Source organism: Heliorestis acidaminivorans (assembly GCF_008933955.1).
Lineage (GTDB): Bacteria > Bacillota > Desulfitobacteriia > Heliobacteriales > Heliobacteriaceae > Heliorestis > Heliorestis acidaminivorans.
Genome location: NZ_WBXO01000001.1, coordinates 519,044 through 576,714, shown reverse-complemented (window position 1 = coordinate 576,714; position 57,671 = coordinate 519,044). Strand labels below are relative to the sequence as shown.

Genomic DNA, 57,671 nt, shown 5'->3' with positions numbered 1-57,671 from the left:
ATATAGAGTATGCTCGAGAGATGGGTTATACAATTAAACTTCTAGGCATCGCCAAAGAACAAGAAGGTCAAGTAGAAGCACGTGTTCATCCTGCTATGATTCCTTCTTACCATCCCCTTGCGGCTGTTAATGACGCCTTTAATGCTATTTTCGTTCGTGGCGATGCTGTTGGTGATGCTATGTTCTATGGAAGAGGAGCTGGCGACCTACCGACAGGTAGTGCTGTTGTAGGTGATATCATTGATGCCGCCCGCAATTATACCCGTCAGAATCAAGGACGAATTAGTTGCACTTGTTATGATGAAAAGCCAGTAAAATCTTTTGGTAAGATAGTCTGTCGTTATTATTTGCGTCTTCGTGTATCAGACAAGCCCGGCGTATTAGCAGCCATTGCTGGTGTTTTAGGAGATCATGAAGTCAGCATCCAGACAGTCATTCAAAAAGAACATGTGGGCAAAGATGCAGAAATCGTTCTTGTCACACACAAAGTCAAAGAAGAAAATTTACAGAAAGCCTTGCAAATCCTTGAGGCTATGGATATTGTAGAAAAGATCAACAATGTCATACGTGTCGAGCAAGATTAGTGAAGGATATCGGAAAGGGGCAGGAATATGTCGGATTGGCAAGGGATTATACCTGCATTTAAAGAATTTCTCCCAGTAACAGAAGGGACACCTATGTTGACCTTGAAGGAAGGCAATACACCTTTACTTCGAGCGCCTCGACTGTCAGAGCAGTTGGGTGTAGAATTATACTTCAAGTTTGAAGGCATGAATCCGACAGGCTCTTTTAAAGACCGTGGCATGGTTATGGCTGTAGCTAAAGCGGTAGAAGAAGGTGCCCAGGCGATTATGTGTGCTTCTACAGGAAATACTTCTGCGGCGGCCGCGGCTTATGCGGCCCGCTGTGGCATAAAATGTATCGTCTTGATTCCAGAAGGCAAAATTGCTTTAGGTAAGCTAGCACAAGCTTTGATCTATGGAGCTAAAGTAATTTCTATAGAAGGGAATTTTGATGAAGCTCTCAAGATTGTACGTAACATATGTGCTGAACATCCTGTAACGCTCGTAAATTCCGTCAATCCTTACCGAATTGAAGGACAGAAAACAGCGGCTTTTGAAGTATGTCAGCAGTTAGGTGACGCACCAGATTATCTAGCTATACCCGTCGGCAATGCTGGCAACATAACAGCCTACTGGAAAGGCTTTGTTGAATGGCAGAAAGCTGGTAAGGTTGACAAAAGGCCAAAAATGATTGGCTTTGAAGCTGAAGGTGCGGCGGCTATTGTATATGATCGAGTTATTGAGAAGCCAGAAACGGTTGCCACAGCTATTCGTATTGGAAACCCTGCTTCCTGGGAAGGTGCTGTTAATGCAGCCAAAGAATCAGGCGGGCTTATTGACTATGTAACGGACGAAGAAATTTTAGCGGCCTATCGTTTATTAGCTTCTCAGGAAGGTATTTTCTGTGAACCTGCTTCAGCCGCTTCCTTAGCAGGCGTTATCAAAAAGAAAAAAGAAGGATTATTGCCAGAACAAGCGCGAATTGTTTGTGTTCTAACTGGTCATGGCCTGAAAGATCCTGATAATGCAATTGCTACTGTAGCAGGTGGTCCGATCATGGTGCCAGCAACAGAAGAAGCGGTTCTGCGGGAGGTTTTTTAAAATGACACCCGCCAGGGCTTCTGGTTTTGTGCGCGTCAAAGTCCCGGCGACAACGGCAAATCTTGGTCCCGGTTTTGATACGATAGGAATGGCACTAGAGCTTTATAATATTGTTGAATTGTCTTTACTTGCACCAGATGAACTTGTGGTGGAAGTAGAAGGAGAAGGCGTTGCCAACATTCCTAGAGATGAGACGAATATTGTAATAAAAGTTATTAGACAAGTCTTTAAAAAAGCTAAGAAAAATCCTAGCGGCTTTAAGCTAAAGCTAATCAACCATATACCTGTAGCAAGAGGATTAGGTTCTTCTGCAGCTGCTCTAGTAGGTGGTGCTGTGGCGGCTAACGAACTTTGCGGCAATGCTCTTAGCGATCAAGAGATCTTAGAGATCGTAACAGATTTTGAAGGACATCCTGATAATGTGGCTCCAGCACTTTTTGGTGGTGTTGTTGTATCAGCTCAGATGAAATCGGAACAAGGAACAGAAGTCGTGAGCCGGAAGATTCCACCGCCATACGGACTGAAAGCAGTTGTGGCCATTCCAGATTTTCACTTGGCAACTAAGAGCGCACGAAGTGTATTGCCTGCTCAAGTACCTTTTGAAGATGCAGTCTTTAACCTATCACGAGTTAGTATGGTGATTATGGCCTTTATTCATAACGATTGGGATCTTTTGTCTAAGATGATGGAAGATCGTTTACATCAACCTTATCGACAAGCATTAATACCGGGGATGACAGAGGTTTTTGAAGAGGCTCGTCAAGCTGGTGCTATAGCCGCTATGCTTAGTGGTGCAGGACCTACCTTGATAGCTTTTGGTCTCGAGGATACACAGGAGATTGCTGAGGCCATGGAAAAAGCTTTCTTACGCCACGGTGTTAACATTACAATTAAAGAATTAAAACCCAGTCCTGTCGGGGCTAAAGTATTCTAAGTTGTTATTTAAGAAGGAAGTGAAGACTGTGCCCATAGTAGTTCAGAAATTCGGCGGCTCTTCTGTCGCTAACGCTGAACGGATCAAAAGAGTGGCCCGACGGGTCGTAGAAACCAAAAAGGCTGGTAATCAGGTCGTAGTTGTTGTATCTGCCATGGGTGACAGTACAGACGATTTAATAGACCTAGCCAATCAGATTAATAGTAACAGTAAGCCAAAGGCACGTGAAATGGATATGTTACTTGCTACAGGTGAACAGGTGTCAATAGCTCTGCTCGCCATGGCCATAGCTCAATTAGGTCATGAAGCTATTTCATTGACAGGTCCACAAGCCGGTGTAAAGACAGAATCTGTTCATTGTAAAGCTCGTATTGTAGAAATTAATACAGAGCGATTAGAAGCTGAATTAGAAGCAGGAAAAATCGTAATAGTAGCAGGCTTTCAAGGGGCTACAGCCTATGGTGATATTGCCACTTTAGGTAGAGGTGGCTCTGACACCAGTGCAGTTGCTCTGGCTACTGCATTAAAGGCAGAGGTTTGCGAAATATTTACCGATGTTGATGGTGTCTATACAGCCGATCCTCGAGTCGTTCCTACAGCACGAAAGCTATCTAGAATTACCTATGATGAAATGCTAGAATTGGCCAGCCTGGGTGCACAGGTTCTACATCCTCGTTCTGTGGAGCTAGGAAAAGCCTACAAGGTGCCTATTCATGTACGCTCTAGTTTTAATCATAATGATGGAACCATGGTGCAGGAGGCAGAGGGAGATATGGAAAAAGAGTTAATGGTCAGTGGTGTGACCTATGATTTAAATGTCGTAAAGGTTGGTCTTTTTGACGTACCTGATCGACCTGGTATTGCAAGAACGCTTTTTAGTGCACTTGCTAAAGCTCATGTAAACGTTGATATGATCATTCAAAGCGCTATGCATAACGAAAGAAACGACATCTCCTTCACTGTTGGACAAAATGATCAAGAAGTGGCAGTTGCTGTCGTTCAACAAGTAAAAGAAGAAATTGGTGCAGGCGGAATTATTTATGATGACAAAGTTGCCAAGGTATCCATTGTAGGAGCTGGCATGATCAGCAGACCAGGAGTAGCCGCTATGATGTTTGAGGCCATTTCCGATGAAAACATTAATATCGAAATGATTGCAACATCGGAAATCAAAGTATCCTGTGTTATCAGTGCTGAAGATACCAAGAGAGCTGTACGAGCCATTCACAACAAGTTCCAACTAGAAGACGGAACTATTGCTAACAATGAAGGCTTTGCAACGGCATAAATACAAGATAAGCAAATAAATGAACCCCTCTCAGCATATTTTGCCGGGAGGGGTTTTCATGTGAAAAAAATGGCCAACGCCGGGGGGAGTTGACCACTAGGAAGGAGCATTAAGATAGAGAAAATAGTGCCTAAGCACATGTTCGATCATAGCACAAGCTTCTTTTCCCTGTCTAGTAAAAATAACGCATTTGTAATAAAAAAGTGTTATTATATAAAAAAATAAAGAGATAGGAAGTCTCATATTTTTGCTTTATCATAGAAAGAGAGGACCCAAATGACTACAAAAGAAGAACAAGAGCAAGCTGTCTTAGCCATAATACATCGTAGTGATGAACCTATAGGCTCAGGAAGTATTCGAGACAAAGTAGCTGACAGAGGCATACAAATTAGCGAAGCTACAGTAGGTCGATTGCTAAAAGAATTTGATAGTAATGGTTATACAGAGAAGAGGGGTTATCAAGGACGTATCTTAACAGAGAAGGGCTATCTTCGTCTATGCGAGTTAAAGCATCGTCGTGAAAGAGAATGCTTAACCCTAGAATTGGCTAACAGCCTATGTCTAGAGACTAGAAAGAATATGATCGACCTCTTAGTTGCTAGGAGAGCCATTGAAGGAGAAATTTCTGCTCTTGCGGCTCAGAACATAACGGCGGAAGAGCTCAAGGATATAGAAAAAATACTAGAACATCAAATCCTCCATTATGAACGTGGGGAATATGCAGTAGAGCAAGATCTTGACTTTCACCGTATATTAGCGAAAGCGGCTCGTAATCAAGTACTTGAAAAAGCAATATCACTAATCCGCCAAGAAGGTCGTCATTCAACTTCTTTAGAATTCATTCGTCGACAGGTAAGAAGTGGCCTTATAGAAGATCATAAAAAAATTGTCTTAGCCTTACGAGAAGGCAATTCGGTGAAAGCTCGCCAAGCAATGAATGAACATATCGAAAACCTGATTAAGGACATAGAGTGTTACTGGTTACAAAAGGATAGCGACAGTAATTAAGGTAATAGAGAAAAAAAGATCATGAGCAAGAAGGATTTTCATCTTCAACAACGAAATATTAATACCTAGAACCGCTCATCAATGATGAGTGGCAAGAGAGGGAGGTGCGCTTCATGAACGATCCCTACACTAAAGGAATGCTGAAAGTTCATCCTTATGCCAAAAAGAAAGATGTTACAGGTGAACTTGTAGCAATTCTAGAAGGAAAAATTGAAAAAAGAGGCTTAAAGCTGATCAAACCCATCTCACGAGCTCTTTGTGAAGATGAGATTCATGAAATAATCATCACCGATGAGCAAGAGGCTGGTCCTGGAAAAGAAGTTAACTCTATTGCCTATCTTGGTTTTTTTGAATTGAAAAGTGGGGGCGTCATCGTAACAGGTGATGAAGTTTATCTCAAAGGTGAGCTTATCGGGACTATTACAGGATTCGATGAAACTCATATGCCGAACCATATTAACATTATTGTCAAATCTGCGGAACGTAAGACAGGCATAGAATTAGGTGCCGAAATCGGGATGCAGTTATTGATAAAAAAACCTTAGTTGCTTCATAGTTTTCCCTAAATGCTTCAAATCACAGATTCAGATGTTGTAATGTTGAAAGGAGTTTCACTGTGAGCAAATTTAAGTACAAGTTTCAAATGTACAAGAATCTTCAAGCAAGTCTTCCAGCAATCTATGGAGAAGCAAAAAAAGCGGCCGATGAGATTGGAATTCCCACAGAAATACGTGGGAAATTTGGTTTAACTGGTGCTATTTCCGGTTGTCCAGCTCCTTTACGTAAAGATATCGTAGAGGCTAGTGAAAAAGCAGGGCAAGAAGTTGTACCTCTAGCCAAATATGTCGATGAGATTCGTGAACTAGTCAAAGACGTATATGGTGAAGAGTACGATGCGGCACCTACAAGTACTTGTGAAGCGGCACTGTGGGTTACTTTTGATTGTCTATTCACACCACCAAACTTAGGTCGTGGTGATAATTATAGAGCTCGGTACATAGCACCATATGAGAAACACTTACATCACCAGGGTGCTTATGGACGTCCATTTCCTGCAAAATACAAAGATATCTTTGCTGACCGTGGAACTACAGCTGGCGAATTAGGCTTTTATGGAAAAAGACAGAACAATCTTGACGCTGTCATTGTACCTCTAGAAGGTGCGAAATACGATGTTCACGGTATCAAATATCATCCAGTACCTTTGTTATCTCAAGTTGATACAGAGGCATCATTAAAACGTATTGAAGAAGTGGCGGCACAGCAAGCTGAAAGCCTTACCGGCTTTACTTCCTTAGGATACGATACAGTTGGCTATGGCTACTCCCAAAGAGATGAAGAGGGCACGCCATTTCTACAAAAAGGAATTGCTAAGATAGCTAAAAAGTATAACGTTCCTTATGTCATTGATAATGCTTGGGGTATTCCTTTTGCTGGTACAGATATTGCTAAGACGGGCGCCGATATTTTCGTCTATGCCATGGACAAGGCTACAGGAGCGGCTACTTCAGGACTTATTATCGGTAAAGAAGATGTAATGGTACCTATTCGCCGAGCAATGGGCATGCATGGTGACCGTTTTGGCACTACAGCTTCTTACGGAAAAGCGGCTTATGTTACTTTTGACCCAGGTAAAGAAGCCTTAGCTACACAAGTACAAGCCTTAAAAGTGCTTCGCGATAAACCAGAAATCGTAACCAAACCTGTAGACGACTTAGAGCGCATTGTTCGTGAAGAGTTCAATAATCTTCACCCCACACTAAAAAAGGGTATTGTCATCACTAAGTCATACAACTCTACAGCCGTAGAAGTTAACTATGAAGGAACTTGGAAAGACGGTATGGGACTACCTATCTTCTCCATTGAAGATATGTATGCTGGCTCTAACATTTTCCAAACTGGTATGGCTCAAATGGGAGTTATTCCTACCGTTGCTTACGATGGCAACATCTTTATCTCCCCTGGTCTCGGTACAACAGACGAAGATGGACAGTTAAATGAAGAGCTAGCTCGCTACGCTATTCGTGCTCTCGTTCGTTTATTAGAAATTGTTGGTCGTCATGTAGGTATTATTGAGTAATAAGTGACTCCTTTTACGTGGTTGCTCCCTCTTTCTCAAAACTCCCTCTGAGACATACTAATTGCTAGCTTGAGACAGAAATTAGTATGTCTCAGTTAAAAAAATTATTCTTTAATGGAGGGTTTTCTACTATGGCAAAAGTTGTTATCATCGGTGGCGGTTGGGCAGGCGCAGGTGCCGCAGTAACGGCGGCCAAAGCAGGTGCAGATGTTGTATTACTAGAACGAACAGACATGCTTCTGGGAACAGGCTTAGTTGGTGGCATTATGCGCAACAATGGACGATTTACAGCAACTGAAGAAGCAATTGCTCTAGGAGCACCAGAATTATTTGATGCTGTAGATGCTACTGCAAGACATAAAAACATTGAGTTTCCTGGTCACAAACATGCCACACTTTATGACGTAGCCAAAATTGAACCAGCAGTACGCCAAACTTTAGATAAACTAGCTGTTAACGTTCGCTTTGAAAGCTTAGTTAATGGTGTAAAAGTAGAAAACAACAAAATCGTATCGGTAACCTTGAAATCAGGGGAAGAAATTGACGGTGATGTTTTTGTTGAAGCCACAGGAAGCGCTGGGCCTATGGGTAACTGTGCTAAGTACGGCAATGGCTGTGCCATGTGTATCCTTCGATGCCCCACCTTTGGCGGGCGCGTCAGTATCGCAGCTAAGGCTGGTATTCAGGAAATAGTAGGCAAAAAAGGCGATGGGTCTATTGGTGCTATGTCCGGTTCCTGTAAATTACATAAAGAATCACTAGCACATTCCATTATAGAAGAACTAGATAAGACAGGCCTTGCAGTTATCCCCATTCCCGCAGAACTACAAAAAAGTGATAGTTTGGGAGTAAAAGCTTGTCAACAATATGCTCTTAAAGAGTTTGCTGAAAATATCATTTTGCTTGACACAGGCCATGCCAAACTAATGTCACCTTACTATCCCATAGATAAACTAAGACAAATTCCTGGCTTTGAAGATGCACGCTTCGAAGATCCCTATTCTGGTGGCATAGGTAACTCCGTTCGCTACTTGGCTCTCTCACCACGAGACAATACACTTAAAGTAGAAGGACTGGACAACCTTTTCTGTGCTGGCGAGAAGGCTGGCTTGCTAGTAGGTCATACGGAAGCTATTGTAACGGGATCACTTGCTGGACATAACGCAGTACGTAAAGCAGAAGAACAAGATCTTATTGAACTTCCTAGAAGTTTAGCTATTGGTGACGCTATTGCTTATGTAAACGAGCAAATGAAGACAGAAGAAGGACTAGGCAAGAAATTTACCTTCTCTGGTTCTGTCTACTTTGAGCGCATGAAATCAGAAGGTCTCTACAATACCGATGTTGTAGCTGTACATAAAAAAGTGGCTTCAACAGGACTGGCTGGTGTATTCGAGAAAAAGATCTAAAAAACCCAAAAGATCATGATTATTGTAAAGGTAAGCAAAGATACAGATTCTTGATTCAAAGATAGTGAAAAAGTAATGAATGCCGTAAATCCAATAAAAGGAAGGGTTCTTGCTAATGCCAGAGTTAACTATTTTACATTGGATCTATCTAGCTGTTGTACTTTGGGTAATCGGCTCCATGATCTTTCGTAGAGATGTAGTAGTTCCCTGTATCGTTGGTATCTTTCTGATCGGATGGGTATATGCAGAATATAAACTAGTCGGAGCGGCACAAACAGTATTTCGTGCCCTAGAAACATCAGGTACCGAGCTTTTTGACATCATGTTAGTCATTGCCCTTATGGTTGCCATGCTTAAGGCTTTGCAGAGCATTGGTTCTGATGTCTTAATGGTTGCACCAGCAAAACGTTTCATGACTAAGCCTACAATTGCCTTTTTCACCTTAGCAGCAGTTATGTACATAGCGGCGACCTTCTTCTGGCCAACTCCTGCTGTAGCTCTTGTAGGAACAATTTTGATACCTGTAGCGATCAGTGCTGGACTAGCTCCTATAGCAGCCGCTTTAGCCCTAAACTTAGCTGGTCATGGAATGGCCCTTTCTGGTGACGTAGTTTTACAAGGTGCACCGTCCATTACGGCTAGAGCGGCTGATGTAGATGTTGCGCTTATATTAACTAAAGGTTGGATGTTTGCTTCTATTACAGGTATCGTTGCTTTGTCAGTAGCCTATTTTATGTTGCGTAAGCGTAATGAATTTGTTGCTAAACCAGATGAAGCAAAGAAAAATGAGCTTCTAAAAACTAATGTAGAAGTAAAGAATTCAAAAGTATCTAAATTTTTTGCAGTTGCTGTACCTGCCTTGTTTTTCTTAATCATTGTAGTAATGATTCGCTCCAACTTAAACCCAGATCTTCCAGATATTAAAGGTGGAGGCGCTACGTCATTGCTCGGTGGTACAGCCGTCTTTTTCTTGCTAGCTACTAGTATAGCAGGACATGGATTATCTGCTTTAGAAAAAGTAGTAGGTTTCCTCCGTGAAGGCTTTTTATTCTCCATTAAAATCTTTGCCGCCGTTATCCCTATTGCAGGCTTCTTCTTCTTAGGTGCTCCTAGCTTAGCTCCTGTTATTCTCGGCGAAGGTGCTCCAGGATTTATGTTTGATCTTGGTACGGCCTTAGCCCATGTACTTCCCTTAGGTACAGTTCCTCTAGCTTTTGGCATTGTGCTTATTGGAATTATGACAGGTCTTGATGGGTCAGGATTCTCTGGGTTACCTCTGGTAGGTTCTCTTGCTAATGCACTAGGTGGACCAGCTGGTGTTGATGTTGCAACCTTAGCCGCCTTAGGACAAATAGCTGCCATCTGGACAGGTGGTGGTACTTTAACAGCTTGGGCTTTCGGTGTTGTTGCTGATGCTGGTATAGCTGGTGTAAGCCCCATAGATATAGTGAGGCGAAACTTCTTCTGTGTTGGTATAGGTCTTTTTGTGACAACATTAGTCGCAATAATGATTTTATAAGTAGGCAAAAATTATAAGTCAGAAAAAAATAAGGGGGCAATAAGCCCTCTTATTTTTGTTGCATGAAAGACAAGAAAATGGATAAATTGAACAGTGTAAGGAAGAAAAAGGAGGCGCATCATTCTTGTCTTCTCTTCTACAACGTTATGAAGAATATATTAATCCATCTTTAGCTCGGTTATTTCGCTTTATGGGACTAGGTACAGAAGCAATTCATGCAGAAGGTGCTTACGTATATGATAATGAAGGTAATGCTTATCTAGACTTTCTAGGTAACTTTGGTGTTTTTAATCTTGGTCATTGCCACCCTCATGTAATAGAGGCGGTAAAAAAACAATTGGAGAAAATGCCACAGACAACAAGATATTTGCTCGACGGTCCGGCTGGTGAGCTAGCTGAGTTATTAGCACAAAAAACGCCTGGTGATTTGCATTACTCTTTTTTCTGCAATTCTGGTACAGAAGCTGTGGAAGGTGCTATTAAACTAGCTCGTTTATCAACAGGCAAAAAAGGTCTAGTTAGCACTTTTAATAGTTTCCATGGAAAAACTTTTGGTGCTCTCTCTGTATCTGGTCGAGAACTTTTTCGACAGCCCTGTACTCCTTTGCTACCGGAGGTAGAACATATTCCTTTCGGTGATATAAGAGCATTGGAGCAAGTTGTGGCAGAAAAAAAAGATCTGGCCGCTTTTATTATAGAACCTATTCAAGGTGAAGGAGGAGTGCAATTACCTCCTGAAGGCTATTTACAACAAGTACAGGAAATTTGTCGTAACGAAGGTATTTTACTACTGTTAGATGAAGTACAGACTGGTATGGGAAGAACAGGCTATTTATTCGCCTGTGAACGAGAATCAGTTGTACCAGATATTTTATGCTTAGCAAAAGCATTAGGCGGCGGTGTAATGCCTATCGGGGCAGTTATAGGTCGTCCTTCTGTTTGGGAGGCTTTTATAGAAAATCCATTTATCCACACGAGTACTTTTGGTGGTAATCCCTTAGCTTGCACTGCCGCTATAGCAACTTTTGAAGTAATCGAGAAGGAAAGATTAGTAGAAAAAAGCCGTGAAAAAGGAGCAAAAGCGATAGCTTTTTTGCAAAATCTATCGCTAGAATATCCTGAAGTTCTAAAAGAGGCGAGAGGGCAAGGGTTACTAATTGGCTTAGAGCTAGCTCAGGACGGTATGGGTGGTTACATCATTAAGAGAATGGTAGATGAAAAAGTTATTGTTGGTTATACCTTAAATAATAGCAGTGTCATTCGACTAGAACCACCACTTAATATAGCAGAAGAAGAGCTCGATAAGGTGCTCTGCTTAACAGAAAAATTTATCAAAGAAATTGCCGAAAATCTTGAAGACTTTAGATAACTAGAAGGAAGGTATCGCTCAATGCCTCATGTAGAAGTTTCACAATGGGTTCAGGGTGCACCGGAAGAAGTATATGCACTGGCTTCGCAAATGGAAAATTATCCCGAATTCATGAAAGATGTACGTTCTGTAAAGATTCTTGATCGTGGAGATGCTTATACGATTACAGAATGGATTACTGAAGTAGATGGTCGTGTGATTCGCTGGCAGGAACGAGATGATTTTTATCCTCAGGAAGGTTTGATTCGCTATCATCAGTTGTCAGGTGATCTCAAAAAGTTTGAAGGATATTGGCAGATTGAAGAGAAAAACTTAAATGAAAAAAAAGGTTCTCAGATTACTTTAACTGTAGAATTTGATCTAGGAATTCCTATGCTATCTTCATTACTTAATCCTTTGCTCAAACAAAAGGTGAGAGCTAACTCAGAAGCTATGCTAGAAGCGATTAAAGCTCAGATTGAGCAAAGATAGTAAAGCCCTCTGTAGGTAAATAAATCTTATTGACTTAGTTAGGGTATATGATGTTATAATCATCTCTAGATTCGTAAACGGGACAGGTTTTCGATGATGAGCCTTGCAAAACCGTAACGGTGCCGTAGCGGTATTGTGAGGTTTTATTTTTTGGCAGGATTTTAAGAACTTTTGCAAGAATAATTATGGACACTGCTGACCGGACGGAAAGGAGAATTTTTAATGTCTTGGAATATCTGGGAGTCCCTTCTTCCCGAGCTGTCAGAAGTGAATTTACGCCTAAAAGATAGAATACCCCATCCTTTAAACAATAGTATTCCTATGGCATCGAAGAAGGGAAGCTATAACGCCCAGAGAATGTTGCCAGCCATTTTGGTGCTGTTAACATCAAAGATGTATGGCCAAGTAGATCGAAAAGCTCATTATTTGGCTTGTACTGTACAATTTGTTCAAGCAGGCACAGATATTCATCGTATGGTACCTGAAGAAAACTGGAGTCGACAGTTAGGAGAAAAAGACACTATTCCTTCTTCTGTTTTGATGGGTGATCTTCTTTATGCTCAAGCTGTAGATTACCTATGTGAAGGTCATCTTTTTGCTTACTTGGAAGCTCTCTCGCAGGCTCTTTGTTATATTCATGAAGGTGCTGTAATTCGTAAAGAATTTGCCGACAATGCTTTTGTTTCTGATGAGCAAGTTGAGAAAGCAAAAGAATTAGAGTTTGCAACTTTACCAGCATTGTCTTGTAGAATAACTGCTGAAATATCAGGAGCTTCTCCTCAGGAGATTCGTTCTTTGGAACAAGTAGGGCGAGTAGCAGGTTTACTAGCTGGACAAAGTACTACTTCATCGTCTATGCTTCAGTGCAATATTTGGTTAAAGCAAGGGTTAGAAGCTCTAGAAAAGCTTCCTACTGGAATCATGAATGATTCAGCTCAACTCTTACTAACTCAATTAGCAGGAGTTTCTTGGAATGAACGGATGCCACTAGCAGTAGAAGGCAAAAGTGTAGCCATCGCTGGCAAAACCAAAAAAGTTGTAGTCTAGTTTTTTGCTAAAAGGAGGCCAGCAAGGTGAATTACTCTGATGGTTTTCGCTCTGCTGAAGAGAAAGAACGATATATTCAATCTACTTTTTCTTCTATTGCCGGACATTATGATGCCATGAATCAATGGATGACTTTCTATCTAGACCGTCGTTGGCGTAAGAAGACGGCTCTTATTTCTGCTGTACCTATAAAAGGTCGTGCTCTTGACGTTTGTTGTGGAACAGGCGAGTTAAGCCATTGTCTCGCAGAGCAAGTAAGTCTTCAAGGAGAAGTTACAGCTCTTGACTTCAATGAAGACATGCTTGCAGTGGCCAGAAAAAAACAACAAAAAAATCGCATACACGGAAACATTACCTTTTTACAAGGTAATGCCATGGAGTTGCCTTTTGACGACAACTCTTTTGATACAGCGACGATTGGTTTTGGGTTAAGAAATGTACCTGATTTTCGTCAAGTTTTAGGTGAAATGATGAGAGTGATTCGACCAGGAGGTACTGTTGTTTCTTTGGAAACAGCAAAACCAGATGCTTTCATCATAAAAGATATGCACAAACTCTACGTTAAGCAGTTAGTACCTTTATTAGATAAACTATCAGGAGGACCTAAAGGTCCCTATGCTTGGCTCGCTCGTTCAGCTCAAAGTTTTTTGCCTCAAGAAGAGTTGGCACAAGAATTTAGAGCCCTTGGGTTGGAAAAGGTAAGATATCACAATCTTTTAGGCGGTGCGGTAGCAATTCATGTGGGATTCAAAAGGTAAAGGAAAAAGGTATCTCATCATACCGGAGAGTCTTTCTTATGGATGGAAGTAAGAAGGCCTCTCCGGATTTTCGTATTTTCTTTTTTGTGCTTCTTAGGCTTAGTCGGGGCAAGATAGTGAAGTTAGAAAGAAAAGTGGCTAAGCTTTACTGTGATTATGAACTTAATCAAGTAGCCTAAGAACAGGGAAGGAGAGGGAATCTCTTGTCAGAAAGTACCACGGTAGGACGTATAAAAACTTTTATGGAAATGATTAAGTTTGAACACACCATTTTTGCCCTCCCTTTTGCCTATATGGGAGCGCTGTTAGCGCAAGTTCAGATCCCCACTTGGGATGTTCTATTTTGGATTACCGTTGCGATGGTCGGGGCAAGAACGGCGGCAATGACGCTCAATCGTATGATTGATCGCCACATTGATCGGGACAATCCTAGAACAGCTGAGCGAGCTATGGCCAAAGGGACCATAAAAGTTGGTGAAGCCTGGTTATATGTATTGCTAAGTTTTGCTCTTTTGATTGTCGCAGCGGCAATGCTAAATCCTCTGGCTTTGCTTTTATCACCTCTTGCTGTTTTTGTATTGACTATCTATTCCTATACAAAACGCTTTACTTGGGCTTGCCATCTAGTCTTAGGAGCGGCTTTGGCGGCGGCGCCTGTTGGTGCATGGATTGGTGTGAACGCTTCGATTGATTGGCCTGTAGTAGTCTTAGGTTTAGCTGTACTTACCTGGGTAGCTGGTTTTGATATTTTGTATGCTTGTCAAGACACAGAGTTCGATAGATCTTATGGTCTCTACTCAATACCAGCTCGCTTTGGCATTGCTACAGCCCTCTGGATTGCTCGACTTTTCCATGTCTTTGCAGCTCTCTTATTACTAATGACAGGTCTAATGCTAGGACTTGGTTTTTGGTACTTTGTCGGTGTTTTTATTGCCATTATATTGTTATTCTATGAGCACACTCTTGTGTCTCCCCAGGACTTAAGCAAGCTTGATGCAGCTTTTTTTGCTATGAACGGTTATATTAGTGTTACTATGTTTCTGTTTACTCTTATTGATATTTTGCTCTAGTATCCTATCTATTTTGGTTAAAGTATAAAGTCTCTTCACTATGCTGTTGGGAGGAATCACTAGTGGAAGAACTATTTGCGCAAAGCCCTCTTGCTGATCTAATACCAAAAGTAAAAGCGGGGGAGAGGTTGTCTCGTGAAGAAGGTCTACGACTTTATCAATCAAAGGACCTGCTAATGATCGGCTATTTAGCTGATCTGGTACGAAAGAGAAAAAATGGTGATTACGTTTACTTTATTAATAACCGCCATATCAATCCTACCAATGTATGTGTTAATCGCTGTCCCCTCTGTGCCTTCGGTGTAGATGCAGATGATCCCAAATCCTATGTAATGAAGTTAGAAGAGATTGAAGAGAAAGCACTTCAATCAAAGGCGAGTAATCCTTCAGAAGTCCATATCGTAGGAGGACTCCATCCTGATCTATCTTTTGATTTTCAAGTAGAGATGCTGCAGAGAGTTCGACGAGCTTTACCAGATAGTCATATTCAAGCTTTTACAGCTGTGGAAATTGATTATTTTTGCGAACAAACTGGCAAAAGTACTCGCGATGTTTTAACTATTTTGCAAGAAGCCGGTCTTGGTTCACTACCTGGTGGTGGTGCTGAAGTTTTCAGTGATCGCGTGAGGAAAGAGATCTGTGAGAAAAAGATATCAGGTGATCGTTGGCTGGAGATTCATGGCGAAGCTCACCAGTTAGGCATGAAGACGAATGCTACGATGTTATATGGTCATGTCGAAACGATTGAAGAACGAGTAGACCATCTTATTCGTTTGAGAGAACAACAAGATCGGACTGGAGGCTTCCAAGCTTTTATTCCTCTTGCTTTTCATCCCAAAAATACAGGTTTAGAGGATCGAGGTCTATTAAAGACAACAGGCTATGACGATCTAAAAGCTCTTGCTATTAGTCGCTTAATGCTTGACAACTTTGATCATATTAAAGCTTTTTGGATTATGATTGGTCCAAAATTAGCTCAACTTTCCCTTTCCTTTGGTGTTGATGATATTGATGGTACTGTAGTGGAAGAGAAAATTACCCATGCCGCCGGTGCTGATACAGGTCAAGCTTTGACACTACAAGAGCTAGTGCATATGATTCGTGCTGCTGGACGGATACCTGTGGAGCGAGATACCTTGTATAAGGTCATTCGCAAGGAGTTTTAAAGCATGCTACGATTAGGCCAAGTAGACTATCTAAATGTACTTCCCATTTATCATGCTTTTTCCTCTGGCGCTGTTCCTTTAGAAGCAGAGCTGGTAGCAGGTGTTCCATCTGTATTAAATCAAAAGTTTCTAACAGGAGAACTAGACATTACTCCTATATCATCAATTGCTTATGCTAGACAACCTGAGTCTGCTTGGGTTTTACCAGATATATCAATCTCAGCTGATGGTGCCGTGGAATCAATTTTGTTGTTTTTGAGATGCCCTGTAGAAGAGTTAGCAGGAAAAAGAATTGCTGTAACTACTTCTTCAGCTACTTCCGTTATACTTCTGCGTATTCTTATGAATTGCTATTACGGGATCTCATGTTCTTATCATCCCGCTCGGCCTGATCTTAAGGAAATGCTTGAACAATACGAAGGGGCACTCTTGATTGGTGATGATGCTTTAATAGCGAGGGAGCAATCTTCAATTCCTTATCTTGATCTAGGTGCACTGTGGAAAGAGATGACAGGATTGCCCATGGTCTATGCACTCTGGGTTATTCGTCGTGAATATGTAGCTTGGAATCAAAGAGAAATAAGCAGGGTTGTAGAGGCTTTTCGAGAGAGTCGACGGTGGGGCTTAACTAATCGAGATGAAGTTATTAGGACAGCCATAAGACGCTATCCTTTACCGGAAGCTGTTTTGAAGAACTATTTTGAGACAATTCGTTATGATTTGGATGATTCATATCGCCAGGCTGTAGAAGTGTTTTTTGATTACGCTTTACAGGTAGGTGCCTTACCAGCGCCTGCGAGGCTAAAAGTTTGGGGCGTTGATGAATGAACAGAGCCATTAATAAGATTGTTGAAAAAGTAAGGCAACGCCAGCGACTCACTTTTCAAGAAGCACAAATACTTTGGTATGAGTGCGATCTACTTACTTTAGGTACTTTAGCTCAATCTGTTAGTAAAGACTTACATGGTGATGACAAGGTAACTTTCGTGATTGATCGCAACATTAACTATACTAACGTTTGTACGATGGGTTGTCGTTTTTGCGCTTTTTATAAAGAACCAAACTCTCCCGGTGCTTATGTGCTTGATGAGAAAGAAATTTTTAAGAAAATTGAAGAGACAATTGCCTTAGGCGGTACTCAAATCTTAATGCAAGGTGGCCTACATCCTGAGTTAACACTTGAGTACTATTTAGACTTGTTACGAGCTATCAAAGAGAGATATAAGATTCATATTCATTCTTTTTCACCACCAGAGATTGTGCATATAGCTGAAAAGAGCGGTCTGTCCATAGCGAAAACGATCGAAAGTTTGAAAGAAGCAGGCCTTGATTCTATACCTGGCGGGGGCGCTGAAATACTAGATGATCGTGTACGTGCTTTGATTAGCCCACGTAAAATTGGTTGGCGTCAGTGGATGGATGTGATGCAAACAGCCCATCGTCAAGGCATGAAAACAACGGCTACTATGATGTTTGGGTCAGTTGAAACGGTGGAAGAAAGAATTTATCATCTAGAGCGCCTACGAGAGGCGCAAGATGAAACAGGTGGTTTTACTGCCTTTATTCCGTGGAGCTTTCAACCAGATCATACAGAACTAGGAGGAATGAGCGCAACTGGTGTCGAATATATCAGAACTTTAGCCTTATCTAGGGTTTTCTTAGATAACATTCCCAATATACAAGCTTCCTGGGTGACTCAAGGGTCAGGAATGGCTCAGGTAGCGCTTGCTTTTGGTGCTAATGATTTTGGAGGTACCATGTTAGAAGAGAACGTAGTACGTGCAACGGGGGTGACTTATCGCGTGCCCTTGGATGAGATCGTGCATTGCATTCGAACGGTAGGAAAAGAGCCTGTCCAACGGGATACATTGTATCGAGCTCTTCGTGCGTTCTAAGGAGGCGAAACTCTTTTTATGTCAGAAGAAGAAGAAAAAGAAAAAAACATGGCCCTTACGGAGCACTTAGAAGAGCTTCGCAATGTCCTCATTTGGGTGCTAGTCTTTGCCGCCACGGGAACAGCTATTGCTTGGATCTGGCATGAAGAGTTAACAGCTATGCTGGTTAAACCCCTGACCGATCTAGGACTTAAGCCTGTCATCTTACGACCAGCAGAAGGTTTTTTTGCATCTTTAAAAGTTGCCTTTTTTGCGGGATTAGTTATTGCCTCGCCAGCCGTCTTTTGGAAAATATGGAGCTTTATTGTTCCAGCCCTCTATCCTAATGAACGAAAATGGGTCTATATTTTACTTCCTTTTTCTGTTCTTCTACTAGTTACCGGTGTTGTTTTCTCTTATTATACGGTCTACCCACTGGCCATTCGTTTTCTGGTTACCTTCGGAGACTTTACACCGATGCTATCTATAAGTGAATATCTCAGTTTTGCTATTACTTTTATTTTACCTTTTGGTATCGTTTTTCAACTTCCTCTCATTGTGATATTTCTAGTACGCATTGGTGTTGTAAACCATCACTTCTTAGCTCATTATCGTCGACATGCTCTATTGTTAATGTTTGTTATGGCAGCAATCTTCACACCAACTCCTGATGTGATATCTCAGATTCTAATGGCTGGTCCTATGTATATTCTTTATGAGATTAGTATCCTGCTTGCTCGGTTTATTGCACCGAAGAAAAAAGAGCATGCTGAAGAGGATTCAGAAGCTGAGGAAGGGTCAGAGGAATCGACGGATATTGAGCGAAAAGAATAAAAGATGAGTCATTGAAGCATTTCTTTACAGACATCAGACATTATGCGATAATAATCCACAAGGACTTTACGTAGTTTAAACAAATGATTGCTTATGATGTTCAATGTAAAGGTAGGATATACTTTAAATGATTATGAGTTCTCACGGCGGAGGTGTTTGAATTGTTCGGATTCATACCAAACATAGGGATACCCGAACTCCTCCTGATCCTAGTAGTCTCCTTACTTATATTTGGCCCTGGTAAACTGCCTGAGATTGGTAAGTCTTTAGGTAAAGGGATCAATGAGTTCAAGAGAGCAACATCGCCAAAGAAAGAATTAGATGAAACCTCTAAGGAAAATTCTAAGCCTTCTGATGATTCTCAGGACAAGGGAGAGACTACTTCAAAGGACAACTGACCTTTTAAAAGGCACGTCCCTCGGACGTGCCTTTCTTATCGATTTTTAGTGAATATCAAATATTAGCAGGTGAGCCCATGGCTTTTCATCTCTTTCACGAAATTGAAGAGGATCTGAAACTTGTAGAAGCAGAACTAAAAAAGCAAATGGAGACGACCCAACCGACGATAACAGCGGCGTCAAGTCATCTTCTTTTAGGTGGAGGCAAACGACTTCGACCTGCTTTTGTACTGTTGGCAGGAAAAACTTGCGATTATCAAATAAATCGCCTTTTGCCACTCGCTGTTGCCTTAGAGATGGTTCATATGGCTTCACTAGTTCACGATGATGTTATTGATGAGTCTAAGACACGTCGTGGTATAGCAACTGTACGAGCGAGATGGGGGAATCGCATTTCCATTCATACGGGCGATCATCTTTTTGCCCGTGCTCTTATTCTAATTGCAGAATTAGGTGACAGCAGAATCTCACAATTACTGGCAAAGGCCAGTGTTAAGATGTGTGAAGGTGAGATTCAACAAATGGAAAGTGCTTTTGATGTAAATCAGTCTTTTAAAAGTTACCTTTATCGTATTAACCGTAAAACAGCCTTATTACTCTCTCTTTCCTGTCAACTTGGTGCTATGGCAGTAAAGGCCGAACCTGCTGTTACTCGCATGATGAAATGGTACGGTCATCATCTTGGTATGGCCTTTCAGATTACTGATGATGTACTCGATCTTGTGGCTAATGAAGAAGAACTTGGTAAGCCAGTAGGTTCAGATCTTCGGCAAGGAATCATGACATTGCCGATTCTTACTGCCCTGTTGCGAGATCCTTCTTTGAAGGAAAAGGTGCGCAAAAAAGAAAAGACGGAAGAGGAAATCAGAGAGATTATTGATAGAATTGTCAAGACTGGTGCGATTGAAGAAAGTAAAAAAGTAGCCCTCCTTTATCTCCAAAAAGCAAAAAAAGAATTATCAGAACTACCAAATTCATCAGTAAAAGAATCTTTAGTGAAAATTGCAGACTTTATAGCACAAAGAAATTACTAGAAATTATTCAATATGACAAGAACTACACTTTCATTATAGTGATGTTTAACCTATTAATGACAGTGCTAATATGCTAGAATGTTTAGGTCCTAATAGAAGGAGGGAAAGTCTTGTCGAAAAATAATGAAGATTTGGATATGCGCCCGGAAGGTTCTAGCAAAGAACATGAGAATGAAAGTGGCATTGTAGACCGTTTGTGGAATATCTTTAGCTCTATGAAACTGGGACTTTTCTTGCTTATTGTAATTGCAGTAACGTCCATCATTGGTACAATTATTCCACAAAAGCGGGCTCCTCAAGATTACGGAGATCTTTACCCCTTGTATTCTGCTCTAGGTATTACCGATATGTATGCCTCTTGGTGGTTTGTTACCTTACTTTTTCTGCTGGCCATGAACTTATTTATCTGCTCCTTTAACCGCATGACGCCGCTTTGGAGACTATTTAGTCAACCGAAGGCGAAAGTAAGTGAAAATTACTTGACAAGACTAGATCATCATATTATTCACGATGCTCAGAAAAGTCAGGATAATATGGCTCAGCAAGTCAAAGAGAACTGGCAAAGCCGTGGCTATCGCGTTGTAGAAGAAAAAGTAGATGGTAAAATTTTTGTCCACGGCGACAAGGGACGATATGGTATATGGGGTTCATTCATTACCCATATTTCCTTGCTTGTCATACTAATTGGTGCAGTAATTGGTATTTATTTTGGTACGGAAGGTCGTATTGCTGCAGAAGTAGGACGTACCTTCTCTCTAAATGAGGTTTACCAGTTAACGCCCGATGAAGACTTTAAAGTCCGTGTTGATGATTTTAAGACTATTTATCGTGAAGATGGTTCTGTCGATGCTTGGATTAGTACGCTAACTGTTATTGATGAAGGTCAGGAAGTATTAACGGAAGAGATTCGCGTAAACCATCCGTTGAATTACAAAGGCTATAAGTTCTATCAATCTTTCTACGGCTCTTATATACCAACACAGGTATCTTCACCCGGTGCTCCTGAAGGTTTAGAAATAACTATTACAGAGCGTGACTTTGTTCCTGTTCCTGGAACTAATCTAGGCGTATGGGTTGCTCAGTATATTCCTGATTTTGATCCTAATTTAGGTTGGGTTTCTAAGTCTCCTGATCCTAACAATCCTAGAATCATTTATGTACTTTATCGAGGTAACCAGCAAATCGGTATTGGTGCCGCTAAGATTGGTGAACCAGAAATCCTAGCTGATGGAGAAGGTGCTATTACCTTCCAAGATTATCAACCTTACACAGGCTTATCTGTTCGAAAAGACCCTGGTGTATGGACTGTCTGGATAGGTAGTGGCTTGATGATCCTAGGCCTAGGACTCTCCTTCTATCTACCTCATCGTCGTCTATGGGCTATCGTAGAAGATAATAATGGAAAAGCCCAAGTGCGCATAGGTGGACATGCTCAAAAAAATAAAATTGCTTTTGAAAAAGAATTTGAAGAAATAACTGCACCTTACCAACACAAAACTGAGGGGAGAGGAACATCATAGAAACGATGGGTTTTGAAGAAAATCTCTTATTCTATCTCACCTTCGCCGCCTACGGGATTGCTTCACTATTATATATTTCCTATGTAGGCACCAAGAATTCAACGACAGCGAAAGTTGCTTTTTATGTAGTTGCTTTTGGTGTTGTTGTGAATACAGCTGCTATGGCTTTGCGAGGCTATATTGGAGGCTATGTTCCTTTAAGTAATGGTTATGAATTCTTGCTGGCCTTCTCTTGGGGTATTGCCTTCGTTTATCTCGTGACAGAATGGAAATACAAAGTACCTATAACAGGAGCTTTTGTAATTCCTATTGCTTGGCTCTTACTAGCCTACGTAGCTATCTTAATGCCTGTAGAGTATAAGGTAGCTCGTCCCTTGATGCCTGCTCTCCAGTCAAACTGGCTAACTTATCATGTTCTCACGGCTCAGTTCGGTTATGGTGCTTTCGCCTTCTCCTTTGGCGCTGGTATCATGTATCTGATTAAAGAGAGAGCCATTAAACTTAATCGTGAAATTGGTTTGGCCGCAAAGCTTCCTTCACTGGAAACACTAGATCAATTGGGCTATCGCTTGATAGCAGTAGGTTTTCCACTGCTTACACTTTGTATTATCACCGGTGCCATTTGGGCTGAATATGCTTGGGGACGCTACTGGAGTTGGGATCCCAAAGAAACTTGGTCTTTAATTACCTGGCTTGTCTATGCTGTCTATCTCCATGCTCGTTTCACCTATGGATGGAAAGGCAAAAAAGCAGCTATTCTAGCTATTATCGGTTTTATTGCTGTTCTTTTCACTTTCTTCGGTGTAAACTATTTCCTCTCAGGCTTACACTCTTACGCTTAAGATTCTTTCTGCTTGCAGGAGAAAGGGGATAGCGTGTTGTATCCTATAATGTTGAAGCTAGAAAGTCGACGTTGCCTTGTGGTGGGAGGCGGCAAAGTTGCAGAACGTAAAATTGCCAGCCTTCTAGAAGCAGGTGCAATGGTTGATGTGATCAGTCCTCTGATCACATCAACCATTCAAAATTGGGTTGACCAAGGATTGTTACGCTATCAATCGCGTGGCTACCAGGAAGGTGATGCAGTCGGCTATTTTTTAGTGATTGCAGCCACTGACTTGAGTGATATTAACGAAAAGGTAGTATGTGATTGTAGTCAGCGCAATATCCTGATTAATACTGTGGACAATCCTCATCTTGGTAACTTTTATGTACCAGCTACTTTTCGTAGAGGCGATTTATTGATTGCCATCTCTACAGGTGGGGCTAGCCCAGCTGTCGCAAAGAGGATACGCCAAGACTTGGAAGTCCAATTTGGAGAGGAGTATGGAAAGTTTCTGTCTTTGATGGCTCAATTGCGTGAACAGGTCCTGAAAGAAGTCCCTTGCCCTGTGCGTCGCAAAGCAATTTTTGACAGTCTAGCCGACGCCAACCTTTTGGAGCTCATCAAGTGTGGTGAAGAAAAACGCTTAAAGGAGCGAATCGCCCAGTGTTTATCTTCGTCGTCGGATTAAACCACAAATCAGCACCTATTGAAGTGCGTGAACAATTAACTTTTTCAGAAAGCACTATTGGAGATGCTCTTCTGCGCTTAAAAAGTGAAAAAGCTATTGATGGTTGTGCTATTTTATCCACTTGTAATCGCACGGAAATCTACTGTGCAACAACAGATTTGGAAAAAGGCTTAACAGCAGTACGGCGCTTTGTAACGCAGTCAGGGCCTCTTGAAATCAACAACTTTGCTAATTACTTTTACACGCACAGCATCTACGATGCCATTCGACACTTGTTTCGTGTTGCTGCTGGACTGGATTCAATGGTTCTAGGAGAAACTCAGATTCTTGGACAAGTCCGGAAAGCTTACCAGATAGCTTGTGATTATGAGGCTTCAAATAGTGTACTCAACACTTGGTTTCAGCAAGCTATCACCGTCGGTAAGAGAGTAAGATTTGAAACAGGTATTGATCAGAATCCTGTTTCCATCTCTTATACAGCCGTAGAACTGGCGAGACAAGTATTTGAATCCCTAGATGGAAAAAGGTCTTTGATCTTAGGCGCTGGAAAAATGAGTGAATTGACTTTAAAGCATCTTTGTGCCAATGGTGTTTCAACAGTTATGGTAGCCAATCGTTCATTTGAAAGAGCCCAGACTTTGGCAAACCAGTTTGGGGGATTGGCCATCCCCTTCTCTGAAATGGATACTTATATGGCAGAAGCTGATATCATTATTTCTTGTACAGCTGCAAGTCATTATGTAATTAGAAAAAGTATGATCGAAAAAGTAATGGCTCAGCGGTCAGAGCAACCTCTTTTCTTGATTGATATTGCTGTGCCACGAGATGTGGAACCTGCTGTTGGTACTGTCAAAGGCGTTCATCTTTTTGATGTTGATGATTTGCAAAATGTGATTGACCAGAACTTAGCAGAACGGCGAAAAGCAGCTTCTCAGGCTGAGTTAATCATTGAACAGGAAATTAATAAATTTCTTAAATGGCTTAATTCTCTCTTTGTAGTTCCTACTATCATTGCCTTGAAATCAAAAGGCGAATCCATCAAAAATAAAGAGTTAGAGCGAGTACTCGCTAAACTCAAAAACCTCTCAGAAAAAGAACAAAATGCTATAGGAGCATTGGCTTCTTCACTGGTCAACCAAATACTTCACGATCCGATTACACAGATCCGACATTATGCTTCTAGTCCTGAAGGTCATCTCTACTCAGAGATCTTACAAAATCTCTTCCAGCTTGAGGTGGCAGGACAAAAGCACAAGAAAAAGAAGAATGTCGAATACTCTGAGACAAGGAGCCAGAAGTGATGTCAGCAATCATAAAACGACCTATTGTTATTGGAACTCGAGATAGTGCTCTCGCTTTATGGCAAACGAACTGGGTTTTAGGTAGGCTTAAAGAGCTTTTTCCTGAACAGTCTTTTGAAGTGAAAGCCATAAAAACTAAAGGTGACAAAATTTTAGATGTAGCTTTGGCCAAAATTGGAGACAAAGGTCTTTTTACGAAAGAACTAGAAGTAGCTATGCTCGAAGGCGAGATTGACATGGCTGTGCATTCTCTGAAAGATATGCCAACGCAATTACCTGAAGGTCTTGTTATTGGAGCTATTTGTGAACGTGAAGACTGTCGTGACGTTTTCATTTCACCAAGTGGAACAAAAATAGAAGATCTACCTGAAGGAGCTAAAGTAGCTACTTCAAGTTTACGTCGCAAATCTCAACTATGGAAATGGAGACCAGATCTAGAGCTTGTTGATATTCGAGGTAATTTACAAACTAGGATGCGCAAGCTGGAAGAGCAAAAGCTTGATGGTCTCATCTTAGCGGCCGCCGGGGTTATTCGTCTCGGTTGGGCTGATAAAATAACGCAATATATACCTACGGACTTAATTCTACCTGCCGTCGGTCAGGGCTCTATTACTATCGAAATGCGAGAAGGAGACGAAGAAATTGCTTCTTTCGTTGCTCCTCTGAACCATGAGGCCTCTGCACTTGCAATTCGAGCTGAAAGAGCACTGATGCGCAAACTAGAAGGCGGTTGCCAAGTACCGATTGGAGCCCTTGGATCTTTACAAGGACAAGGTGAAAATAGACGTCTCGTACTCAATGGTCTCGTTGCTTCCCTCGATGGTCGTAATATTTGCCAAGAACAAATAGAAGGGAATACTGATGAGCCTGAAGAAATCGGTTTACGTCTGGCAGAGCGTCTGCTCCAATTAGGTGCCAGGGAGATACTAAATGATGTGAGACAGGAGTCGAAGCAGTGATGAATCCAAAAAATGTAGGCAAAGTTTATCTAGTCGGCGCAGGGCCGGGAGATCCCGGACTCATCACCGTAAAAGGCTTACAATGCATTCAAAAAGCTGAGGTGCTTGTTTATGATCGCCTCGCTGGTCATCGGCTTTTGACCTATGCTAGACCTGATGCAGAGCTAATCTTTGTTGGTAAAGGCCCCGATCTTCATGTGTATAAGCAAGAAGAGATTAATGAAGTGTTGAAGCAAAAAGGTCTAGAAGGCAAGATTGTAACAAGACTCAAAGGTGGCGACCCTTACGTTTTCGGACGGGGTGGAGAAGAAGCAGAAGTGCTCAAGGAAGCCGGAGTTCCTTTTGAAGTTGTACCCGGTATTACTTCAGCTATTTCTGTTCCTGCTTACGCAGGTATTCCAGTAACGCACCGTGACTTTACGTCAAACTTTGCTGTAATTACAGGTAACGAAGACCCCAACAAAGAAGATTCCGCCATTGACTGGGCTAAAATTAGCACTGGCATAGGTACACTTGTATTCCTCATGGGTATGGGCAACTTGCCGCTGATTGTGAAAAAATTAATCGAAAACGGTAGAGATGCCGAAACACCTGTTGCATTAATTCGCTGGGGAACTCGTCCTGAGCAGAAGACATTAACAGGTACATTGACTAACATAGTTGATCGTGCCAAAGAAGAAAATTTCAAAAACCCAGCAATCATCATTGTTGGTGAAGTTGTAAAACTTCGCGACACCTTGAACTGGTTTGAGAAAAAGCCTCTCTTCGGCAAACGAGTCGTTGTTACTCGTTCTAGACAACAAGCCTCTGCATTTGCAGCTAAGCTAGAAGGCCTAGGAGCAGAGCCTTGGGAGTTCCCAACGATTGACATTCAAGATCCAGAAGATCTTGCACCTTTGCATCAAGCTATTGAGAAGATTCATGAATACGAATGGATCGTATTTACTTCTCCAAACGGTGTTCAACGCTTCTTTGCTCGTTACTTCGAAGCTGGTAACGATATTCGTGATCTAGCAGGAGTTCGTCTCTGTGCTATTGGTCCACAAACGAAAAAAGAGTTGGCTAAGTTTGGTCTTAAAGTTGACTATGTACCAGAAGAATATAGAGCAGAAGCGATTATTGAAGGTCTTAAAGATCTGGACTGGAAAGGTCGTAAAGTATTATTACCAAGAGCCGACATTGCTCGCAAAATCCTGCCAGAAGCTCTAGCCGAATTTGGTGCTCAAGTAGACGACGTTGTTGCTTATAGAACTGTACGAGGCGGCGGTGACGCCAAACTTCTTCGTCAGATGTTAGCAGAAAAGATGATTCATGCAGTAACCTTTACAAGCTCTTCTACAGCACGCAACTTTGTGGAAATGCTTGGTGTGGAGACTCAAGAAGAGTTAATTAATCTTCTTGAAGGTGTAACACTAGCATCTATCGGACCTGTTACTTCAGGAACAATGGTTGAACTAGGACTTACTGTTGATCTAGAAGCCACGGAATATACTATTCCAGGATTGACAGAAGCCTTGTTAAAGCACTGGGGTTTATAAGAGATACTTCCTAAATACTGCACTACAGCACAATTTAAGAGTAGCCCGCTGGGGTTATGGGAACACCTAGCGGGCTTATCAAGGAGAGGAAGAACTTTATGATCGGTGTAAGCAAACTACTATGTGATACAGAAAACTTTGGAGATCGTCTCCGCTATGCTCATGGCTCACAAGGCCAAAAGCATGGTGCTGTTGCTGGTTACGGACCTGTTGTAGCTTGGAACGTTTCCAGAACTTGCAATCTTAACTGCATTCATTGTTACTCTGACTCAGAAGATAAAGATTATCCTGGCGAGTTGACTACTGAAGAAGCAAAAAAATTCATTGACGATCTGGCTGACTTTAATGTCCCCGTTTTACTTCTTTCTGGTGGCGAGCCATTGATGCGTCCCGACATATTTGACCTAGTAGCTCATGCTTGTAAACATAACATACGTGTTACTTTCTCTACTAACGGAACTTTAATCACACCTGATATTGCCAAAGAGATCAAAAAGTATGGCGTAGGCTATGTAGGCATCAGCCTTGACGGTATTGGCGAGAACAATGACCGTTTCCGCGGCAAAAAAGGTGCTTTTGATGAAGCTCTAGAAGGTATTCGCAACTGCTTAGCTATTGATCAGCGCGTTGGCTTGCGTTTTACTATCAATCGTCACAACTTTAATCAACTAGAAGATATTTTCAATTTGATTGAAGAAGAAAAAATTCCTCGTGTTTGCTTCTATCATCTCGTTTACTCTGGTCGCGGCGGTAGCATGATGGAAGAAGATATTACTCATGAAGAATCTCGTCAAGCTATGGATCTAATCATGAATAAAGCTTTAGAATTCCAGAGTAAGAATTTCGATTGCGAGATCCTGACTGTTGATAATCATGCTGATATCGTCTACCTCTATCTACAAATGTTGAAAAAAGACCCAGCTAGAGCCGAAAAGATTTGGAAGTTGATGCAGTTTAACGGTGGAAACCGTACTGGTATTGCTTTCTCTAACGTTGATTCACAAGGTTTTGTACATCCTGACCAATTTACACAAAACCATACTTTTGGCAACGTAAAAGAAAGACCTTTCAAAGAAATTTGGACTGACACTAGTAAAAACGAGATTTTGGCAGGCTTAAAAGATCGTAAGCCTCTACTCAAAGGTCGTTGTTCTCAGTGTAAATGGATTAATGTATGTAACGGTAACTTCAGAGCTCGTGCAGAAGCTGTAACAGGTGACTTCTGGGAGTCAGATCCAGCTTGCTACCTTACTGATGAGGAAATTGGTTTAAAATAAAACCTTCAGAGTTTTTTGGAGGCGTTTGCATAATGAAAGATATCTATCCTGGTTTTCCAGTACAAAGGCTACGCCGCTTAAGGGAGAAAGCTGTTTTGCGTCAGATGGTTCGAGAGAACCATTTGACGCCTGATGACTTAATCTACCCCCTATTTGTCATACCTGGTGAGAATAGAACTAATCCTGTATCTTCTATGCCTGGTGTGAGTCAGCTATCCATTGATTTGCTTGTAGAAGAAGCTATTGATGCTTATAAAGTTGGAGTAAAGGCTGTCGAAGTCTTTGGCATACCTCCTCATAAAGACGAAGTAGCTTCCGGAGCTTATGATCCTAATGGTATTGTACAAGACGCGGTACGGACTCTCAAAAAAGCTTGTCCTGAACTATACGTAATTACCGATGTATGTCTTTGTCAATTTACTAATCATGGGCACTGCGGTATTGTGGAAGAAGGCAAAATACTCAACGATCCCTCCCTTGATTACTTAGCAAAGACAGCTCTATCTCATGCTGAAGCTGGAGCTGATATGGTAGCACCTTCTGATATGATGGATGGAAGAGTGGCGGCTATTCGTCAAGCTCTTGACAAAGGTGGCTATGAACATATTCCCATAATGTCTTATTCAGCCAAATATGCATCAAGCTTTTATGGCCCTTTTCGTGAAGCGGCTGAATCAGCACCGCTGTGGGGCGATCGACGCACTTACCAGATGGATGCAGGCAACAGCGAGGAAGCAATTCGCGAAACAGCCTTGGATATCCAAGAAGGTGCCGATATCGTTATGGTCAAACCAGGCATGGCTTATATGGATATTGTAAGAAGATTAAAAGATAATTTCGGTCTACCTGTGGCCGTTTATAATGTTTCTGGAGAATATGCCATGGTAAAAGCGGCGGCAGAAAAAGGCTGGATTAATGAGCAAAGAATTGTTCTAGAGTTACTGCTCAGCTTCAAACGTGCTGGTGCAGACTTGATTATTACCTACCATGCCAAAGATGCAGTACGCTGGTTGAAAGAACAGGCCTAGAAAGGAAGGAACTCAAGGATGATTATTTCTTGGAATACAACTAATGATTGTAATATGTTCTGCGATCACTGCTATCGCGATGCCGGGGTAAAAGCTAATGAGGAACTTTCCACAGAAGAAGGTAAAAATTTAATCGATGAGATTGCTAAAGCAGGCTTTAAGATTATGATTTTCTCCGGTGGCGAGCCTCTAATGCGCCCTGATATTATTGAACTTGTTGCTTATGCCACTTCCAAAGGCCTACGCTCCGTTTTTGGAACTAATGGTACCATGATAGACTTAAAAATGGCTCAGGATCTCAAAGATGCTGGTGCCATGGGTATGGGTATCTCGCTTGACTCTATGGACAAAGAAAAGCATGATCGTCTTCGTAAGTACGAAAATGCTTGGGATGAAGCTGTTCGTGGCATGGAAAACTGCCGTGCTGTAGGACTACCATTCCAGTTACATACGACTGTAATGGACTGGAATCGTCATGAAGTCAGTGCTATTACTGATTTTGCAGTTGAAATGGGTGCTGTAGGACACCATACTTTCTTCTTAGTACCAACTGGAAGAGCTGTGTCGATTGAAGAGGAATCTCTCCGTGCTGAAGAGTATGAGCAGATTCTAACTGAAATCATGGAAAAACAAAAAACTGTAGATATTGAGTTGAAACCTACTTGCGCACCTCAATTTATGCGTATTGCCAAAGAAATGGGCTTAAACTTACGCTATGGTCGTGGGTGCTTAGCAGGTACTCACTATTGCATCATTTCACCTGTTGGCGTGGTACAACCTTGCGCTTATCTAAACATATCGGCGGGTAATGTAAGAGAAAAGCCCTTCTCAGAGATCTGGACAGATGCACCAATCTTTAAAGAGCTCCGCACTTTAGACTACAAAGGTGGTTGTGCTAACTGCAAATATAAAGTTGCATGCGGCGGTTGTAGAGCTCGTGCTTACTTCTATCACAACGAAGATTTTATGGCTGAAGAGCCATGGTGCCTCTATCACGGTCGAAAGGGGTATTAAAGCATGATCCTAGATGAACTGGATCGCCGACTTCTCAACATAGTTCAGTCTTCTTTTCCTGTATCTGCAGAGCCTTACAAAGTTTTAGCAGAACAAATGGCTACAACAGAAGAAGAGATTATGAACCGTATCAATAAGCTCAAAGAAGAAGGTATCATTCGTCGTGTAGGTGGTGTCTTTGATTCTCGCAAGCTTGGATACAAATCAAGTCTTTGTGCAATGAAGGTTCCTGTGGACAAACTGAAAGAAGCAGAAGAAATTATTAACTCTTATCCTGGTGTAACGCACAATTACTTACGCGAACATGACTACAATATGTGGTTTACCTTAATCTCTCCTTCTGAAGAAGCAATGGAAGAGACACTTGATGAAATGAGAGCAAAAAGTGGTTGTGAGATACGGAACTTACCAGCCACTCGTTTCTTCAAGATTAAAGTAGACTTCAAATTAAAGAATTAATAGTAAAGTAAAAGATCAATGATTTAAGGAATGAGTGATTGGGCATGATCACAGAATTAGATAAAAAGTTGATTCGCTTCTTACAAGAAGACCTTCCTGTTACTTCCAGACCTTATGCAAAGATTGCTCAGGAATTGGAAATCACAGAAGAGGAAGTTTTATCTCGAATTACAAAATACTTAGAAGAAGGATCCATGCGTCGCTTTGGTGTAGCCTTGCGTCATCATAAAGTAGGTTTTACAGCCAATGGCATGGGTACTTGGGATGTACCAGAAGAACGGGCAGAGGAAGTTGGCAAAATCATGGCTTCTTTTCCCGAAGTATCCCATTGCTATCAGAGACCTCGCTTTGATGGATGGCCATACAGTCACTTTACAATGTTGCATGGTCAAACAAGAGAAGAATGCGAAGCTATTGCTAAGCGCATCTCTGAAGCGACAGGAATTACCAACTATGGACTCCTATTTTCTACAGCAGAGCTGAAAAAAACCAGCATGCGATATTTTATGGAAGAAAAGTAAGGAGGTCTAGAGGGTTGCATAAAGGTTACCAGCGCTCTGAAACTCTTTTTGCTGAAGCAAAAAAATTGATCCCCGGTGGCGTTAATAGCCCTGTTCGTGCCTTTAAAGCTGTAGGTGCTAATCCTGTTTTTATTGATCGAGCAGAAGGCCCTTACCTATATGATGTAGACGGTAATCGATATATCGATTACGTTTTATCTTGGGGACCTATGATTGTGGGGCACGCTAATGAGGAAGTATCATTAGCCTTGAAGGAAGCTATTAATCGTGGAACTTCTTACGGAGCACCAACAGAATTAGAAACTCGCCTTGCTCAACTAATTCTAGATGCTTTCCCGGCTATGGATATGGTTAGAATGGTTAACTCTGGTACAGAAGCTACGATGAGTGCTTTACGTTTAGCGAGAGGCTATACAGGCCGTAGCAAAATTGTAAAGTTTGAAGGATGCTACCATGGTCATGCCGATAGCTTACTGATCAAAGCAGGCTCCGGTGCATTGACCCTTGGCGTACCTACAAGCCCTGGTGTTCCAGCTAATATTGCTAACAATACAATTACGGCACCTTATAATGACTTAGAAACACTTCGTCAGATCTTTGAGGAAGCTGGAGAAGACATTGCTGCTGTAATCATAGAAGGTGTACCTGGCAATATGGGTTGTATTCCACCAAAAGAAGGATATCTACAAGGTCTTCGTGATCTTACTCGCCAATACGGTGCATTGATGATCATGGATGAAGTGATGAGTGGATTCCGTGTTGCCTATGGCGGTGCTCAAGTCCTTTACGACATAGAGCCAGATATTACTTGCCTGGGTAAGATTATTGGTGGCGGTCTACCTGTAGGCGCTTACGGTGGCAAAAAAGAAATCATGGAAATGATTGCACCAGCAGGTCCAATCTATCAGGCGGGCACACTTTCAGGAAATCCTCTGGCTATGACAGCAGGTATTGTTACTCTAGAAATTCTAAAGCGTCCAGGCACTTATGAAACGTTAGCTGAGAAAGCGCGATATGTTGCCGAAGGAATTGCTCAAGCAGCTGAAGATGCTGGAGTTCCTCTGTACAGTACTAGAGTTGGATCTATGTTTAGTGGATTCTTAACATCAGAGACTGTAGATGACTTCGCTTCTGCTTGTACTTCTGATGTAGAAGCTTTTGGCGCTTATTTTAGAGCTATGCTAGAAGAAGGCGTCTACCTTGCTTGCTCTCAGTTCGAAGCTGGATTTATGTCTTTAGCCCATAGTCAGGAAGATCTAGACTTTACTATCTCTGCTTCTCAAAAGGCTTTCCGTAAGGTTGCCGAAAGAAACGGTGGGAAATAAAGGGTGGATCGTAAAAAAATTGGCCGTCTTCTAACTCTGATCTTTGTTGTTGCATTTGCCGCTATAGTGTACTTTGCCTTTTTACAGGAAAGGAATCCTCACGGAGATTTGGAAGAATGGGAGCTAAAACACGGTGATGTAGTGCTTAATAACCAGAATCCGGAACGATTCTGTTATCAATGCCATACCGGAAGAGCTTCTTATTGTAACCAATGTCATGATGCCTACAATATTCAGTTGGAAGTACCCCTTCCTCAGTAGATGGCTCAATAACTCCGCAGTTCAAAGGAACTGCGGAGTTATATTTTTAAGAAAAAGTTCTATGGCATAAAAGGATTTTTTATAGCTGTATAGAATAGATTATGGATAGTAAAAAAGATTCTAAAATTTCAGTTTTATGCGAGGAAAGAATACCTCGGAATAGTCATCTTCGCCTCTCTTGCCTGAGGTGAAGTTTTTTGCTTTATTACCGATCAATAAAAAAAGAGGTGTCAAGTAATGAAGATGACCGGAGCACAGGCTGTTGTGACGAGTTTACAAAAAGAAGGGGTAGAAGTAATCTTCGGTTATCCTGGTGGAGGTGTTTTGCCTCTCTATGATGCCCTTTATGACTCCCCGCTTTACCATATTCTAACCCGTCATGAACAAGGTGCGGCCCACGCCGCTGATGGTTATGCTCGAGCTACAGGTAAAGTTGGTGTTGTCATTGCCACGTCAGGACCTGGGGCTACTAACTTAATCACTGGTATTGCCACGGCTAACATGGACTCTATACCTATGGTTTGTATTACTGGTCAAGTAGGTCTTTCAATTATTGGGAAAGACTCTTTTCAGGAAGCTGATATTACAGGGATTACCACGCCTATTACGAAGCATAACTACTTGGTGAAGAATCCAGCTGACTTGCCTCGTATTATACGTGAAGCTTTTTATATTGCTCAGACAGGACGTCCTGGTCCTGTTGTTATTGACATTCCCAAAGATGTTTTCACATCAACTATTGATTATCACTATCCTGATGATATTAAATTAAGAGGCTATAAGCCGATCTATGAGGGTAAAGCACAAGAGATAGAAGATACAGTAGCTGTTTTAAGAAAAGTCAAAAAACCACTTATTTTTGTAGGTGGTGGAGTTATTTCAGCTACAGCTACAGATTTATTAGGTAAACTAATTGATCAATATCAGATTCCCTTGATCAGCTCTTTTATGGGTCTCGGGACAATTCCAGCTAGTCACCCTTGCAACTTAGGTATGGTAGGAATGCATGGTACTGTTGCGGCCAATCGTGCTGTCATGGACTGTGATTTACTCATAGGTCTTGGCGTTCGTTTTGACGATCGTGTTACAGGATTGCTCTCAAAGTTTGCGCCCAATGCTAAGATTGTGCACTTTGACATTGACCCTGCTGAAGTTAATAAGAATGTTGAGACCAAACACCGAGTAATTGGTCACTTAAAATGGAGTTTACAAGCACTTCTGGAAAAAATGGCAGGACAAATTCCTGAAGAAACAAGAGCACAGTGGAATGTATGGTTAGAGCAAGTACAATGTTGTCATCGAGATAATCCACTTATTTTCAAAAAGACTGATAAAGTAATTAAGCCACAATATGTTCTTCAAGAGCTCGATCGACAGACAAAGAGTAATTATATAGTAGTTACAGATGTGGGACAGCATCAGATGTGGACGGCGCAGTACTACCAGTTTAATAGACCACGAACTCTCATATCTTCTGGCGGTTTGGGTACGATGGGCTTTGGTTTGCCAGCAGCTATAGGCGTACAAATGGCTTGTCCTGAAGAGTCTGTTTTATTAATTACAGGCGATGGATCTATCTTAATGAACTGTCAAGAGATTGCAACCTTAGTTGAGCATCAGTTGCCTGTCAAAGTAGCTATCATTAACAATCAGGCCTTGGGCATGGTACGACAGTGGCAAAGAATGTTTTTCCATCAAAGGTATTCCCATTCGCAATTTAACAATGGTGGTACTGACTATGTCCGTCTAGCCGAAGCTTTCGGAGCTACAGGACTAAGAGCTACCAAAATGGAAGAAGTTCCACAGATTATTGCTCAGGCCTTGGCTACTGATGGCCCTGTGTTTATGGATTTCCAAGTATGTTCTGAAGAAAATGTTTTACCTATGGTTCCAGCAGGAGCCTCTCTCGATCAAATGATAGAAGGGGCGGTGGATTAGAGTCATGCGTCACACTCTTGCCGTGCTTGTTGAGAATCGTCCTGGTGTGCTTGTTCATATCTCAGGCTTAATTGCTCGTCGTGCTTTTAACATTGAAAGTATATCGGCTGGTCATACGGAAGAGCCAGATATGACTCGTATTACTATCGTCGTCGATGGCGATGAACGCAATATTGAGCAAGTTGTTAACCAGCTCTCCAAACTAATTGATGTGATCAAAATTGTAGATCTAACAGAAGAACCTTCAATTGAGAGAGAATTGGCTCTAATAAAAGTAAAAGCTACACCAGATACGAGATCAGATATAGTAGATATTGTAGAGATTTTTAGAGCAAAAATAGTTGATATTAATAGGGAAACTATGGTTATAGAGTTGACGGGAGAAGAGCGCAAAATCGATGCACTTTGTCAAGTCTTACAAGATCATGGGATTGTAGAACTTGTTCGTACTGGCAAAACAGCTTTGTCACGCTATCCTGGCTCAGCCAAAGAGGATAAAGAGCAGTAAGCTTGGAGGGAATTGCTCTCTATGCATGAACTTAGAGAGACACGTAAAATTGAACACATCCGCCAATCCCTAGCTTTAGAAGATGGACCCTTATCGAATGGCTTTGCTGACGTGCACCTGATTCACAATGCTCTTCCTGAACTAAAAGTAGAAGATATAGATCTTTCTCTTACTTTTTTGGGTAAGAAGCTAGAAAAACCCATATTAATTAACGCCATTACAGGTGGACATCCTGCAGTAACAGAAATTAATCGTAAATTGGCTAATCTGGCAGCTCAAAAAAAGATTGCTATAGCTGTAGGCTCTCAAGCAGCTGGCTTACGCAACGCTGATGTTTGGTCCAGTTACAGTGTAGTACGTCAGATGAATCCTGATGGTGTCGTTATCGCTAATATTAACGCTGATACGCCTCTAAGAGGAGCACTTAAAGCAATCGATGTTATTGAAGCAGATGCCATACAGGTACACTTAAATGGTGCTCAGGAATTGGCTATGCGTGAAGGCGATAGAGATTTTACAGGTTGGGCTGGAATGATAAAAGAGCTAATTCGACATAGTCCTGTACCTGTTATTGTAAAAGAAGTTGGCTTTGGCATATCAAAAGAAGTAGCTCTTAGGCTTTGGGATATGGGTGTAACTTATCTAGATGTTGGCGGTGCAGGAGGTACAAACTTTGTTGCCATAGAACTGCGCCGACAGGAAGTAGAAGATCATAGCTTTGAAGCTTGGGGTATTCCGACAGCTATTACACTTGGTGAAGTAATGTATACTCTTCGACAAAATAGCTCTGATAGGGAAGACAGGCATGTAATTGCTACTGGCGGAATTCGTAACGGTTGGGAAGGTGCTAAAGCACTAGCAATGGGTGCAGACTTGATTGGCCTAGCAGGACCTTTGCTGAAGAGATTAGATCAAGAGCAAGCTATGGAAGAATTTATCGAGAACTTCCAGCAGGATCTCACCCGTGCTCTTCTATTGACAGGAAGTAAGAAATTAAAGGAATTGCGTCAACAACCCTGCGTTTATTCGGGCTTTGTAAAAACATGGTTCGAACAACGAGGAATCATCTTAAGTTCTTTAAGTTAAGAAACTTGAAAATCTTTATAAGCAATGGAAAGAAAGAGAAAGACTGTCGATATTTTTACGACAGTCTTTCTCTTTCTTTCGTTTGTTTACCTAATAAGCAGGGTAACATACAGGTGGAGGTGATCTTAATGCCTCGATATCCTTTTGGTACTATTGTAATGCTACTAAGTATGATTTTTGTTGTTTTTGACATGGCTAAAAGCTTACTAGACCGTTATAAGATTACAAAACCTATAGCTTTGGCCGTAATCTTACTTTGGTGGGCTACTTCTTTTTGGGAAGTGCCCATACAATGGGCGCCTTGGAATATAACAATAAATATTGGTGCTTTTCTGATGCCCTTATTGTTAGGCCTATTTTTGCTTATGAAATCATCAAGCACCTCTTTGCGTCTCTGGCTAGCTCTGGCCGTTGTAATTGTTAGTGGCTTAATTGGCCAGCTGGTCTTAGGATTTGACCAAGAACATTTTTTCTGGGATGGTCGTATCTTATTTGTTTTTGTTGGTGCTCTGTCGGCATTATTGATTACGGGGGAAGCAAGAACAGCTCTGATAGCTATTCTTTTAGGCCATCCTGTTGTAGAAGGAGTTGTAGCTTTTTTAGCAGGGCAAGGAAGGTTTGGAGACATTAGTGGTTATGTTTTAGGTACACCTATTGCTTTCGATCACGTAATATTAGCTCTGCTTTTCTTATGGCCTCTTTCTTTGTTGATGGAACGCTTCACTTCTTATGATGAAGTGGAGGAAAAAGCTTGGTTGCCCCTTTACTTTACAGAAGAGAGTAGTCAGGAAAAAGCAATCACCGAGATGAACGAGCTGAACGAGATGGATGATCAAGATAATGAAGCAACCTTGGTGGAACAGGAAGAATACAAAGCAAAATAATATAAACTCTCCTTATTTTGTGCTACCTCTCTTGGGAACTATTATTTTTTTTCTTTTTATTACTGTGCTTATTGCTGTACCTTTGTACTCAATTGCTTGGGATGTCATTGAAGAAGTTCCTCGTCAAGAAAGGCAAAAAATTATCACTTGGCCTGATCAAGGAAATCTAGGATGGACTAATAGGCACTGGGAACCTGGAGAAAGCTTCATAGACCCTGAAGGTAAGGCATGGAAGATAAGCTCTACCAGCTTTGGAGAAGTTTCTGTTTGGCCCTATGAGACTTTCTTATCCCTTCCTCCTGACTCTGTTTGTAATCAAGACTTCACCTCGCTAGCTTTTCATGTCTCTTTTCAGGAAAGCCAGGGATCGATTGTACTCATTTACCCTCAAAAAGCATTAGAAGAAGCTAGAATTTGGGAAAGAGTTCTAACGAAGCAAGGCTTCAAAGTGCACTTAAAAGATTACTCTACACAGATAAGTAGAGGACAGATCAAAGAGGCTTATGAAAAAGGTCCTTTAGCAATTATTAGACTCCATGAGAAAGGGCAATGGAACTGGGAAGATGCAGAAGGTACAGAAAAAGTTGCATTCCTATTAGATCGTCACCCAAGGGTACAATCTAATCTATCTTTTGTATTACGTTGGCAAGAAGAGTTGCCAAAAAAGTCGAAGGCTGTTATCATTTTTTGTCGTCAGTCTTATGGACAGCACCTTTTTCCTCGAACAGTTGACATTGTTGTCCCCCAAAGCTTTAAGCAAGAAGAAATTGAAACACTCTCTGCAAGCCTAGCCCGGGCTATAAAACCCTTTTCTTGACGAAAAGTAGTGAGTCCGTCATAATGGTGAGAAGGATGGAGAAAAAGGGAGGATCGGGCTGTGAACCCAGTAGGAGGGGTCATTGAGACTGTTGATCCAATGGGTCTTGGTGCCCGTATCGGTCTTAAAAAAGGAGATATTCTCTTAACTGTTAATGGTCAGGTTATTCATGACCTTTTAGACTATGGCTTTATGATTCGTCAAGAACGGGTGCAACTACAAGTAATTGCTCAAACCACCGGACAAGTCCGGTGGTTTGAGATTGAAAAAGATGAAGAGGACGACTTATCAATAGACTTTGCTCAGGCAACTTTTGACGGTATGCGCCATTGTCATAATCATTGTCTTTTCTGTTTTGTTGAGCAAATGCCTCCTGGTATGCGAAAGTCACTTTACGAAAAAGATGATGATTACCGCTACTCATTTTGGCATGGTAGCTTTATTACTTTAACGAATCTACGTGAAGAAGATTTTCAGAAATTACTTACTTTACGGCTTAGCCCTCTTTATATATCAGTACAAGCTACCGATGGTGAGGTTCGGAGCAAGTTATTAGGCCATAAGCAAGCAAGTCTGATTATGGAACGGTTGCAGAAAATTGTGGAAGCCCGTATACAAATCCATTGTCAGATTGTAGCCTGTCCTGGTATTAATGACGGAGAAGTACTTGCCAAAAGCTTAAAAGATCTTTGGTCATTAGGTTTTGGCTTAGCTTCAGTTGCCGTAGTTCCTGTAGGGTTAACGAGATTTAGAGAAAATCTACAGCCCTTACGGCCATTTCAAAAAAAAGAAGCTCAATCTGTTATAGAACTAATAGAGCAATGGCAAGAGAAAGCTTTAGAGGAGCGAGGAGAGAGAATTTTCTTTGCTGCTGATGAGTTTTACTTGCTAGCACAAAAAGAGCTTCCTGATGAAGATTCTTACGATGATTATTGTCAATTAGAAAACGGTGTCGGTGTAAGTCGTCTTTTTATGGAACAGTGGCAAACAGGTACAGAGAAGTGGATCACATCATTTATAGAAGTAAATGAAAGCTCCAGCAGACCTGATCATATCTACGTTATTACAGGTCAATCGGGTCGACAAGTTTTAGAGCCCTTGCTGAGAGAAGTAGAAAAAGCATACGGCTTAAGCTGGTCCTCCCTAGGTGTAGAAATTATATCTGTAGAGAATAAATTTTTTGGCTCTACTGTTACAGTGACAGGCTTATTAACAGGTAAAGATGTAGTTGAACATATCCTCAGTCACAAAAAGTCTATATCCTCAAATGATTTGTTAATTTTGCCATCTATTATGTTTCGCGCAGACGGAGATTTGACTTTGGATGATATGACAGTTGAAGAGATTTCTCATCAGATAGGTAATATTCCTATTAAGATTATAAATACGCAGGGAGATGCTTTATTGAAAGCCCTGCTCTGGCCTCTGGAAGCCTGAGGAAGGAAGGGACGATTATGGCGAAACCAATTGTCGCTATTGTAGGACGACCAAACGTAGGAAAATCAACACTCTTTAATCGCATCAGTGGAGGTAGGGTCGCCATTGTTGAAGATCAGCCTGGCGTAACACGGGATCGGATTTATCGTGATGCCAAATGGCTGGAACGCTCCTTTACATTAATTGACACCGGTGGATTGGAAATAGCTGAATACGAGAACCCCTTTTCTGATGTGGTTCGTGTACAAGCGGAGGTCGCCATTGCCGAAGCAGAGTTAGTCCTCTTTGTTGTAGACGGTAAGCAAGGGATAACGGGAGAAGATGAAAAAATTGCCGAGATTCTTAGAAAAACCAAAAAACCAGTCTTGTTAGTAGTCAATAAGATTGAAGACTTTGCTAAGAATCTGCATATGGAGTTTTATGCGCTAGGATTAGGCGATCCCATACCTATATCAGCCTCTCATGGTATGAATACAGGTGATCTGCTCGACATGGTTGTTGAGGCCTTGCCAGAGATTGAAGAGGATTATGCGCCTGATGTTGTTAAGATAGCTATTATAGGTCGTCCCAATGTGGGCAAATCTTCTTTAACTAATGCTTTGTTAGGGCAAGAAAGGGTAATCGTTTCTGATATCCCTGGTACTACTAGAGATGCTATTGATACGCCTTTTGAAAGAGATGGCAAAAATTATGTAGTAATTGATACAGCAGGGATGCGTCGTAGAGCAAGAGTCGATGAAGCTATAGAACGCTATAGTGTGATGAGAGCTTTACGGGCTGTAGATCGATCTGATGTTGTTCTAATGGTCATAGATGCTTCCCAAGGTGTAACAGAACAAGATAAAAAAATTGCGGGATATGCTCATGAAGGCGGCAAAGGTTGTATACTAGTACTAAACAAGTGGGATCTTGTTCCCAAAGATGAAAAAACTATGCAAAAGTATGACAAAGTAATTCGTTCTGAACTAGCTTTCATGCAATATGCACCGACTCTATACGTATCAGCCAAAACGGGACAGAGATTGCCCAAAATAGTCGAAATTATCGATTTTGTTGCTGAACAAACAAACCGTAGAATCAGCACTTCTATATTAAATGAACTGCTAGCTGATATTGTTCGCGTTACGCCACCGCCAACAGACAAAGGCAAAAAACTAAAGATCTACTATGTAACACAAGCTGGGGTAAAGCCGCCGACTTTTGTATTTTTTGTGAACGATGAAGAACTCTTTCACTTCTCTTATCGTCGTCATATTCAGAATCGCTTTCGTGAAACTTTTGGTTTTGAAGGTTCACCGATACGATTTTTTATCAGACAAAGAGAAAAAGATTAACCCTAAAGGCCTTGCGTTAAGGTAAAGGATAGGGAAGGGGGCCTTGGAGATAAAGTTATGGACGCTCAAGTGGCTTTTGATTTTTCAACCTTACTTTTTTATTTAACAGCCTTTTTCTTGGGTTCTATTCCTTTTGCTTATCTGGCTGGACGCTTGCGAGGTCTTGATATTCGACAACATGGGAGTGGCAATATTGGCGCCACTAATGCTTTTCGTGTGCTCGGTCCTTTTATGGGTACAGTCGTACTGCTTTTAGATGCAGGGAAAGGCGCCGTAGTTGCCTTATGGGCCATAACTTCTTTTGGAGAGACAGTAGCCGTTATAGCTGGTCTAGCCGCCATTTTAGGCCATACTTTTAGTCCCTTTATGAAGTTCAAAGGTGGTAAAGGTGTAGCCACAGCGGCAGGTGTAGTTATAACGCTAATTCCGGATATTGCATTGATTTGTGTACTTCTTTTTGCTACTATTGTTGCTCTCTCCAAATACGTTTCTCTGGGCTCAATTACAGTAGCCATCACTTTACCGCTCTTGGCATTCTTTTTTAATAAACCTCTTGCCTACCAAATCTTTTCACTGGCCACAGCTGTTTTTGTGATTTATCGTCATATACCGAACATAAAGCGTCTCCTGGCTGGCGAGGAGAATTCCATTCGTCGCAATCAATCTAAATTATAAGTTGCAGTGCACAAAAAGAGGAGGTAAAAATCGTGGAATTAAGAAAAGTTGCTGTACTCGGTGCAGGTAGTTGGGGAACAGCTTTAGGACGTCTCTTAGCTTTACCACAACAACAAGTTCAAATCTGGGCTCGTCGTCCTGAATTAGCTAAAGAAATTAATAGTTATCGTGAAAATCGTCGTTACTTGCCAGGTGTTCTCTTACCAGCAAGGGTACGCGCTTCTTCTGATCTCGATGAAGTTCTAAAAAACGCTTCCATCTTGCTCATTGCCGTACCCTCATCGGCTTTGCAAGAGACTCTCGAGAAAATTAATGGAAAAGTATCACCGGAAACTCTAATCATCAACACAACGAAAGGTTTAGAACCAAAAACCTTCCGTCGACCAAGTGAAATATACAAAGCCCAATTGTCAGAAGAGCTTTATCAACGAGTAGTAACTTTATCTGGCCCAAGCCATGCAGAAGAAGTGGCTCGTGATATACCGACGACAGTTGTTCTCTCCTCAGAGAACCGAGCTAGCGCTGAAGAAGCACAGGACTTGTTGATGAGACCTCATTTTCGTGTATACACTAATCCCGATCTGATAGGCGTGGAATTAGGTGGGGCTTTGAAAAACATCATTGCTCTTTCTTGTGGTGTTGCTGAAGGTCTTGGCTTTGGTGATAATACTAAGGCGGCACTAGTAACGAGAGGTCTTGCAGAAATCTCTCGCTTAGGAATCGAGATGGGCGCTAGCCCAGCTACGTTCTCTGGCCTCGCTGGTCTTGGCGATTTGGTCGTGACTTGTACTAGTAAACATTCTCGTAATATGCGTTTTGGAATTCTTCTAGGTAAAGGAAAAAGCTGTAGTGACGCACTTCAGCAGATCGGACAGACCGTAGAAGGAATTAGAACTACAGAAGCGGCCTATCAGCTTTGTCAACATAAAAACATCAAAATGCCTATTACTGTAGAATGTTACAAAGTACTCTTTGAAGGTCTCTCACCATCGGAAGCAGTGGAGAACTTAATGCAGAGAAGCAAAACAAATGAAGTAGAAGAAGGCGTAAAAGACTGGTCGTAGACTAGTCTTTTTTCTTTTCCAAGCATATCTCTTTTTTACTTCACATATCCATTAAAGGGCCTAAAAGAAGATTCCTGCTCCAGCAAAAGTAGCTTGTTGTCATAGAGCTGTCCAATTGAACATATACATTTTACCGTTAAGGCCTGTCAATGGAATCATAGGGGGACCTATCCCTACCCGGCGGCCAGGGCAGGAAAACCAAAACCGATAAGGAGGGAAATGGGCGATGGAAAAACTTGACATATTCCGAGACATTAGCGATCGTACTGGTGGCGACATCTATATCGGGGTGGTAGGCCCGGTCCGCACGGGTAAGTCCACCTTTATCAAACGATTTATGGAGCACCTTGTATTACCAAATATCAAAAACATACATGACAAAGAAAGAGCTCGTGATGAGCTTCCCCAGTCTGGTGCCGGTCGTACCATTATGACGACAGAACCAAAATTCATCCCCAATGAAGCTGTAGAAATTGGTGTAAAAAGCGGAATAAAAATGCGTGTTCGTATGGTTGACTGTGTTGGCTATACTGTCGATGGCGCTCTTGGCTATGAAGAAGAAGAAGGACCTCGCATGGTTATGACGCCATGGTCAGAAAATGAAATGCCTTTCCAAGATGCCGCAGAGATGGGAACGCGTAAGGTTATTGCTGATCATTCTACCCTCGGTGTTGTCATGACTACAGATGGCTCAATTAGCGATCTAACTCGTGAAGCTTATGTAGAAGCAGAAGAAAGAGTTATAGAAGAGCTTAAAGAGTTACAAAAGCCCTATATTGTGATTCTTAACTCGCTCCATCCACAATCAAGAGAAACAATTGAGTTAGCCTATACCTTGGAAAGTTATTATCAAGTACCTGTACTACCGCTCAATGTGGCCACATTAACGCAAGACGATATATTGAAAATTCTAGAAGAAGCACTTTATGAATTCCCTGTTACTGAAGTAAACATCAATTTACCTCTCTGGATCGAAGAGCTTGAACAGAAGCACCCATTACGACAGCAATTTGAAGGAGCAGTACGCAACACCATCGCACAAGTTAAAAGGCTAAGAGATATTGATATTGCTGTAGAATCGCTAGGTGAATATGATTTTGTGCAAGATGTATTTTTAGAAGAGATGAACTTAGGAAATGGTGCAGCCACCATAGAAATGACAGCACCAGAAGGCATGTTTTATCAAGTTTTACAAGATGAAACGGGCTTTACGATCACAGGCGATCACGATTTGCTACGACTAATGAAAGATCTTGCACTAGCCAAGAAAGAATATGATAAAGTAGCAACAGCATTAGAAGATGTTCGCCAAGAAGGCTATGGTGTTGTTAACCCTAGCTTAGAAGAAATGTATCTAGAAGAACCAGAACTAATCAAACAGGGAAATCGTTTTGGCGTTAAACTGAAAGCAAGCGCCCCCTCTTTACACATCATTCGCGCTGACATTACAACAGAAATAACACCGATTATTGGGACGGAAAAGCAATGTGAAGAGTTGGTTCGATATATACTCGAAGAGTTCGAAGAAAATCCCCAGAAGATCTGGGAGTCTAACATCTTTGGCAAATCCCTCCATGACTTAGTACGTGAAGGCGTTCAAAATAAGCTGCAAAGGATGCCTGATAATGTACAGGTTAAACTACAAGATACGCTTCAAAGAATTGTTAACGAAGGTAACGGCGGACTTATCTGCATAATTATTTAAATGAAGAAGCCGGGATAAAATTTCCCGGCTTCTTTCCATGTAATTTCTCAAGTAAGTCTTTACAAGCAGGGATTTTGACTTGTAAGTGGTATTAATAATGTTAAGTAAGAGATTTTAACGTTAAACATGAGAAGTGAAGGGAGTAGATTAGATGAAGATTATTATCGTAAATGGCAGTCCCAATCAACAGGGGAATACGGCCAAACTATTGCAAGCTTCTGTTGAAGAATTAGAAAAAGCGCACTGTTCCGTACAGTGGTTACAAGTACCTGAACTGATAGCTAGCGCTCGTCATCCCTTCTGTACAGCTTGCTCCAATCCCTGTTCAGCTGTCTGTTACGCTGGAACAGCATTGGAACAGGCTTTTCAAGATATTTCAAAGGCTGATGCAGTAATTTTTGGTAGCCCTGTCTATTTTGGTACAGTGAGCGCACAATTAAAGGCTTTCTTTGACAAAACAAGAAAAATTCGAAGTCAAAAAGCTTGGCTTGCTTTACCAGGTGCAGTAGTCACAACAGGAGCTTCACGTTTTGGCGGACAAGAGACAACGACCAGAGCCCTGCATGACATGATGCTCGTACAAGGCATGACTATTGTTGGTGATGGTCATATCGATCATGACTGTGGACACTTTGGAGCTTCAGCGCAAAGACCAGTCGATCAAGATCAAGATGGTCTCTTACGTGCCAAGATATTAGCAAAAAGAATAGTAGACAGCGCTCGTCTTTATAGACAAGAAAAAGGAAAGAGCTAAAAGAAGGTGAGAACCTTTGGTCTTGCGAGAAGATATAGAAAGACGTGAAGAAAAAACTTTATCGGACTTTGCAAGTAAAGCCCGTCAGAGCAAAGGGCGGCGTCACTTCGAAGAAGAGTGTCATATTCGAACAGCTTTTCAAAGGGATCGAGATAGAATAATTCATTCCAAATCCTTTCGCCGTTTGAAGCATAAGACACAAGTTTTTATCTCGCCAGAAGGGGATCACTTTCGTACTCGGTTAACTCATACTTTAGAAGTGTCCCAGATTGCCAGAACGATTGCGAGAGCCCTTGGATTGAATGAAGATCTTACGGAAGCGATTGCTCTCGGTCATGATCTGGGCCATACGCCTTTTGGTCATGCTGGAGAAGAAGCCCTTGATCGAGTCTTTCCACCTGGTTTTTCTCACAGTCAACAGAGCCTTCGAGTGGTTGATTTCTTAGAACAAAATGGTGGTCTTAATCTAACCTGGGAAGTTCGTGATGGCATAGCCAACCATTCTAGTAGCGGGAGTCCCACTACATTAGAGGGGCAGATAGTGCGTTGGGCAGATCGCTTTGCTTATATTAATCATGATATTGATGATGCTATTCGTGGAGGAATTATTGAAGAAAAAGAACTGCCTCAGCAATATATTAAAGTGCTAGGCGATCGTCACCGTACTCGTATTAATACCATGGTTATGGATATGATCAAAGCTTCTCAGGATAAACCAAAGATTTGTCTTAGTCCTGAAGTTGAAGAAGCAGTCTGCTCTTTGCGCCAATATATGTTTGACCATGTTTATATTGGTTCTTTAGCAAAAGCTGAAGAAACAAAAGCGAAAGAGTTATTAATCGCTCTTTATCGCCTCTTCGTTACCCAACCTAATTTATTACCACAAGAATATCGTAATATGACTGAAGATTTTGGTCTAGAGAGAGCTGTTGTTGATTATATTTCAGGCATGACAGATCGATTTGCTCTGAAAACCTATGAAAAATATTTTCTACCTTCTCCTTGGCTAATTGGAAAAGATTAGATTGCAGTAACTTTAGATATAATATAGAAGTATTGAAGTAAATCAAAAAAAGTGTCGAAAATATGGAGGAAATGTTCTTTTTACCTAGAATAAGAAGAGAAGAATGCTGCCAAGAAAGGTAAAGAAGGATTTATGCGAAGAATGGCGAATTCATGATGGGGTGATGTACTTTGCGCGATCCCCAAATAATTGAAGATGTTCGTCATCGTATCGATATTGTAGAGTTGATCTCTCAATACCTTCCTCTAAAAAGACAAGGAAATCGCTTCGTGGGGCTCTGTCCGTTCCACCAAGAAAAGACACCGTCCTTCTCAGTATCTCAGGATAAGCAGTTTTTTCATTGCTTCGGTTGTGGTACTGGTGGCGATGTCTTTACCTTTGTCATGCTACAGGAGAATCTTACCTTTCCTGAATCTCTCAAGAAACTGGCAGAGCAAGCAGGAGTTTCTTTACCGGAGGCAGAACGAACGCCTGCCCAAGAGGCGGCTAGGCGTACAATTGAAAAAGGTCGAGCCCTTCACAAAAGAACAGCAGAGCTTTTTTTTCAATGTCTCCGTGAAGATTCTCGAGGCCTTCAGGGAAGGGACTATCTTCACAGAAGAGGTGTTAGTGATTCTGTTGCCGTAGCCTTTGGGTTAGGATTTGCCCCACAGCAATGGGACTTCTTGACGGAACGATTGCTCCGTGAAGGATACAGTACAGAAGAATTAGAACAATTTGGTCTTGCTCTTCGCAGAGCAGGCGGGGAAGGTCATTATGACAGATTTCGGAATCGATTAATCTTCCCCATTTTTGACGGACAAGGTAGACCAATTGCTTTTGGAGGTAGAGTTTTAGGCGATGAAATGCCTAAATACTTGAACTCCCCAGAAACACCTCTCTACAAGAAAGGTCAGCATCTTTACGGCTTGCACAAAGCAGGACCTTTTATTCGAGAAAAAGGTATGGCCATTCTAGTTGAAGGATACATGGATGTAATCACTTGTCACCAACATGGAGTAACACAAGCTGTTGCTACATTGGGAACAGCTTTAACAATTGAACAAGGTCGACTTTTGTTGCGCTATGGGTCTTCTGTGTTAATCTGTTACGATGGTGATAGAGCGGGAACAGCGGCTACAATCAAAGCTGGGCGAATCTTAACAGAGCTTGGTGCCAAAGTTAAAGTATTACACCTTCAGGAGGCCAAAGATCCAGACGAGTTTCTACAAAGCCAAGGAGCAAGTAAGCTATGGCAAGCTATTGACAAGGCTCCTACTTATATCGAATATCGATATAAGCAAGCTCATGCCCAACAGAATCTTAATTCAGTAGAGGGCAAAGTTGCAACCATCCGAGAGTTAGCACCCGATCTGTTGTCAATTCCTAGTGCTGTTGAACAAGAAGCGAATGTGCAATGGTTAGCGAAGCAAGTAGGTATTTCCGATAGTTCCATTATAGAAGAACTGCGAAGTTTATCGCATTCAAGACCTACTTATTCAAGGGATAGAAAGGAAAATCCATGGCATACTAATTCTATCCAAACTAACATATCTCAGGATTCGCGAGAGATAGCTGGGGCTTCTACTGCACAGAAAGCATTGACAGTAGATGAAGGAAAAGCTACAAGTCGCTTAGAAGAAGCTTGGCGCTATCTAATTTATTGGATGATTGGCGATGTAGAGAGAATCAATTGGGTATTGGAGCGTATGAATCAAGAAATTCCTGAGCTCCATGATCCAATTAAGGAAATAGTAGAGTCTTTGATAAAGCTAGGAAAAAGAGGTAGCAGTTCTGCTGTGAGAGACCTAACAGAGTCTTTAAGAACTGATCAAGCGAGGAACTATCTCAGCGCCCTGCTTGTAGATGAGCCAACACCAGATTGGCATAATCATATTATTGAGGACTGCATTAACACATTGAAGTACGGATGGTTAATTGAAGAAATATCGCGACTAGAAGGACAAATCAATCGTTGCTATCAAGAACAAGATGACCAAGAACTGCGGCATCTACTACCACAACTGGCGAAATTACAGCAACTGAGAAGTCGAGCTGGTCGCATACATGGAACGGTGCCTTTAGGTGGTCGGCAGGATCAACGGTCCTGGTCTAAGGGGGGAACCACAGATGAAAGAAGAGCAGAAAGATGAACAGGTTCAACAACTGCAAAATGTACAAGATCTGATTTCTAAGGGCAAGCAGAAAGGAATCCTTACGTACCAAGAAATCATGGATGCTCTGCAAGGTGTGGAAATGTCAACAGAGCAAATCGATGAAGTATATGAACAGCTTGGTAATCTGGGGATTGATGTCGTTCCTGAGAATGCAGAGGAGCCCCTTGATAAGGGCGAAGAACCGCTGATTCGTGAGGAAGAAGAAATCGAGGTTGACCTTTCAGTTCCTGAGGGAGTGGGAATTGACGATCCTGTACGAATGTACTTAAAAGAGATCGGAAGGGTACCCTTACTCTCGGCTGAAGAAGAGATTGAGCTTGCCAAAGGGATGGAACAGGGCGATGAAGAAGCCAAAAGAAGGCTGGCAGAAGCTAACCTTCGACTTGTTGTGTCGATCGCCAAAAGATATGTTGGCAGAGGAATGCTTTTTCTCGACCTCATACAAGAAGGGAACTTAGGTCTTATCAAAGCAGTTGAGAAATTTGACTATCGTAAAGGCTATAAGTTCTCAACCTATGCGACCTGGTGGATTAGACAGGCCATAACAAGAGCTATTGCCGATCAGGCAAGAACGATTCGTATCCCCGTACACATGGTTGAAACGATTAACAAGTTGATTCGCGTATCTAGGCAGTTGTTGCAAGAATACGGTAGAGAGCCATTGCCAGAAGAAATTGCTAAAGAAATGGAAATACCAGTAGAGCGGGTTAGAGAGATTATGAAAATCGCTCAAGAGCCTGTATCACTGGAAACACCGATAGGGGAAGAAGAAGATTCTCATCTCGGTGATTTTATTGAAGATCAGGACGCCCCTGCACCTGCAGAAGCGGCTTCTTTCATTTTATTAAAAGAACAACTTGAAGAAGTTCTAGAAACATTAACACCAAGAGAAATGAAAGTATTACGCTTGCGCTTCGGCTTAGACGATGGTCGTTCTAGAACACTTGAAGAAGTAGGACAGGAATTTGGCGTTACACGTGAGCGCATTCGCCAGATTGAAGCAAAAGCTTTGCGGAAACTGCGTCATCCTAGTCGTAGTAAAAAATTAAAAGATTATTTGGATTAAATAGGCTATTGACGAATGGTGGCTCTTATAATATAATCATTAAGGACTCAAGAGACATCCCCAAACTGATTGAGGGATGTCATGACGGGCCTATAGCTCAGCGGTAGAGCAACCGGCTCATAACCGGTTGGTCCCTGGTTCGATCCCAGGTGGGCCCACCATATTTGGTGAATTAAGCACCCCTTTGCCTGTTTAGGCAGAGGGGTTTTTGATTTTATTTTCTTAACGTGGGAAAACCGTAGAGACTCAGGGGATAGAGAAAACTTTTTAATATAGTTAGAGAGGAACCGTGGAACCTATGGACTTAAGCCCAAGACTAGCTCGCTTAGCAGAGGCTGTGCCAGCTGACACGGTACTAGCCGATGTAGGTACTGATCATGCTTATTTGCCAGTTGCCCTTGTTAAGGCAGGAAAGATTGACCGAGCCATTGCTACAGATGTTCATCAGGGGCCTGCAGAAGCGGCACGTCAGCATGTTAAAGCTTATGGCGTAGATAGTAAGATTAAAGTTCGTCTAGGTGATGGCTTGAAACCTATCAAAGCTGGTGAAGTAGAGACATTAGTAATTGCAGGCATGGGTGGCGGTACTATACTCAAAATACTGCAAGAAGGTGTACAAGCAGACAAGGTTGATCAGCTAAAAAGGATGGTTTTACAGCCACTAGAAGGTGCTACAGAATTACGAAAGTGGCTCTTACAGAGAGGCTGGAAAATTATTGAGGAAGATCTGATCGAAGAAGGCAAGCGGATCTACGAAGTTATTGTGCTTGAGCAGAGCTTTCTTGAGCAGGATATTAAGGAAGGTTTCGAGAAAGAGAATAGAACCAAAAGCACAAAACTTTCGATGAAAGAGTTTGCTATAGATGAGTCTATACAGTGGCTTTTAGGTCCACGATTACTAGAGAAAAAGCATAAACTACTAATTCCTATGATTGAAAAACATATCATAAAAGAACAGCGTGCTTTGTCAGGTATGCAAGCAGGACGTAATGTGGCCAAGCATGCATTAGAAGCCAAAGAAAAGAGAATTAATGATTTAGAAGAGGTGAAGAAATGGCTCTTGCCTGCGGAAGAATAATTGAATGGATTGAAAATATAGCGCCTACACGTTTGGCTGAACATTGGGATCAAATTGGTTTGCAAATTGGCTATGGAGGCACAGAAGTTAGAAATGTATATCTAGCTTTAGACTTAGATGAGCAAGTAATTGATGAAGCTTTAGCTAAAGACTGTCAGATGATTATTTTACACCATCCTTTGATCTTCAAGCCTCTTGCTAATTTGCGCTGGGATAACCAACAAGGACGTATGATCAAAAGAATAGTCGAAAATGACTTACAGATTTACGTTGCCCATACCAACCTTGATATTGCCCAAGGTGGCGTAAATGATGTCCTAGCGACCAAAGTAGGCTTAGAAAAGATCGAACCTTTGTATGAAGACAAAAAAGATGAGCTCGTCAAGATTGTAGTTTTTGTCCCTCTAGAAGATGAAGAAAAAGTGCGACAAGCTATGGGAGATGCAGGTGCAGGCCACATTGGTCAATATAGTCATTGCACCTTCAGAACAGAGGGTACAGGCACTTTCTTGCCCTTAGACGGGGCTAACCCTCATATCGGAAAAGTCGGTTCACCTGAAGAAGTACAGGAGGCTCGATTAGAAACTATCGTTTCTCAAAGAAAGCTTAAGAGAGTCTTAAAAGCCCTATTCAAAGCACATCCTTACGAGGAAGTAGCCTACGATCTCTATCCTTTGTTAAACGAAAGTAAAGCTAACGGGTTGGGTCGTATTGGCTATTTAGCAGAACCGCTTTCTGTACAAGACTTTGCAGAACAAGTGAAGAAAAACTTAAATATTACTTCCTTACGTTGGGTAGGGAAAGATAAAAATAGAAAAATACAAAAAGTTGCTGTCTGCGGTGGATCAGGCGGTTCTACTATTGGCCATGCCCGCTATAAAGGCGCAGACTTACTGATCACAGGCGATCTAAAATATCATGATGGTCAGGAAGCTCTTTCTCTTGGGATGGACCTTTTTGATGCTGGACACTTTGCCACCGAAAATCCAGCCATGGCTCAACTAGCTGAAGAGCTTAGAGAGAAAGCCAAAACAGAAAAAAGAAAAATTCAATTTTTTGTACACCAAAAGAATCAGGACCCTATGTGCCTGTTATAAAAAAGCCAACAGAACCAGCATCACTGCGCTTCTTTATGTTCTTAAGCAAAAGCTGATTAACTAGCTATGTACAGACAAGGTCATTAATGAACGGAGAAGCACTTGATAGGAGAGGAGTTGGTCTTAAACTATGCTGTACGGAATCATTTCTGATATTCACGGCAAAGTAAAGGCATTGCATAAAGCATTAAGCTTGTTAAAAGAAGTAGACCAGATTATCTTTCTTGGAGATGTACCAAATTACCGTGATGGTGCTGGCTTTTATGAAACACTAGAGATATTACACCAAGAAAAGGTTATTGCTGTACGTGGTAATTGTGATGCTTATGTCTTGTATAATCATCGTCCAGAAGAAGTAAAAGAGCACTTATGGGATTTCTATGAAGCCTGGCCTACAGAGCGCAGAATAGGCGAGGATATTTTGCTGCTTCACGGTGGTCCTCGCGACCCTTTAGGTGAAAGAATTCATAATGAAGAGCAAGCATGGAAGAACTTTAATGTACAAGACTTCAGAGTTTGCTTTCATGGTCATCAACATACGCTTACTTGTTTTGAATATCATGAAGGCGATGTTCGGCAAATTTTATTGCAAGATGGCCAAGTCTTTTCCCTGCAAAAAGATTGTCGATATATTGTTGGAGTAGGTTCTGTTGGTGAGCCAAGAGATCATAAGCTAGGCAGCTTTGTACTTTATGATCAAGACAAAGAAGAGATACAAGTAAAACGCTTTTCATTAGCTTAGATTTCCAGACGAAACAGATAAATTTTTGACCATCAAGAAAACCCCGTGATTTAACAAACACGGGGTTAACTAACTTAACTGTGCGGTGTAGTTATACTATCCTGTTCTTTCTTTTTGAGCCAGCGGCTAATTAGAGGCGTGAGGATAATTAGCAGAAGAAGCCAGAGAGTAAAGTAAAGTACATATTCCCAAAAGGCAAAAGAACGATAACCCAGAAAGTTATAGAAAACAATAGCTGGTGTTTGACCTACAGCAGTACCCCAGGTAAAAGACCACCAAGTTACCCTAGATAAACCGAAGGCATAAGAAGTAAAGTCAAAAGGCATAAAGGGAAGCATTCTTGTCAACATAACGGCCATAGAACCATAATGAGCCAAAAAATCATCAATCTCGGCCAAAAAACCTGCTTTAACAAATTGAGCAACAAAAGGGCGACCTAATTGACGGGCAAGCCAGAAGCAAAAAAGAGCGCTCGCTAAAGAGCTAAACCAAGAGAGAAAAAAGCCTAACCACTTTCCAAAGATAGCTCCGTTAACAATGAAGATAAGAATAGAAGGAATAGGCGAAACAAAGGCTTGGAAAATCATGAGCAAAAAAGATACAAGCGGAGCGGCTATACCGAATGACAATATATAATCTCGTAAACCTGACATATTTCCACTGATCATCAGTTCAGCAGCGACTATCAGATTTTGCCTTAGAACAGGTATGATAGCAAAAGCCAGGATAACAAAGCAAAGAAGAATTAAAGGTAGATAAGAAAGCCTAAAAGATATTTTCAAGAAGAGACCTCCTTGTCATTTTCTTCTTCTTGTCAATGCCCTGCTTAAAATGTAGCAAATATAGAAAAGGTGAAGATGAGATGGACCTATCAGCAATAATTCTAGCAGGTGGACAAAACAAACGAATGGGAATGAACAAAGCTTTCTTACCCTTCGGTCAAAAAGTACTGATAGAACATATTATGGAAGAGCTTGCACAGGTAACGCAGGAAATAATCATAGTAACTAATGAACCAGCACTATATAAAGACATAGAAGCTACGATTACACCTGATCTATTGCCTTATAAGAACCCTCTCTGTGGAATCCATGCTGGGTTGACGGTCTCCTCTAATCACTATAACTTTATAGTTGCTTGTGACATGCCTTTTATACAAAAGACTTCTATTGATGAGCTCTTACACCTATCTGAAGGCTACGATGTTATTGTACCGAAAATAGGTACTTATCTACAACCTCTTTATGCAGTATATTCCAAAAACTGTATCCATGCCATCGAAGTGACACTGCACAAAGGCGTAGGAAAGATAACTGATTTCTATAATCTAGTAAAAGTTAGGTATATAGAAGAAGATGTACTAAATCATTGGGAGTCCTTAGACCAACTCTTCTTTAATGTTAACACACCAGAAGATTATGTTAAGGCCAAAGAGAAAGCTATAAATAGAGGACAGGAAGCATGAACAAAACAAAAAGCTACTCCATAACCCGTCTTCAACAGGGAGGCTTACTTGCAGAAGAGGTAGAAGATCAACTTGTTAGAGAATGGCCTCTTACCATCTATCTAAATGGACAAGAAATTGTTACTTTGCTTACAACACCAGAGTATATAGAAGACCTAGCTATCGGCTTTCTGGCGGCTGAAGGTTTTATTAAAAAGGCTGATCAGATAAAGACGCTTTACTCTGATGAAGAGAAGGGCCAGGTTTTTATAGAAGCTGATGTATCGAAGATAGCAGAAAGCACTTTTATGAAACGATTTATAACAACAGGATGTGGCAAAGGGACGACCTTTTATCACATCGATGATGCGAGACAAAGCCAAAAAAAAGTGACTTCTTCTCTACAAGTTGAGGCCAAAAAAATTCTCGAACTAATGCAAAAAATGCAGAAAATGTCACAGCTTTATCAAGAGACGGGAGGAGTACACTCAGCCGCATTATGTGATGAGCAAGATATACTGCTCTATCGTGAAGATGTGGGACGACATAATGCTGTTGATAAAATATTAGGCAAGTGCTTTACCGATAAAGAGCCGCTCCATGACAAATTACTGCTTACATCAGGTCGAATCTCTTCAGAAATACTCACCAAGGTTGCAAAAATGGCTATCCCTATAATTGTCTCTAGATCTGCGCCTACAGATTTGGCCATAGAATATGCAGAGCAAATCGGAGTTACCGTTTTAGGTTTTGCACGTGGTCAACGAATGAACTTGTATACCCATCCCTCTCGGATCATTTCAAGAAAAGAAGGGAGTCAGGAAAATTGAATAAGATTCCAGTCCTTTCTATTGTAGGCACTTCTAATTCTGGTAAGACAACGTTGCTCGAAAAAATTATTGTAGAGATGAAAAAAAGAGGCTATAGAATAGCTACTGTCAAACATAGTCACCACGACGCCGAGATAGATCGGCCAGGCAAAGACACTTGGCGACATGGACAAGCTGGAGCAGATAAAGTTGTCTTATCCACACCCACTAAAGTTGCCATAATTGAGAAGCTAGCAGAAGAGGTAGCACTAGAGCAAATTCTAGAACGTATCTCCGGTGTAGACATTATATTTACAGAAGGGTATAAAAGAGGTTCTCAGAAAAAAATTGAAGTTCATCGAACTTGTCTCGGTCGAGGATTGATTACGCCTCTAGAAGAGTTGATAGCTATTGCTTCTGATCAAACTTTTGAAGTACCTGTTCCTTCTCTAGATCTTAATGACATAGAAGGCTTGACTAAGATCATTGAGCAATATATAGAGAATGAAAATAAAAAATAAACCTCTTAGCTTGTGCAACCTTTATTTATATTCAAAGGTTGCACAAACATTTTAAATATAAGTGGAAAAATCTTATATAACTTCAACACTTGAATTAATGATACAATAACAATAAAATAGCTTGTAAATGTGATAACTCGCTCATAAACTTGACTATTGAGTTCACAAATACAGTTTTTATGAATTTTTTATTACCAAGAAGGAATTAACAGTAAGGGAGCGAATAGAAGTCGTTGTAGTTATAAGGAAATTTTTCTTTTTTATAAGTAAAATTGACTTTAACTAGCCTTGTGAGAATTTACGCAAGCTTACACAAAGCCCCAACAGTTGTCCTTGAAATCCATTAAGTTCAAATAAAAATTTCCCCGTCCTCTTGTCACTTCTCTGAACATTTAACGATTTTGCTTGAGGAGGTCGAGTCTACGATGGGTTCAATTCAACTGTCCAATACAGTACCTGACAGTGATGAATTTCGAGCGCTCTTAAAAAAGGAATACGAAAGTGATCTATCTCTTTGTTACCAATGTGGAAAATGTTCTGCCGGTTGCCCTGCGGCTTTTGCTATGGAGAATACGGTTAGACAAATTATTCGCATGGTACAGTTAGGTCTTACCAAAGAAGCTTTAACTACCTATAGCATTTGGGTTTGTGCTTCCTGCGAGACATGCTCTACACGCTGTCCTCGTCATGTAGAACCAGCTAAGGTTATGGAAGCTTTACGGATAGAAGCGAAAAAAGCAGGACTTGTAGCTGACAAAAGAGCAGACTTGTTTAACGATTTGTTCTTACAATCTGTTTCTAATCATGGACGTCTTCATGAAGTGGGACTTATCATGCGTTATAACCTTTTATCTGGTCAATGGTTCAAAGATGCCATGTTAGCGCCCTCTATGATGATGCAAGGTAAGCTAAAAGTTTTACCTGAATCTATTAAGAATAAAGAAGCTGTAGCAAAAATATTTAAGAACGTGCAGAAGAAAAGAGGTGGCCAGAAGTGAAATACGGTTTCTACCCCGGATGTTCCTTACATGGAACAGGGATTGAATATGGTATGTCTACCACAGTCGTTGCCAAGAAATTAGATATTAATCTCGTTGAGATTCCTGATTGGAATTGCTGTGGTGCTTCTTCTGCTCATAATACTGATCCTCTTTTAGCGAAAGCTTTGCCAGCAAGAAATCTAGCCTTAGCAGAGCAATATGGACTTAATGATATTGCTATTCCTTGTGCCGCTTGTTATCAAAGGCTAAAAATGTCTGAGCTAGCCGTTCAGAAGGAAGAAACAAGAGAAGAAATATCCGAAATTATTGAAATGAATCTGAAAGGGAAAGCAAGGGCTAGATCAATCTTAGAAGTTTTCTCTAACGATCTTTCAGAAGAAAGAATAAGAGAAGAAGTTGTAAAACCTTTAACAGGACTGAAAGTAGCCTGTTATTATGGCTGTCTACTTGTCAAGCCACCCGAAGTAGCCATTGACAGCACAGAGCACCCACTTATGATGGATCGCATCATTACAACTTTAGGTGGAACTCCTGTAGAGTGGGATTACAAAACAGAATGTTGTGGTGGAGCTCTGTCGCTCACTCGTGTAGATGCGGCAGTTATGATGACAGCAAAGATCTTGCACTATGCTAAATTAGCCGGTGCAGACTGTATTGCCACACCTTGCCCACTCTGTACTTCTAATTTAGACATGCGACAAAAGGCAGCAGAAAAAGCTTTAGGCATATCTATTAACTTGCCTGTCTATTATTTTACGGAACTTATGGGTACGGCTTTTGGCATTGCTCCTAATGAATTAGGGTTAGACAAACATTTCGTAGAAGCCAAATCGTTGCTTCAAAATATAAGCGCCCCCGCTGGTCAATGAGGAGGGTAAAGGCGTGAAACGAATCGGTGTTTTTGTATGTCACTGTGGTACAAACATTGCTAATACAGTTCACTGTGATCAAGTCGCAGAAGTAGCGAAAGACTTTCCTGGCGTTGTTTACTCATGCGATTATAAATATATGTGTGCTGAACCGGGACAGCAGTTGATCCAAGATGCTGTTAGAGAGCACAATCTAGATGGCTACGTTGTAGCGGCTTGCTCTCCTCGTATGCATGAGCCTACTTTTCGTAAATGTGCAGAGCGAGCTGGCCTTAATCCCTATATGATTGAACAAGTCAACATCCGTGAGCAATGTTCTTGGGTTCATGCTGATAAAGAAAAAGGAACAGAGAAATCCATCGATCTCCTTCGTATGGCTGTAGCTAAAGCTAGAAAAAATGAACCTCTTAGTTCAAGCACTATCCCTGTAACAAAGCGAGCCTTAGTCATTGGTGCAGGTATCGCAGGGATTCAGACGGCCATCGATATAGCCGACAATGGCTTTCAAGTAACTTTGTTGGATCGAGAACACTCTATTGGTGGACGAATGGCTCAAGTTGACAAAACATTCCCAACTCTTGATTGCTCAGCTTGTATTCTAACGCCCAAAATGGTAGAAGCGGCACAGCACCCTAATATTGAAATGGTTACCTACGCAGAAGTAACAGCTGTTGATGGCTTTGTAGGTAACTTTGACGTCACAATTCGCAAAAAAGCTCGTTATGTAGATTTTGATAAATGTACAGGTTGTGGCGCTTGTCAAGAAAAGTGTCCTAAGAAAGTTTCTTCTGAGTTTGAGATGGGCCTAGGTCCTCGCAAAGCTATTTATGTACCTTTTCCCCAAGCTGTACCGAACAAGCCTGTTATTGATGCAGAACATTGCCGCTATCTACTTGATGGCAAATGTGGTGTCTGTAAAAAGATTTGTCCTACTGAAGCTGTAGACTATGAGCAAAAAGACGAAGTAATCGTTGAACGCTATGGTTCAATCGTTGTTGCTACCGGTTTTGATCAATTTGATATTT

57 protein-coding genes and 1 tRNA gene (2 of these 58 running past the window's edge) are annotated in these 57,671 nt (G+C 41.4%); 57 read left to right on the top strand and 1 reads right to left on the bottom strand.

Annotated features, from left to right (window positions below; genetic code table 11):
• The 51 genes from F9B85_RS02800 to F9B85_RS02550 all read left to right on the top strand — a co-directional run.
• A protein-coding gene (locus F9B85_RS02800; protein ID WP_151618235.1) for a homoserine dehydrogenase crosses the window boundary here: on the top strand, positions 1–584 show its end. 706 nt of this gene lie to the left of the window's left edge; only the last 584 of its 1,290 coding nucleotides appear in the window; its start codon lies beyond the left edge, outside the window; its stop codon occupies positions 582–584.
• Positions 585–677: 93 nt separating this feature from the next.
• On the top strand, positions 678–1,664 hold the full coding sequence (thrC, locus tag F9B85_RS02795; protein ID WP_479723889.1) for a threonine synthase: 987 nt from the start codon (positions 678–680) through the stop codon (positions 1,662–1,664).
• A gap of 1 nt (position 1,665) precedes the next feature.
• Positions 1,666–2,598, top strand: coding sequence for a homoserine kinase (gene thrB / locus F9B85_RS02790; protein WP_151618232.1), 933 nt, complete (start codon positions 1,666–1,668; stop codon positions 2,596–2,598).
• 28 nt (positions 2,599–2,626) lie between these two features.
• A complete protein-coding gene (locus F9B85_RS02785; RefSeq protein WP_151618230.1) occupies positions 2,627–3,886 on the top strand; it encodes an aspartate kinase in 1,260 nt (419 codons plus the stop codon).
• 276 nt (positions 3,887–4,162) lie between these two features.
• The gene (locus tag F9B85_RS02780; protein ID WP_151618228.1) at positions 4,163–4,894 is read left to right on the top strand and encodes a FadR/GntR family transcriptional regulator; all 732 of its coding nucleotides are present in this window, start codon (positions 4,163–4,165) and stop codon (positions 4,892–4,894) included.
• 113 nt (positions 4,895–5,007) lie between these two features.
• Positions 5,008–5,439, top strand: a complete 432-nt coding sequence (locus F9B85_RS02775) for a DUF6917 domain-containing protein (protein ID WP_151618226.1) — start codon at positions 5,008–5,010, stop codon at positions 5,437–5,439.
• 71 nt (positions 5,440–5,510) lie between these two features.
• Positions 5,511–6,974, top strand: coding sequence for an aminotransferase class V-fold PLP-dependent enzyme (locus F9B85_RS02770; protein WP_151618224.1), 1,464 nt, complete (start codon positions 5,511–5,513; stop codon positions 6,972–6,974).
• Between the two features lie 131 nt (positions 6,975–7,105).
• Positions 7,106–8,383 (top strand): FAD-dependent oxidoreductase, encoded by a 1,278-nt coding sequence (locus F9B85_RS02765; protein WP_151618222.1) that lies wholly within the window; start codon positions 7,106–7,108, stop codon positions 8,381–8,383.
• 115 nt (positions 8,384–8,498) lie between these two features.
• A complete protein-coding gene (locus F9B85_RS02760; protein ID WP_151618220.1) occupies positions 8,499–9,902 on the top strand; it encodes a hypothetical protein in 1,404 nt (467 codons plus the stop codon).
• Between the two features lie 124 nt (positions 9,903–10,026).
• Positions 10,027–11,271 (top strand): aspartate aminotransferase family protein, encoded by a 1,245-nt coding sequence (locus tag F9B85_RS02755; RefSeq protein ID WP_243138042.1) that lies wholly within the window; start codon positions 10,027–10,029, stop codon positions 11,269–11,271.
• A gap of 21 nt (positions 11,272–11,292) precedes the next feature.
• Positions 11,293–11,742, top strand: a complete 450-nt coding sequence (locus F9B85_RS02750) for a type II toxin-antitoxin system RatA family toxin (RefSeq protein ID WP_151618218.1) — start codon at positions 11,293–11,295, stop codon at positions 11,740–11,742.
• A gap of 222 nt (positions 11,743–11,964) precedes the next feature.
• Positions 11,965–12,789: a polyprenyl synthetase family protein gene (locus F9B85_RS02745; protein WP_151618216.1), complete on the top strand. Its 825-nt coding sequence runs from the start codon at positions 11,965–11,967 to the stop codon at positions 12,787–12,789.
• 26 nt (positions 12,790–12,815) lie between these two features.
• Positions 12,816–13,547 carry a demethylmenaquinone methyltransferase gene (locus F9B85_RS02740; RefSeq protein ID WP_151618214.1) on the top strand — a complete coding sequence of 244 codons (732 nt, stop codon included), beginning with the start codon at positions 12,816–12,818 and terminating at the stop codon, positions 13,545–13,547.
• Between the two features lie 203 nt (positions 13,548–13,750).
• Positions 13,751–14,617: a UbiA-like polyprenyltransferase gene (locus F9B85_RS02735; RefSeq protein ID WP_151618212.1), complete on the top strand. Its 867-nt coding sequence runs from the start codon at positions 13,751–13,753 to the stop codon at positions 14,615–14,617.
• Between the two features lie 62 nt (positions 14,618–14,679).
• On the top strand, positions 14,680–15,783 hold the full coding sequence (gene mqnE, locus F9B85_RS02730) for an aminofutalosine synthase MqnE (protein WP_151618210.1): 1,104 nt from the start codon (positions 14,680–14,682) through the stop codon (positions 15,781–15,783).
• Positions 15,784–15,786: 3 nt separating this feature from the next.
• Positions 15,787–16,611, top strand: coding sequence for a menaquinone biosynthetic enzyme MqnA/MqnD family protein (locus F9B85_RS02725; protein ID WP_151618208.1), 825 nt, complete (start codon positions 15,787–15,789; stop codon positions 16,609–16,611).
• Positions 16,608–17,678, top strand: a complete 1,071-nt coding sequence (gene mqnC / locus F9B85_RS02720; protein WP_151618206.1) for a cyclic dehypoxanthinyl futalosine synthase — start codon at positions 16,608–16,610, stop codon at positions 17,676–17,678. The genes F9B85_RS02725 and mqnC overlap by 4 nt, the downstream gene beginning before the upstream one ends.
• Before the next feature lie 18 nt (positions 17,679–17,696).
• Positions 17,697–18,491 carry a twin-arginine translocase subunit TatC gene (tatC, locus tag F9B85_RS02715; RefSeq protein ID WP_151618205.1) on the top strand — a complete coding sequence of 265 codons (795 nt, stop codon included), beginning with the start codon at positions 17,697–17,699 and terminating at the stop codon, positions 18,489–18,491.
• Between the two features lie 161 nt (positions 18,492–18,652).
• Positions 18,653–18,889 carry a twin-arginine translocase TatA/TatE family subunit gene (gene tatA, locus F9B85_RS02710; RefSeq protein WP_423245044.1) on the top strand — a complete coding sequence of 79 codons (237 nt, stop codon included), beginning with the start codon at positions 18,653–18,655 and terminating at the stop codon, positions 18,887–18,889.
• Positions 18,890–18,966: 77 nt separating this feature from the next.
• Entirely contained in the window at positions 18,967–19,923 is a 957-nt protein-coding gene (locus F9B85_RS02705; RefSeq protein ID WP_151618204.1) for a polyprenyl synthetase family protein, read from the top strand.
• A gap of 110 nt (positions 19,924–20,033) precedes the next feature.
• Positions 20,034–21,443, top strand: a complete 1,410-nt coding sequence (gene resB, locus F9B85_RS02700; RefSeq protein ID WP_151618202.1) for a cytochrome c biogenesis protein ResB — start codon at positions 20,034–20,036, stop codon at positions 21,441–21,443.
• A 5-nt stretch (positions 21,444–21,448) separates the two neighbouring features.
• Positions 21,449–22,285 carry a c-type cytochrome biogenesis protein CcsB gene (gene ccsB / locus F9B85_RS02695; protein ID WP_151618200.1) on the top strand — a complete coding sequence of 279 codons (837 nt, stop codon included), beginning with the start codon at positions 21,449–21,451 and terminating at the stop codon, positions 22,283–22,285.
• A gap of 33 nt (positions 22,286–22,318) precedes the next feature.
• Positions 22,319–22,954 (top strand): precorrin-2 dehydrogenase/sirohydrochlorin ferrochelatase family protein, encoded by a 636-nt coding sequence (locus tag F9B85_RS02690; protein ID WP_243138041.1) that lies wholly within the window; start codon positions 22,319–22,321, stop codon positions 22,952–22,954.
• A complete protein-coding gene (gene hemA / locus F9B85_RS02685; RefSeq protein WP_151618198.1) occupies positions 22,930–24,255 on the top strand; it encodes a glutamyl-tRNA reductase in 1,326 nt (441 codons plus the stop codon). The genes F9B85_RS02690 and hemA overlap by 25 nt, the downstream gene beginning before the upstream one ends.
• Positions 24,255–25,214: a hydroxymethylbilane synthase gene (gene hemC / locus F9B85_RS02680; protein WP_151618196.1), complete on the top strand. Its 960-nt coding sequence runs from the start codon at positions 24,255–24,257 to the stop codon at positions 25,212–25,214. The genes hemA and hemC overlap by 1 nt, the downstream gene beginning before the upstream one ends.
• Complete coding sequence (cobA, locus tag F9B85_RS02675; protein WP_151618411.1) at positions 25,214–26,752, top strand: uroporphyrinogen-III C-methyltransferase; 1,539 nt, start codon at positions 25,214–25,216, stop codon at positions 26,750–26,752. The genes hemC and cobA overlap by 1 nt, the downstream gene beginning before the upstream one ends.
• A 98-nt stretch (positions 26,753–26,850) precedes the next feature.
• Positions 26,851–28,029, top strand: a complete 1,179-nt coding sequence (gene nirJ1, locus F9B85_RS02670) for a putative heme d1 biosynthesis radical SAM protein NirJ1 (protein WP_151618194.1) — start codon at positions 26,851–26,853, stop codon at positions 28,027–28,029.
• Positions 28,030–28,061: 32 nt separating this feature from the next.
• A complete protein-coding gene (gene hemB, locus F9B85_RS02665) occupies positions 28,062–29,057 on the top strand; it encodes a porphobilinogen synthase (protein ID WP_151618192.1) in 996 nt (331 codons plus the stop codon).
• A gap of 18 nt (positions 29,058–29,075) precedes the next feature.
• The gene (gene nirJ2, locus F9B85_RS02660; RefSeq protein ID WP_151618190.1) at positions 29,076–30,071 is read left to right on the top strand and encodes a putative heme d1 biosynthesis radical SAM protein NirJ2; all 996 of its coding nucleotides are present in this window, start codon (positions 29,076–29,078) and stop codon (positions 30,069–30,071) included.
• Between the two features lie 3 nt (positions 30,072–30,074).
• A complete protein-coding gene (gene ahbA / locus F9B85_RS02655) occupies positions 30,075–30,530 on the top strand; it encodes a siroheme decarboxylase subunit alpha (RefSeq protein WP_151618188.1) in 456 nt (151 codons plus the stop codon).
• Positions 30,531–30,574: 44 nt separating this feature from the next.
• Entirely contained in the window at positions 30,575–31,051 is a 477-nt protein-coding gene (gene ahbB / locus F9B85_RS02650; RefSeq protein WP_151618186.1) for a siroheme decarboxylase subunit beta, read from the top strand.
• 14 nt (positions 31,052–31,065) lie between these two features.
• Positions 31,066–32,376 (top strand): glutamate-1-semialdehyde 2,1-aminomutase, encoded by a 1,311-nt coding sequence (gene hemL / locus F9B85_RS02645; protein ID WP_151618184.1) that lies wholly within the window; start codon positions 31,066–31,068, stop codon positions 32,374–32,376.
• A gap of 3 nt (positions 32,377–32,379) precedes the next feature.
• Positions 32,380–32,637 (top strand): hypothetical protein, encoded by a 258-nt coding sequence (locus F9B85_RS02640; protein WP_151618183.1) that lies wholly within the window; start codon positions 32,380–32,382, stop codon positions 32,635–32,637.
• Positions 32,638–32,874: 237 nt separating this feature from the next.
• A complete protein-coding gene (ilvB, locus tag F9B85_RS02635) occupies positions 32,875–34,575 on the top strand; it encodes a biosynthetic-type acetolactate synthase large subunit (RefSeq protein ID WP_151618181.1) in 1,701 nt (566 codons plus the stop codon).
• A gap of 4 nt (positions 34,576–34,579) precedes the next feature.
• The gene (ilvN, locus tag F9B85_RS02630) at positions 34,580–35,083 is read left to right on the top strand and encodes an acetolactate synthase small subunit (protein ID WP_151618179.1); all 504 of its coding nucleotides are present in this window, start codon (positions 34,580–34,582) and stop codon (positions 35,081–35,083) included.
• A 21-nt stretch (positions 35,084–35,104) separates the two neighbouring features.
• The gene (gene fni / locus F9B85_RS02625) at positions 35,105–36,169 is read left to right on the top strand and encodes a type 2 isopentenyl-diphosphate Delta-isomerase (RefSeq protein WP_151618177.1); all 1,065 of its coding nucleotides are present in this window, start codon (positions 35,105–35,107) and stop codon (positions 36,167–36,169) included.
• Positions 36,170–36,297: 128 nt separating this feature from the next.
• The gene (locus tag F9B85_RS02620; protein WP_151618175.1) at positions 36,298–37,053 is read left to right on the top strand and encodes a hypothetical protein; all 756 of its coding nucleotides are present in this window, start codon (positions 36,298–36,300) and stop codon (positions 37,051–37,053) included.
• On the top strand, positions 37,010–37,870 hold the full coding sequence (locus tag F9B85_RS02615; RefSeq protein WP_151618173.1) for a hypothetical protein: 861 nt from the start codon (positions 37,010–37,012) through the stop codon (positions 37,868–37,870). The genes F9B85_RS02620 and F9B85_RS02615 overlap by 44 nt, the downstream gene beginning before the upstream one ends.
• A 60-nt stretch (positions 37,871–37,930) precedes the next feature.
• Positions 37,931–39,307 (top strand): DUF512 domain-containing protein, encoded by a 1,377-nt coding sequence (locus tag F9B85_RS02610; protein WP_151618171.1) that lies wholly within the window; start codon positions 37,931–37,933, stop codon positions 39,305–39,307.
• Positions 39,308–39,324: 17 nt separating this feature from the next.
• Positions 39,325–40,641, top strand: coding sequence for a ribosome biogenesis GTPase Der (gene der, locus F9B85_RS02605; RefSeq protein WP_151618169.1), 1,317 nt, complete (start codon positions 39,325–39,327; stop codon positions 40,639–40,641).
• Positions 40,642–40,698: 57 nt separating this feature from the next.
• The gene (gene plsY / locus F9B85_RS02600) at positions 40,699–41,316 is read left to right on the top strand and encodes a glycerol-3-phosphate 1-O-acyltransferase PlsY (RefSeq protein WP_151618167.1); all 618 of its coding nucleotides are present in this window, start codon (positions 40,699–40,701) and stop codon (positions 41,314–41,316) included.
• Positions 41,317–41,348: 32 nt separating this feature from the next.
• Positions 41,349–42,380 (top strand): NAD(P)H-dependent glycerol-3-phosphate dehydrogenase, encoded by a 1,032-nt coding sequence (locus tag F9B85_RS02595; protein ID WP_151618165.1) that lies wholly within the window; start codon positions 41,349–41,351, stop codon positions 42,378–42,380.
• Between the two features lie 226 nt (positions 42,381–42,606).
• Positions 42,607–44,085, top strand: coding sequence for a stage IV sporulation protein A (gene spoIVA, locus F9B85_RS02590; protein ID WP_151618163.1), 1,479 nt, complete (start codon positions 42,607–42,609; stop codon positions 44,083–44,085).
• Positions 44,086–44,236: 151 nt separating this feature from the next.
• Positions 44,237–44,839: a flavodoxin family protein gene (locus F9B85_RS02585; RefSeq protein ID WP_151618161.1), complete on the top strand. Its 603-nt coding sequence runs from the start codon at positions 44,237–44,239 to the stop codon at positions 44,837–44,839.
• Positions 44,840–44,855: 16 nt separating this feature from the next.
• Entirely contained in the window at positions 44,856–45,863 is a 1,008-nt protein-coding gene (locus F9B85_RS02580) for a deoxyguanosinetriphosphate triphosphohydrolase (RefSeq protein ID WP_151618159.1), read from the top strand.
• A 170-nt stretch (positions 45,864–46,033) separates the two neighbouring features.
• The gene (gene dnaG / locus F9B85_RS02575) at positions 46,034–47,995 is read left to right on the top strand and encodes a DNA primase (RefSeq protein ID WP_151618157.1); all 1,962 of its coding nucleotides are present in this window, start codon (positions 46,034–46,036) and stop codon (positions 47,993–47,995) included.
• On the top strand, positions 47,973–49,085 hold the full coding sequence (rpoD, locus tag F9B85_RS02570; protein ID WP_151618155.1) for an RNA polymerase sigma factor RpoD: 1,113 nt from the start codon (positions 47,973–47,975) through the stop codon (positions 49,083–49,085). The genes dnaG and rpoD overlap by 23 nt, the downstream gene beginning before the upstream one ends.
• An 86-nt stretch (positions 49,086–49,171) precedes the next feature.
• A tRNA-Ile gene (locus F9B85_RS02565) sits at positions 49,172–49,246 on the top strand.
• Positions 49,247–49,383: 137 nt separating this feature from the next.
• Complete coding sequence (locus F9B85_RS02560) at positions 49,384–50,163, top strand: tRNA (adenine(22)-N(1))-methyltransferase (RefSeq protein WP_151618153.1); 780 nt, start codon at positions 49,384–49,386, stop codon at positions 50,161–50,163.
• Positions 50,139–51,260 (top strand): Nif3-like dinuclear metal center hexameric protein, encoded by a 1,122-nt coding sequence (locus F9B85_RS02555; RefSeq protein ID WP_151618151.1) that lies wholly within the window; start codon positions 50,139–50,141, stop codon positions 51,258–51,260. The genes F9B85_RS02560 and F9B85_RS02555 overlap by 25 nt, the downstream gene beginning before the upstream one ends.
• Positions 51,261–51,390: 130 nt before the next feature.
• Positions 51,391–52,002 (top strand): metallophosphoesterase family protein, encoded by a 612-nt coding sequence (locus F9B85_RS02550; RefSeq protein WP_151618148.1) that lies wholly within the window; start codon positions 51,391–51,393, stop codon positions 52,000–52,002.
• Positions 52,003–52,076: 74 nt separating this feature from the next.
• On the opposite strand, the gene F9B85_RS02545 is transcribed toward F9B85_RS02550, so the two are convergent.
• Positions 52,077–52,784: a TVP38/TMEM64 family protein gene (locus F9B85_RS02545; RefSeq protein WP_151618145.1), complete on the bottom strand. Its 708-nt coding sequence runs from the start codon at positions 52,782–52,784 to the stop codon at positions 52,077–52,079.
• An 80-nt stretch (positions 52,785–52,864) separates the two neighbouring features.
• On the opposite strand from F9B85_RS02545, the gene mobA reads away from it, so the two are divergent.
• The 6 genes from mobA to F9B85_RS02515 all read left to right on the top strand — a co-directional run.
• The gene (mobA, locus tag F9B85_RS02540; RefSeq protein WP_151618143.1) at positions 52,865–53,467 is read left to right on the top strand and encodes a molybdenum cofactor guanylyltransferase; all 603 of its coding nucleotides are present in this window, start codon (positions 52,865–52,867) and stop codon (positions 53,465–53,467) included.
• Positions 53,464–54,276 (top strand): formate dehydrogenase accessory sulfurtransferase FdhD, encoded by an 813-nt coding sequence (gene fdhD, locus F9B85_RS02535; protein WP_151618141.1) that lies wholly within the window; start codon positions 53,464–53,466, stop codon positions 54,274–54,276. The genes mobA and fdhD overlap by 4 nt, the downstream gene beginning before the upstream one ends.
• Positions 54,273–54,776 (top strand): molybdopterin-guanine dinucleotide biosynthesis protein B, encoded by a 504-nt coding sequence (gene mobB / locus F9B85_RS02530; protein WP_151618139.1) that lies wholly within the window; start codon positions 54,273–54,275, stop codon positions 54,774–54,776. The genes fdhD and mobB overlap by 4 nt, the downstream gene beginning before the upstream one ends.
• Positions 54,777–55,201: 425 nt before the next feature.
• Positions 55,202–55,774 (top strand): 4Fe-4S dicluster domain-containing protein, encoded by a 573-nt coding sequence (locus F9B85_RS02525; RefSeq protein WP_151618137.1) that lies wholly within the window; start codon positions 55,202–55,204, stop codon positions 55,772–55,774.
• A complete protein-coding gene (locus F9B85_RS02520; RefSeq protein ID WP_151618135.1) occupies positions 55,771–56,646 on the top strand; it encodes a CoB--CoM heterodisulfide reductase iron-sulfur subunit B family protein in 876 nt (291 codons plus the stop codon). Before F9B85_RS02525 ends, F9B85_RS02520 begins: the two co-directional genes overlap by 4 nt.
• A gap of 13 nt (positions 56,647–56,659) precedes the next feature.
• A protein-coding gene (locus F9B85_RS02515; RefSeq protein WP_151618133.1) for a CoB--CoM heterodisulfide reductase iron-sulfur subunit A family protein crosses the window boundary here: on the top strand, positions 56,660–57,671 show its 5' portion. Its footprint extends 971 nt past the window's final position; only the first 1,012 of its 1,983 coding nucleotides appear in the window; it begins with the start codon at positions 56,660–56,662; its stop codon lies off the right edge, out of view.

Coding starts and splice junctions, on each gene's coding strand:
- thrC (WP_479723889.1), top strand. CDS start 678: ATGTTGACCTTGAAGGAAGGCAATACACCTTTACTTCGAGCGCCTCGA.
- thrB (WP_151618232.1), top strand. CDS start 1,666: ATGACACCCGCCAGGGCTTCTGGTTTTGTGCGCGTCAAAGTCCCGGCG.
- F9B85_RS02780 (WP_151618228.1), top strand. CDS start 4,163: ATGACTACAAAAGAAGAACAAGAGCAAGCTGTCTTAGCCATAATACAT.
- F9B85_RS02775 (WP_151618226.1), top strand. CDS start 5,008: ATGAACGATCCCTACACTAAAGGAATGCTGAAAGTTCATCCTTATGCC.
- F9B85_RS02765 (WP_151618222.1), top strand. CDS start 7,106: ATGGCAAAAGTTGTTATCATCGGTGGCGGTTGGGCAGGCGCAGGTGCC.
- F9B85_RS02760 (WP_151618220.1), top strand. CDS start 8,499: ATGCCAGAGTTAACTATTTTACATTGGATCTATCTAGCTGTTGTACTT.
- F9B85_RS02750 (WP_151618218.1), top strand. CDS start 11,293: ATGCCTCATGTAGAAGTTTCACAATGGGTTCAGGGTGCACCGGAAGAA.
- F9B85_RS02745 (WP_151618216.1), top strand. CDS start 11,965: ATGTCTTGGAATATCTGGGAGTCCCTTCTTCCCGAGCTGTCAGAAGTG.
- F9B85_RS02725 (WP_151618208.1), top strand. CDS start 15,787: ATGCTACGATTAGGCCAAGTAGACTATCTAAATGTACTTCCCATTTAT.
- mqnC (WP_151618206.1), top strand. CDS start 16,608: ATGAACAGAGCCATTAATAAGATTGTTGAAAAAGTAAGGCAACGCCAG.
- tatC (WP_151618205.1), top strand. CDS start 17,697: ATGTCAGAAGAAGAAGAAAAAGAAAAAAACATGGCCCTTACGGAGCAC.
- F9B85_RS02705 (WP_151618204.1), top strand. CDS start 18,967: ATGGCTTTTCATCTCTTTCACGAAATTGAAGAGGATCTGAAACTTGTA.
- ccsB (WP_151618200.1), top strand. CDS start 21,449: ATGGGTTTTGAAGAAAATCTCTTATTCTATCTCACCTTCGCCGCCTAC.
- hemC (WP_151618196.1), top strand. CDS start 24,255: ATGTCAGCAATCATAAAACGACCTATTGTTATTGGAACTCGAGATAGT.
- cobA (WP_151618411.1), top strand. CDS start 25,214: ATGAATCCAAAAAATGTAGGCAAAGTTTATCTAGTCGGCGCAGGGCCG.
- nirJ1 (WP_151618194.1), top strand. CDS start 26,851: ATGATCGGTGTAAGCAAACTACTATGTGATACAGAAAACTTTGGAGAT.
- hemB (WP_151618192.1), top strand. CDS start 28,062: ATGAAAGATATCTATCCTGGTTTTCCAGTACAAAGGCTACGCCGCTTA.
- nirJ2 (WP_151618190.1), top strand. CDS start 29,076: ATGATTATTTCTTGGAATACAACTAATGATTGTAATATGTTCTGCGAT.
- ahbA (WP_151618188.1), top strand. CDS start 30,075: ATGATCCTAGATGAACTGGATCGCCGACTTCTCAACATAGTTCAGTCT.
- ahbB (WP_151618186.1), top strand. CDS start 30,575: ATGATCACAGAATTAGATAAAAAGTTGATTCGCTTCTTACAAGAAGAC.
- ilvB (WP_151618181.1), top strand. CDS start 32,875: ATGAAGATGACCGGAGCACAGGCTGTTGTGACGAGTTTACAAAAAGAA.
- ilvN (WP_151618179.1), top strand. CDS start 34,580: ATGCGTCACACTCTTGCCGTGCTTGTTGAGAATCGTCCTGGTGTGCTT.
- fni (WP_151618177.1), top strand. CDS start 35,105: ATGCATGAACTTAGAGAGACACGTAAAATTGAACACATCCGCCAATCC.
- F9B85_RS02620 (WP_151618175.1), top strand. CDS start 36,298: ATGCCTCGATATCCTTTTGGTACTATTGTAATGCTACTAAGTATGATT.
- F9B85_RS02615 (WP_151618173.1), top strand. CDS start 37,010: ATGAAGCAACCTTGGTGGAACAGGAAGAATACAAAGCAAAATAATATA.
- der (WP_151618169.1), top strand. CDS start 39,325: ATGGCGAAACCAATTGTCGCTATTGTAGGACGACCAAACGTAGGAAAA.
- plsY (WP_151618167.1), top strand. CDS start 40,699: ATGGACGCTCAAGTGGCTTTTGATTTTTCAACCTTACTTTTTTATTTA.
- spoIVA (WP_151618163.1), top strand. CDS start 42,607: ATGGAAAAACTTGACATATTCCGAGACATTAGCGATCGTACTGGTGGC.
- F9B85_RS02585 (WP_151618161.1), top strand. CDS start 44,237: ATGAAGATTATTATCGTAAATGGCAGTCCCAATCAACAGGGGAATACG.
- rpoD (WP_151618155.1), top strand. CDS start 47,973: ATGAAAGAAGAGCAGAAAGATGAACAGGTTCAACAACTGCAAAATGTA.
- F9B85_RS02560 (WP_151618153.1), top strand. CDS start 49,384: ATGGACTTAAGCCCAAGACTAGCTCGCTTAGCAGAGGCTGTGCCAGCT.
- F9B85_RS02555 (WP_151618151.1), top strand. CDS start 50,139: ATGGCTCTTGCCTGCGGAAGAATAATTGAATGGATTGAAAATATAGCG.
- F9B85_RS02550 (WP_151618148.1), top strand. CDS start 51,391: ATGCTGTACGGAATCATTTCTGATATTCACGGCAAAGTAAAGGCATTG.
- mobA (WP_151618143.1), top strand. CDS start 52,865: ATGGACCTATCAGCAATAATTCTAGCAGGTGGACAAAACAAACGAATG.
- fdhD (WP_151618141.1), top strand. CDS start 53,464: ATGAACAAAACAAAAAGCTACTCCATAACCCGTCTTCAACAGGGAGGC.
- F9B85_RS02525 (WP_151618137.1), top strand. CDS start 55,202: ATGGGTTCAATTCAACTGTCCAATACAGTACCTGACAGTGATGAATTT.